The organism is Nibrella saemangeumensis (assembly GCF_039541915.1).
Classification (GTDB): Bacteria; Bacteroidota; Bacteroidia; order Cytophagales; family Spirosomataceae; genus Nibrella; species Nibrella saemangeumensis.
The window spans coordinates 115,344-170,384 of sequence record NZ_BAABHD010000002.1; the positions used below are offsets into that span (position 1 = coordinate 115,344).

41 protein-coding genes (1 of these 41 cut by a window edge) are annotated in these 55,041 nt (G+C 51.8%); 15 read left to right on the forward strand and 26 right to left on the reverse strand.

Features of this window, described 5'->3' with window-relative positions:
* Positions 1-210, forward strand: partial view of an AI-2E family transporter gene (locus ABD949_RS00960; RefSeq protein WP_345239731.1) — the end only. The gene continues 915 nt to the left of window position 1, outside the view; 210 of the gene's 1,125 nt are visible here — the last part of the coding sequence; its start codon lies off the left edge, out of view; its stop codon occupies positions 208-210.
* 182 nt (positions 211-392) lie between these two features.
* Positions 393-806, forward strand: a complete 414-nt coding sequence (locus tag ABD949_RS00965; RefSeq protein WP_345239732.1) for a hypothetical protein — start codon at positions 393-395, stop codon at positions 804-806.
* A 7-nt stretch (positions 807-813) separates the two neighbouring features.
* Here ABD949_RS00965 and ABD949_RS00970 read toward each other — a convergent pair whose 3' ends face one another.
* The 10 genes from ABD949_RS00970 to ABD949_RS01015 all read right to left on the reverse strand — a co-directional run bounded on the left by ABD949_RS00970 (position 814) and on the right by ABD949_RS01015 (position 13,417).
* A complete protein-coding gene (locus tag ABD949_RS00970; protein ID WP_345239733.1) occupies positions 814-1,941 on the reverse strand; it encodes a DUF1186 domain-containing protein in 1,128 nt (375 codons plus the stop codon).
* Between the two features lie 161 nt (positions 1,942-2,102).
* On the reverse strand, positions 2,103-2,507 hold the full coding sequence (locus ABD949_RS00975; protein WP_345239735.1) for a hypothetical protein: 405 nt from the start codon (positions 2,505-2,507) through the stop codon (positions 2,103-2,105).
* 144 nt (positions 2,508-2,651) lie between these two features.
* On the reverse strand, positions 2,652-3,788 hold the full coding sequence (locus tag ABD949_RS00980) for a lactonase family protein (RefSeq protein ID WP_345239737.1): 1,137 nt from the start codon (positions 3,786-3,788) through the stop codon (positions 2,652-2,654).
* Positions 3,789-3,860: 72 nt separating this feature from the next.
* The gene (locus tag ABD949_RS00985; RefSeq protein ID WP_345239739.1) at positions 3,861-4,745 is read right to left on the reverse strand and encodes an aldose 1-epimerase family protein; all 885 of its coding nucleotides are present in this window, start codon (positions 4,743-4,745) and stop codon (positions 3,861-3,863) included.
* A gap of 87 nt (positions 4,746-4,832) precedes the next feature.
* Positions 4,833-6,038: an AGE family epimerase/isomerase gene (locus ABD949_RS00990; RefSeq protein ID WP_345239740.1), complete on the reverse strand. Its 1,206-nt coding sequence runs from the start codon at positions 6,036-6,038 to the stop codon at positions 4,833-4,835.
* Between the two features lie 62 nt (positions 6,039-6,100).
* The gene (gene lon, locus ABD949_RS00995) at positions 6,101-8,584 is read right to left on the reverse strand and encodes an endopeptidase La (protein ID WP_345239742.1); all 2,484 of its coding nucleotides are present in this window, start codon (positions 8,582-8,584) and stop codon (positions 6,101-6,103) included.
* A 179-nt stretch (positions 8,585-8,763) separates the two neighbouring features.
* Positions 8,764-9,276, reverse strand: coding sequence for a DUF6702 family protein (locus tag ABD949_RS01000; protein WP_345239743.1), 513 nt, complete (start codon positions 9,274-9,276; stop codon positions 8,764-8,766).
* A gap of 2 nt (positions 9,277-9,278) precedes the next feature.
* Positions 9,279-10,595, reverse strand: a complete 1,317-nt coding sequence (rseP, locus tag ABD949_RS01005; RefSeq protein WP_345239745.1) for an RIP metalloprotease RseP — start codon at positions 10,593-10,595, stop codon at positions 9,279-9,281.
* A gap of 154 nt (positions 10,596-10,749) precedes the next feature.
* The gene (locus ABD949_RS01010; protein WP_345239746.1) at positions 10,750-11,916 is read right to left on the reverse strand and encodes a 1-deoxy-D-xylulose-5-phosphate reductoisomerase; all 1,167 of its coding nucleotides are present in this window, start codon (positions 11,914-11,916) and stop codon (positions 10,750-10,752) included.
* Positions 11,909-13,417 carry a GH3 auxin-responsive promoter family protein gene (locus ABD949_RS01015; RefSeq protein ID WP_345239748.1) on the reverse strand — a complete coding sequence of 503 codons (1,509 nt, stop codon included), beginning with the start codon at positions 13,415-13,417 and terminating at the stop codon, positions 11,909-11,911. The genes ABD949_RS01010 and ABD949_RS01015 overlap by 8 nt, the downstream gene beginning before the upstream one ends.
* Before the next feature lie 181 nt (positions 13,418-13,598).
* Here ABD949_RS01015 and ABD949_RS01020 point away from each other — a divergent pair, with 181 nt between their 5' ends.
* The 6 genes from ABD949_RS01020 (at position 13,599) to nadD (ending at position 18,639) form a co-directional block, all read left to right on the forward strand.
* A complete protein-coding gene (locus ABD949_RS01020; protein ID WP_345239750.1) occupies positions 13,599-14,624 on the forward strand; it encodes a rod shape-determining protein in 1,026 nt (341 codons plus the stop codon).
* Positions 14,625-14,726: 102 nt separating this feature from the next.
* On the forward strand, positions 14,727-15,566 hold the full coding sequence (mreC, locus tag ABD949_RS01025) for a rod shape-determining protein MreC (RefSeq protein ID WP_345239751.1): 840 nt from the start codon (positions 14,727-14,729) through the stop codon (positions 15,564-15,566).
* Entirely contained in the window at positions 15,563-16,069 is a 507-nt protein-coding gene (locus ABD949_RS01030) for a hypothetical protein (protein ID WP_345239752.1), read from the forward strand. The genes mreC and ABD949_RS01030 overlap by 4 nt, the downstream gene beginning before the upstream one ends.
* Positions 16,070-16,456: 387 nt before the next feature.
* Positions 16,457-17,050: a sigma-70 family RNA polymerase sigma factor gene (locus tag ABD949_RS01035; RefSeq protein WP_425576712.1), complete on the forward strand. Its 594-nt coding sequence runs from the start codon at positions 16,457-16,459 to the stop codon at positions 17,048-17,050.
* A 406-nt stretch (positions 17,051-17,456) separates the two neighbouring features.
* Positions 17,457-18,056 (forward strand): guanylate kinase, encoded by a 600-nt coding sequence (gene gmk, locus ABD949_RS01040; protein ID WP_345239756.1) that lies wholly within the window; start codon positions 17,457-17,459, stop codon positions 18,054-18,056.
* Positions 18,057-18,066: 10 nt separating this feature from the next.
* Positions 18,067-18,639 (forward strand): nicotinate (nicotinamide) nucleotide adenylyltransferase, encoded by a 573-nt coding sequence (gene nadD / locus ABD949_RS01045; RefSeq protein ID WP_345239758.1) that lies wholly within the window; start codon positions 18,067-18,069, stop codon positions 18,637-18,639.
* A 5-nt stretch (positions 18,640-18,644) separates the two neighbouring features.
* Here nadD and ABD949_RS01050 read toward each other — a convergent pair whose 3' ends face one another.
* Genes ABD949_RS01050 through cysS form a run of 3 tightly spaced genes read right to left on the reverse strand, consistent with a single transcriptional unit; the run spans position 18,645 to position 21,516 of the window.
* A complete protein-coding gene (locus ABD949_RS01050; protein ID WP_345239760.1) occupies positions 18,645-19,031 on the reverse strand; it encodes a hypothetical protein in 387 nt (128 codons plus the stop codon).
* Positions 19,028-20,017 carry a M28 family peptidase gene (locus ABD949_RS01055; protein ID WP_345239762.1) on the reverse strand — a complete coding sequence of 330 codons (990 nt, stop codon included), beginning with the start codon at positions 20,015-20,017 and terminating at the stop codon, positions 19,028-19,030. The genes ABD949_RS01050 and ABD949_RS01055 overlap by 4 nt, the downstream gene beginning before the upstream one ends.
* A 5-nt stretch (positions 20,018-20,022) precedes the next feature.
* The gene (gene cysS / locus ABD949_RS01060) at positions 20,023-21,516 is read right to left on the reverse strand and encodes a cysteine--tRNA ligase (RefSeq protein WP_345239763.1); all 1,494 of its coding nucleotides are present in this window, start codon (positions 21,514-21,516) and stop codon (positions 20,023-20,025) included.
* A gap of 151 nt (positions 21,517-21,667) precedes the next feature.
* Here cysS and ABD949_RS01065 point away from each other — a divergent pair, with 151 nt between their 5' ends.
* Positions 21,668-22,852 (forward strand): hypothetical protein, encoded by a 1,185-nt coding sequence (locus tag ABD949_RS01065; RefSeq protein ID WP_345239764.1) that lies wholly within the window; start codon positions 21,668-21,670, stop codon positions 22,850-22,852.
* Between the two features lie 99 nt (positions 22,853-22,951).
* The gene (locus tag ABD949_RS01070) at positions 22,952-23,872 is read left to right on the forward strand and encodes a PfkB family carbohydrate kinase (protein ID WP_345239790.1); all 921 of its coding nucleotides are present in this window, start codon (positions 22,952-22,954) and stop codon (positions 23,870-23,872) included.
* A 61-nt stretch (positions 23,873-23,933) separates the two neighbouring features.
* Here the strand turns inward: ABD949_RS01070 and ABD949_RS01075 are convergent, their stop codons facing one another.
* The 11 genes from ABD949_RS01075 to glgX form a co-directional block, all read right to left on the reverse strand.
* The gene (locus ABD949_RS01075; RefSeq protein WP_345239765.1) at positions 23,934-28,748 is read right to left on the reverse strand and encodes a hypothetical protein; all 4,815 of its coding nucleotides are present in this window, start codon (positions 28,746-28,748) and stop codon (positions 23,934-23,936) included.
* 2 nt (positions 28,749-28,750) lie between these two features.
* Positions 28,751-29,578, reverse strand: a complete 828-nt coding sequence (gene prmA, locus ABD949_RS01080) for a 50S ribosomal protein L11 methyltransferase (RefSeq protein ID WP_345239766.1) — start codon at positions 29,576-29,578, stop codon at positions 28,751-28,753.
* A gap of 68 nt (positions 29,579-29,646) precedes the next feature.
* Positions 29,647-29,889, reverse strand: a complete 243-nt coding sequence (gene atpC / locus ABD949_RS01085; RefSeq protein ID WP_345239767.1) for an ATP synthase F1 subunit epsilon — start codon at positions 29,887-29,889, stop codon at positions 29,647-29,649.
* 76 nt (positions 29,890-29,965) lie between these two features.
* Positions 29,966-31,489, reverse strand: a complete 1,524-nt coding sequence (gene atpD / locus ABD949_RS01090) for a F0F1 ATP synthase subunit beta (protein WP_345239768.1) — start codon at positions 31,487-31,489, stop codon at positions 29,966-29,968.
* Positions 31,490-31,742: 253 nt separating this feature from the next.
* Positions 31,743-32,558, reverse strand: coding sequence for a tellurite resistance TerB family protein (locus ABD949_RS01095; RefSeq protein ID WP_345239769.1), 816 nt, complete (start codon positions 32,556-32,558; stop codon positions 31,743-31,745).
* Positions 32,559-32,617: 59 nt separating this feature from the next.
* The gene (locus ABD949_RS01100) at positions 32,618-33,817 is read right to left on the reverse strand and encodes an SDR family NAD(P)-dependent oxidoreductase (protein ID WP_345239770.1); all 1,200 of its coding nucleotides are present in this window, start codon (positions 33,815-33,817) and stop codon (positions 32,618-32,620) included.
* A 49-nt stretch (positions 33,818-33,866) separates the two neighbouring features.
* Positions 33,867-34,832 carry a TIGR03885 family FMN-dependent LLM class oxidoreductase gene (locus tag ABD949_RS01105; RefSeq protein ID WP_345239771.1) on the reverse strand — a complete coding sequence of 322 codons (966 nt, stop codon included), beginning with the start codon at positions 34,830-34,832 and terminating at the stop codon, positions 33,867-33,869.
* A gap of 97 nt (positions 34,833-34,929) precedes the next feature.
* A complete protein-coding gene (locus ABD949_RS01110; RefSeq protein ID WP_345239772.1) occupies positions 34,930-35,172 on the reverse strand; it encodes a hypothetical protein in 243 nt (80 codons plus the stop codon).
* Positions 35,173-35,407: 235 nt separating this feature from the next.
* On the reverse strand, positions 35,408-39,640 hold the full coding sequence (gene treY / locus ABD949_RS01115; RefSeq protein WP_345239773.1) for a malto-oligosyltrehalose synthase: 4,233 nt from the start codon (positions 39,638-39,640) through the stop codon (positions 35,408-35,410).
* The gene (treZ, locus tag ABD949_RS01120) at positions 39,633-41,474 is read right to left on the reverse strand and encodes a malto-oligosyltrehalose trehalohydrolase (protein WP_345239774.1); all 1,842 of its coding nucleotides are present in this window, start codon (positions 41,472-41,474) and stop codon (positions 39,633-39,635) included. Before treZ ends, treY begins: the two co-directional genes overlap by 8 nt.
* On the reverse strand, positions 41,471-43,597 hold the full coding sequence (gene glgX / locus ABD949_RS01125; protein WP_345239775.1) for a glycogen debranching protein GlgX: 2,127 nt from the start codon (positions 43,595-43,597) through the stop codon (positions 41,471-41,473). The genes treZ and glgX overlap by 4 nt, the downstream gene beginning before the upstream one ends.
* Before the next feature lie 173 nt (positions 43,598-43,770).
* Between glgX and ABD949_RS01130 the strand changes: the two genes are divergently transcribed.
* Positions 43,771-46,779, forward strand: coding sequence for a tetratricopeptide repeat protein (locus ABD949_RS01130; RefSeq protein ID WP_345239776.1), 3,009 nt, complete (start codon positions 43,771-43,773; stop codon positions 46,777-46,779).
* Between the two features lie 72 nt (positions 46,780-46,851).
* Complete coding sequence (locus ABD949_RS01135; RefSeq protein ID WP_345239777.1) at positions 46,852-47,568, forward strand: ABC transporter ATP-binding protein; 717 nt, start codon at positions 46,852-46,854, stop codon at positions 47,566-47,568.
* Positions 47,569-47,633: 65 nt separating this feature from the next.
* On the opposite strand, the gene ABD949_RS01140 is transcribed toward ABD949_RS01135, so the two are convergent.
* Positions 47,634-48,020: a TraR/DksA family transcriptional regulator gene (locus ABD949_RS01140; protein ID WP_345239778.1), complete on the reverse strand. Its 387-nt coding sequence runs from the start codon at positions 48,018-48,020 to the stop codon at positions 47,634-47,636.
* 347 nt (positions 48,021-48,367) lie between these two features.
* Between ABD949_RS01140 and ABD949_RS01145 the strand changes: the two genes are divergently transcribed.
* The 3 genes from ABD949_RS01145 (at position 48,368) to nhaA (ending at position 51,804) form a co-directional block, all read left to right on the forward strand.
* The gene (locus tag ABD949_RS01145; protein WP_345239780.1) at positions 48,368-49,642 is read left to right on the forward strand and encodes a Glu/Leu/Phe/Val family dehydrogenase; all 1,275 of its coding nucleotides are present in this window, start codon (positions 48,368-48,370) and stop codon (positions 49,640-49,642) included.
* A gap of 167 nt (positions 49,643-49,809) precedes the next feature.
* A complete protein-coding gene (locus ABD949_RS01150) occupies positions 49,810-50,469 on the forward strand; it encodes a phosphatidylserine decarboxylase family protein (RefSeq protein WP_345239782.1) in 660 nt (219 codons plus the stop codon).
* A 114-nt stretch (positions 50,470-50,583) separates the two neighbouring features.
* Positions 50,584-51,804, forward strand: coding sequence for a Na+/H+ antiporter NhaA (nhaA, locus tag ABD949_RS01155; protein WP_345239784.1), 1,221 nt, complete (start codon positions 50,584-50,586; stop codon positions 51,802-51,804).
* 56 nt (positions 51,805-51,860) lie between these two features.
* On the opposite strand, the gene gcvP is transcribed toward nhaA, so the two are convergent.
* Positions 51,861-54,755, reverse strand: coding sequence for an aminomethyl-transferring glycine dehydrogenase (gene gcvP, locus ABD949_RS01160; RefSeq protein ID WP_345239786.1), 2,895 nt, complete (start codon positions 54,753-54,755; stop codon positions 51,861-51,863).
* Positions 54,756-55,041: the final 286 nt, after the last annotated feature.

Consider the following 55,041-nt stretch of genomic DNA (forward strand, 5'->3'; position numbering starts at 1 on the left):
TTGGTCGGTGGAGCGCTGGCGGGCGTAGCAGGTATGTTTCTGTCCATTCCGGCCATCGCCATTATGAAAGCCATATTCGACAGGGTAGAAGGGCTCGAACCCTGGGGCCTGCTTTTAGGCGATGAAACGCCGGAGGAAAACCGGCCGGGACTGTTCCGCCTGAACCGACGGCGCATCCGGATAAAAGAAGAGGGAAGTAATTCCGAGTAAGTTCCGTCGATCGGGCGGCAACCAGTTGGCACATTGCAAAATGTCAATTGTATTTCAGAGAACGCGTGTCAGGACTATATTTGCGGCCGGTGTACCAGGAAACCCTTTTATCAAAACGCTTTACTATAAACCAGCCCACCTCGTACGCGAGCGCTTTCCTTATGAAATTCATTCTGCTTTTAATGTTCCTTGCAGCAGCCTGTTCCAGCACGAATCTGTCTGATTCGGTAGAATCTGTAACGCTGTCTGAACATACCCGCGGCTACCGAAAAGTAATCACCGTGACGCAAAAACAGACGCAGGTTACTATCAACGACAAAGTTTATAGTCGCCAGACGCAGCCGCAACAATGGAAGCAACTTCTGGAAAGCCTCCGCCCTATCAGGCTGGCCGACCTGCCCTCTATTAAGACCAGAACCGAGCGTTCTGCTGTCGATGCCGCTTACATCTCGCAGGTTACCGTGCTGGCCGCAGAAAAAACGTATGAGTCTAACTTCTTCGACCATACCACCCCACCTAAAGAATTGGCAGATGTGGTAAAGACCATTAATGCCACCGCTCAGGGAATTGTGCCGGAGGAGTCCACAAGAAACTGAGCGGCCCTTACAGTAGCGTACACTTACCTGCGTTCAGATCAGCTTCCACTTTCTTGTACTTTACATCGTAGATTACTTTACCGTCATTGTAACGTACCGATACCTTTTCATTGCGCCCTAGTTTCGGTTCGACCCGGTATGGTTCACTGGATTCATAGAAGGGCGTTGACGTTGCCAGCTTAGGTACCGCCGGTGGTGCGGCAGCCGCCAGCTTTGAGTCGAGTTCCTTTAGCTTAGCCTCATGATAGGGTTGCGGATTGTCCAGATACGCGTATTGCTCTTTTAAAGTCCGCCAGGCAAAACGCCGGTCGTCAGGCTCCGGATCATTCATTTTCTGCTCAACGTCGGCGTAGTTACCCACGATCATATCCGTTACCAGCCCCTGCTCGAACGCTTCGGCCACCAATGGAAGTAATTCGTGAAGCTGTAAATCGCTTATCTCGGAAATCAGAAATCCCATCAGGTCGGTATCCAGCAAATCGGGATTGTCGGCGTGGCGGATCAGGTATTCAAACACCTCTTTGTACCAGGCCAACGCAATCTGCCGGCGCTCCGGTTGGGCCAGTGCCCACTGGCAATACGCACTGGAGACCACGGCCTTGGCATAGGTATTGACATTGGGTTCGATCAGGAAATTCCTAAGCACCGTAAATTGCCGGTCTGCGACACTCCAAAAATAGCGCCCGTAGGTATCATCCAGCCAATCGGCAAACCAGAACTCCTGAAAGTCTGTATCCTGGCGCAGGGTTTCAAGCACAGCGGGTAAACATTCCCCGGCCTTCAGTTCGGCCATCAGGAGCAGGGCATGAGACGCAAAGGAGTGGGTTTCCGGGGTCCAGTCCTGCTCGCCAAAATAGTTCAGCCGGTACAGGATGTCCAGCATGACTTTCGACAGATCCTCGGTTAGCGTCGGACGGGGCAGGGCGAGTATCGTTTGTAGCTTTTCTTCAGGTATATTAAACCCGTGGCTGTAAAGCCATTGGATTTCGGGGTGGTGAAACGACGGGGGCTGGGTCGTCTGCCGATCGTCGTAGTGGTATTCGCCGTCGACGGTATTCGCTTCTTCGCGGCTCTGTTCAATTCGCTCGGCGTTGGCAATCATCTGGGCCAACTCTTTAGGGCTTAACGCTGCCATATTTATCGGATTTATATGGCAAAAATAGAATTTTACGAAAAGAAGCCCTAAAGCCAGGGTGCGTTGCTGGATCAGTTAACAAAAAACGGGCAGTTGCTAAGAAACGAAGCAGGAAAAGACGGTGCCAGCCGGGTGTGGCTGTGGGCCCTTTCCTGCTTCGGTTAATCCAGCACTTCTTCTGCCTGCGTTGCCTTTTCCAGATTCAGCAAATCCAGGATCTGGTCCATCAACTCCAGGTACTGCGCTTCCGAGATGCGATTCATGCGATAATCCTGCTCGATGCGTTCCAGTTGCCGTTCCCGCGACGCTTTGATATGGATCAGCGTCTGCCGGCGAACCCAGCTTATTGGCATCTGCCCTTTCTGCTTCAGCAGGTAATAACCCTTCTCCAGCAGCGACACATTTCGCTGCTTTACCTCCTCAAAATACGAGGCCGGCACAGGCGCTGTAACCAGTACCTGCTGCGCATTCGTCTCATTGTCTGACCGCACGGCCAACCACACGCACAGCAGAAAAAACGAGAGTATAAACAGTAGTTCTAATACAAAAGCAACATTCCCTTCCATAATTGTAGTGCATTCAATCCGTTAAACCATACCCCGTTACAACCCAGGTCCCGAGGGTGTCTTTTTGTTGTTACTGCACTATTTTAACCAGCTAAGGAGAATTTGGTTTGGTGCTTTTATTATTTTACCTTTTTACAATAGCAATCATTTAAGCGTCAGCATCTTCAGACACACCGGGGCGGGTACCTTAATCTCTGTTCCGGTGGGGGTCAGCTTACCGGTTTTGGCTTCCAATTTAAACACCACGACGTTGTCGCTGTCCTGGTTGGCGGCCAGTACAAACTCGCCCCGGTCATCGACCAAAAAGTTACGTGGTGTTTTGCCCTGGGTATCCTGCTGACCGATCAGTTGAATTTTGCCGTCGTTGCCGATGCTGAAAATGGCCAGCAAATGTTTGCCCCGGATGGATTCGTACAGGTACCGGCCCATAGGATCGGTATGAATATCAGCACCGGAATTTTTAGGATCAAACTCGTCTTTTAGCGCTTTTACCTGATCCTGCATCAGCGTCAGGGCTCCGGTCTTGCTATCCCGCGAGAAACTGGCTACCGCTGAAATAATTTCTTCGACCAGGTAGGCATATTTCCCGTTCGGGTGAATGGTAAAATGCCGTGGCCCCGAACCAGGAGCTACGGAGACATGCGGTGTCTGAGCCGGCTTCAGCTTCCCCTTCGCTTTGTCGATTTCATAGATATACACCTTATCAGTGCCAAGATCGGATACGTAAACAAAACGCTCGTCGGGTGAGAGAATGGCCGAGTGAACATGCGGTTTCTCCTGACGCGATTTATTGGCACCGCTTCCGTTATGCTGAACATGGTCCGTTTCGGTACCTAATGAGCCATCGGCGGCTATGGGCAGCATGGTAAGGCTGCCTCCGCTGTAGTTGGATATAAAAGCCAGTTTACCGGTCTTGTCGATGCTGATGTGGCAGGGGGCACCACCGTGGGAGGATTGCTGGTTGATGTACGTCAGCTTGCCGGTGGCCGGATCGATGCGGTAAGCGCTGACGGTGCCGGACTTATTCTCCCCCTGCTGATCGCCTTCGTTGACGGCGTACAAAAACCGGCCGGAAGGGTGAACCGCCAGAAAAGAAGGACTTTTGCCTTGTGTGATACCCTGAAGTCGCTCCAGCGCTCCAGTCTTCCGGTCGAACGAATACACATAGATGCCTTCGCTGCCACGGGTAGAGTAGGTACCGACGTAAAGTATTTCTTTGGGCTGAGCCTGAACCTGGGCAAGCATAGGAAATAGGAATAACAGAATGGTTAGTAGTTTCATGAAAATAAGGTGTTAAATAAGGGTATGAAATAGACAATTTTGCTAGTAAACAAACAACAGGTCACTAGGCCTTTATTGGGCGTCATGCGGACTGATGCCGACAATGAAAGCGGCTTCAAATAGCTGGCCCGGATCTACCCGCTGAATGGCTTCTTTCTCCCGGATGTCAACCAACCGGCCTTCAGTATCGGCACAACCCAGCCAAGGCTCAATACACACAAACGGCGCACCCGGTTTGGCCCAGATACCCAGGTAATTGAAAGGTAGAAAGGATACCGAAACGATCTGGTCATGGTTAATACTCCGGATTGTCACCTGCCGGCTCGACAGGTTCTTAAATACCAGCGCATCCTGAGCAAACAGGTCTTGTGTGAGCGGCAGCCGTCGGTTGTGTATATGTACCGCTTGGGTTTCGCCGGTGAAGAAGCCCTCTTTAGAAAGCAGGTGTCGTTCCAGCGGCTCATCCAGTTCAAACTCCAGGTAATAGTCTTCGTAGGTTTCGTCCGGATAGAAAGGCACATTGAACGCCGGATGGGCTCCTACCGAAAAGTAGATGGGCTGGTCGTCTTCATTAGTCACCCGGTAAGCGACCTTCAGCAGCCGGTCTTCCAGCTCATACCAGATTTCATAATTGAATTGATAGGGATACGCTGCCAGGGTAGATTCATTAGCTCGTAGTGAAAACCGGGCGACTGTTTCCGATGAGTCGGTAAGGTCAAACGTCGAATGGCGGGCAAAGCCGTGGCGCTCCATAGGGTAGCGATTACCATCCACTACAATCTGGTTGTTCAGGCAGCCACCGACTACTGGGAACAAATTGGGGCCGTGCCAGGGCCAAACATCCGGATTCGCCTGCCAGAGGTGTTCAGTTTCGGTGGTTTTGTCGTAAATGGAAGCCAGTTCGGCTCCCTTCCATTGGATATCTATTCGGAGGTAGTCGTTTTCGAGGGTAGTCATGTCAGCAACGCTGGGGTGTTGGGCTTGCAATATACAGCTTACCCGTGATGCCATATAACGTAAGACACCAGGTTTTGAAAAGCGGGCTTATCGGTAGGTACGGGCATACCGGCTGGCCGGCTGTAGTAATGCACACTGGTCGAGCGTCTGCCATGTTTCATACAGGCACTTCACCAGATGGTAGCAACCTTCGGTAGGAGTGGCTTTGGCAGGGAGCACAGGCTGGCCTTTGGCATCAACGGCCGGGTACCAGCCCTGGTTAGCAGGATCGGCAAAGCTAGCGAACGTATAGTCGTGTACCCGCTTGAACCATTTGGGGCATTCAGGATGGTGCGTGTATAAGTAGCCTTTGATAAAAGCGGCCAGAGCCTCCAGGTGGATCCAGGCCATTCGGTGATTTACCGTCGGCTCCAGTACCGGCTGATCCTTCATATCGACCCACTGCACAAAACCGCCCAAAGCAGCATCCCAGGCCCACTCGGCCAGCCGTAGGCTCCAGGCTACCGCCTGCATGGAAAGCTTGCGGTTATTGGTTAGATGCGCCAGGTCCAGCAGGCAACCGACCGCCTGAAACGTCAGGCCAGGGCTTAGCCGACGCCCCTGAGGTGTGTTACTGAACGATCCTTCCGGTAATACGTATTCACGTAGCAGGTCGGCACGGCGGTCCGTAAACTCGTGCAGCAGTTCGTGCAACACATCACCAATGGCTTCTTTCCAACTCTCCTCGCTCAACAGTTCTTTAGTATCGAGGAGTACTTTCAGTACCGCTACCGGTTCGCTCAGATGCTGCCACTGCCGAAAACCGCCGAGGTCCTGTGCCTTTTTAGTTCGTACCGCCAGCCGCCGTCTCAGCAGATTCTGAAGCGTCTGTTTGGCCAGCATCGCCCATTCATCGTTAGCAGTAGCCTCAAATACCCTTACATATGCCTGCGCTACGGCACAATCCGGTAGTACATCCGCAGCCGGAGCCACCGGACGACCGCGCCGGTCCACTACGCTGTAGCAGTTTAGCTTGTGATCGTGGGCATAATTGGAGAGAAAGTTGGTACCGTGCAGGGCGTGCTCCAGATAGGTCGCTTTGGCATCGACCTGTTTGTAGAGAGTGGCAAACGCCCATACCTGTTGGGCCTGTAGCGCAATGGTTTTGTCGGCATCAATTGCCTCCCCGGTATTTGTCAGCACATTAAAGTATCCCCCGCAGGTTTGATCAGCACTATGCCTGAGCCAGAAGGGCGCAATTACACCCAGAAGCGTCTCCTGGTAGACGGCCGATAAGCGTTGGAACTCAAGCATGACTTAACAAACTGGAAGAAAGGAACAGCCCACAACCGGCTCGGTTGTGGGCTGTCAAAAAATTAGTATGCAGCTTTCTCTACCTCACGCTCTTCGGGCAGGATAAAATGCATGGGTTTGCTTACCTTGTGCGGCAGCAAAGCAATTTCCAGCACCTGATCCACATTATCGACATAATGGAATGAGAGATCCTTAATATAGGTCATATTGATCTCCTCCACATCTTTCCGGTTTTTGCTGCACAGGATGATTTCTTTCACCCCGGCCCGGTTAGCCGCCAGAATCTTTTCCTTGATACCACCCACCGGCAGCACCTTACCCCGTAGGGTAATCTCGCCCGTCATCGCCAGGAACGGCCGCACCTTGCGCTGGGTGTAGATAGAAGCCATTGAGGTTAGCATGGTAATCCCGGCCGAGGGCCCATCTTTGGGCACGGCTCCAGCCGGCACATGCACGTGCAAATCATAACAACTGAAGATGCGATAGTCAATAGCCAACTCTTCGGCATGCGCTTTCAGGTACGAGAGCGCCGTGATGGCGGATTCTTTCATTACCTCACCTAACTGGCCTGAGAGGGTCAGTACGCCTTTGCCCCGGCTCAGGCTGGATTCGATCATCAGGATCTCCCCGCCTACCTGCGTCCAGGCCAGGCCCGTTACCATACCGGCAATGTCATCGTCCGAATACAGGTCTTTATCAAAAATCTCAGCCCCGAGCATCTTCTGTACATCAGCGGGTTTGATCGTCCGCGGGTACTCTTCTTCCAATGCAATAGCCTTGGTTACTTTCCGGACCAAGGCACCAATCTTCTGTTCCAGGTTCCGTACACCGGACTCACGGGTATACCCTTCAATGATTCGCTGGATGGCTTTATCGTCAATAGTCAGATCTTTTGGCTTCAGGCCGTGATCTTTCCGCTGCTTTGGAATCAGGTATTTCTTGGCAATCTGAATCTTCTCCTCGACCGTGTAGCCGGCGATATCGATGATCTCCATCCGGTCACGCAGGGCGGGGTGAATGGTATCGAGCGAGTTGGCCGTGGCAATAAACAGCACCCGCGACAGGTCGTACTCTACTTCCAGATAGTTATCAGTGAATGTTGAATTCTGCTCCGGATCGAGTACCTCCAGCAAAGCCGACGACGGATCTCCCCGAAAATCGGAACTTACCTTATCAATTTCATCCAGAATAAACACCGGATTCGAGGAGCCGCATTTCCGGATGTTCTGCACGATCTTGCCTGGCATAGCCCCAATATAGGTCTTGCGGTGACCACGTATCTCAGCCTCATCGTGTACGCCACCTAATGCCATACGGCTGTATTTCCGGCCCAATGCTTTTGCAATGGAACGCCCCAGCGAGGTTTTACCAACACCCGGAGGACCGTACAGACAAAGGATCGGTGCCTTCATGTCGTTCTTCATTTTCAGAACGGCCAGGTATTCAATAATCCGCTCCTTTACTTTTTCGAGCCCGAAGTGATCGGCATCCAGAATCTTCTGCGCTCGTTTCAGGTCGAAGTTGTCTTTGGTGTATTCATTCCAGGGCAGATCAACCATCAGTTCGATGTAGTTCATCGTCACCGGGTATTCCGGAGCCATGGGGTTTATACGCTGAAGCTTGGAAAGTTCTTTATCGAAATGGGCCCGCGTCTCGGTTGACCAGCGCTTGTGATCCGCCCGAATCCGGATTTCCTCCAGGTCGCGGTCGGGGCTGTCCATGCCCAGTTCATCCTGTAACACTTTGATCTGCTGGCGCAGGAAATAATCCCGCTGCTGCTGGTCAATATCAGAACTGGCTTTAGTTTGTATCTCCCGTTTCAGTTCCAGCAATTGCACCTCGCGCAGCATATACTCCAGGAGCAATGTAGCCTGCTGGGCACCGTCGAGCAGCTCCAGCAACCGCTGTTTGTCCTGCACTTCGGCGTTGATGTTGGACGACAGGAAGTGCAGCAAAAACATCGGGCTCTCGATATTATCGAGGGCGATACGAGCCTCCTGCGGAATCTCAGGGTTCAAACGCAGAATTTTATAGGCGGCCTCCTTTACCGATTGAAGCAGCGCCTTACCTTCTTTCTTGTTGGCACCGGGGAAGTGGTCATCAATCTGCTTCACCGACGCGGCCATGTAAGGATCTTCCTGGGTTATCTGCTGAATTTCAAAACGCTTCTTGCCCTGAATAATGATCGTAATGTTACCGTCGGGTAAAGTAATCATCTTAATGATGTACGCGACGGTCCCCATACGGTACAGATCATCGGGAGCCGGTTCATCTTTTTGCTGGTTCAGTTGCGCCACTACCCCTATGATCCGATTACCCTTGTACGCCTTTTTGACCAGCCGGATAGACTTCTGACGGCCAACGGTAACAGGTATGACCATACCCGGAAACAAGACGGTATTCCGAACCGGCAGAATGGGCAGATCGGCCGGCAATTCATAATCATCATCTATATCTTCCGGCGCACCCAGTCGTACATCTACCAGGTCATCCAGATCAGTGTCAGTCAATAAGAGTCGAGTGGCTAATTCGTTGGTTAAGTTCATATAAGTATCTGCCAAAACGGCAGCTTTCTGCAAATTATGTCGGTCGAAAAAACGGCTATGGGTAAGGAGGAATATGTAATGCAAGCACTATGCCAGCGCCGGTACTACATAAACCAATTGGAGGCAGAGTTGTCCTGCAAAGTAATTAATTGAGAGAGCTTTCGAAAACAAATTTATTATTAGAGGGCGATTTCCTGCACCGGCTGATTTTTCCGGAACATCAGCGTTTTTTTCTGGCCCTGGTACTGTAGATTCAACAGGTTTACCTGGTCGTTAAAAAGCTCCATCAACACATCGTACTGAACCGTTCCGCCCTTAAATGGCTCGGGATGAGGCATCTCCAGATACACCCAGTTAGCGTCTCCCTCCGGCTCATGTCCCAGGTATTGAAACGGCTTCCGCTGCTTTTGGGGAGTGATAATGGCAAAATGCTTCCTAATGTATTTCTCAATCAGCAGATCATTGTTGTCATTAGCAGTCAGTTTGACCTTCTGCCCATTATTTTCCTGCGTCAATGCCGTTTCAAAGTCGTCGGTAAAAATACGAACACTAATCTCAAAGGTCTTCTCTTTGGCGTTGTACTGCATCTGGGTCAGACTGGTATGAAAGTCATGAAGCAAAAGTGGCCGGCTACCACTCAGGCAGCCAGCCAGCAACAGGATCACTATTGTTAGTATGACAGGGTTCTTCAACGTCAGAACACAGCTTTAAATACGTCATTGAAAATAGCAAAAGCCATCAGACCGAGCAGGATGACCATACCTACCCGCTGCGCAGCTTCCAGGAACCGGTCAGACGGTTTACGGCCCGATACAATTTCGTACAGCAGCAGCACCGAGTGGCCGCCATCCAGCGCCGGAATCGGCAAAGCGTTCATAAAGGCCAGGGCCATCGACAGCAGACCGGTAATAGCCCAGAACCGCTCCCAAACCCAAACGCCACCGAACAGGTTCTGCGCGATACCGATCGGACCGCTGATAGCTTTGGAGGCCGACACATCACCCCGAAAGATCTTACCGAAGCCCTTGATGTTATCATACACTACCTGAAACGCCCGCTGTGTACCGACAACCACTGCCTCACCAAATGTATATTCCTGCGTCGTGTATTTCAGCAGAAATTCAGGATAAAACCCAATAGTCCCCTCTGGCGTAACGGTTAGGTTCAGGGTAACCGGATTACCATTCCGCTCAACACCCAGGACGATGGGCTTGCCGGCTAATGGCTTTACCGCATCCTGGAATTCATGATAAAACCGAATCGGCCGTCCATTGACGCTGGTGATGATGTCGTCTTTCCGGAGACCTGCCCGGGCGGCCGGTTGGTCGGGTGCCAGTTCCTTTACCTTAAAAGGCTGAATGGGCTCAACAAACGGTCCGGCACTCTTCTTATCAGAAAGTTTTTCAATGAAGTTATTAGGAATGTACACATCCACCAACTGACCATTCCGTTCAACCGTGTAATAACTGTTGTTACCCAGGAACACATCTGAACTCCGGATGGCGTAGAAATCCGAAAAGGGTTTCCCGTTGATCTTAACAATTCTATCGCCCGTTTGCAACCCAATCTCGCGGGCCAGATCGTAGGCAACAATACCGTATTTAGCATCTTCGGCCGCCAGGAAGGTATTACCGTTTTTGTAGGTAAGGGCCACAAAAACAACGATACCGGTAATGATGTTGACAATAATTCCACCCAGCATCACGACAAGCCGCTGCCAGGCCGGTTTAGCGCGAAATTCCCAGGGCTTCGGGGGCGCTTTCATCTGTTCGGTATCAAGTGACTCGTCAATCATACCGGAGATTTTGACAAAGCCACCCAGGGGGACCGCTCCTAAGCCGTATTCGGTTTCGCCCCGTTTAATGCTGAATACTTTTGGCGGGAATCCAATGAAATACTGCTCAACCCGCATACCAAACATTTTGGCGGCCAGTAAGTGCCCCAGTTCATGCAGTCCCACCAGGATGGAGAGCCCCAGAATGAGCTGCCCCGCCATTATTAAAATTTCCATTCGGTTTAGTACACTAGAAAATAAAGAATTTACAACTTAAGGCGATCTGCGGTTCCTCAGCCACATAAAGATCAGCGTAATGACAATTCCGGCTATGGCTCCCCAGATCAGTGCATCCATGATACGTTTGTTTAGGTCAAACCACCTGTATCACTTAAACAAAACTTTTTACTTTTTCCTTCGCAACCCGCCGGGTTTCTTTGTCCGTCTCCACGTAATCTTCGTAACCGGGGCGACCAATGTAGTCGATTTTCAGCATACATTCCTCAATTATGTCGGAGATTTCCAGAAAACCAAGGGTGTCGTGCAGAAAGGCATCGACGGCTATTTCGTTGGCCGCATTAATGATGCAGGGCATGTTACCTCCCTTTGCCAGGGCATCGTAGGCCAGTTGCAGGTTCCGGAAGGTCTGGAGATCAGGCTGCTCGAAGGTTAGTTTTGGGTAATCAATAAAATTGAAACGCGGAAAATCGGACTTTAGTCTATTGGGATACCCCAGCGCAAACTGTATCGGCAGCCGCATATCGGGTAAGCCCATCTGCGCCTTTATGCTCCCATCCTCAAACTGCACCATCGAGTGAATAATACTCTGCGGATGCACCACGACGTCGATCTGCGCCGGTTCAAGCGCAAACAGCCATTTGGCTTCAATCACTTCCAGCCCTTTGTTCATCAGGGTAGCCGAATCGATGGTAACCTTGGCCCCCATGCTCCAATTCGGGTGCTTCAGTGCCTGCTCTCTTGTTACCGTCTGCAAAAACTCCCGCGTCTTGCCCCGGAACGGACCACCCGAAGCGGTCAGGATGATCTTCTCAATCGGGTTGTGAAACTCTCCAACCAGGCACTGAAAGATAGCCGAGTGTTCGGAATCAACGGGGTAGATATTAACCCCCTTCTCCTGCGCCAGCCGGGTGATGATTTCACCGGCCACTACCAGCGTTTCTTTATTAGCCAGCGCAATATGCTTACCGGCCTCAATGGCTTTGATCGTCGGCAGCAGACCGGCATAGCCCACCATCGCGGTCAGGACCATATCAATGCTGTCCATCTGCACTACTGAGGCTACGGCCTTATTACCGGCATAGACTTTGATGCCGAGCGGGTCGAGAGCGGCAAATACCCGGTCGTACAGGTCTTCATTGCAGATAACCACCACATTCGGCTTAACATCGGCCGCCTGTTCGATGAGCAAGTCGGCATTGTTGTGCGCGGTCAGGACCTCTACCTCAAATTCGTCGGGATGCGCTTTGATGACATCGATGGCCTGCGTGCCAATAGAGCCGGTGGAGCCAAGAATGGCGATATGGCGTTTCTTATTCATGTGATTGCTTCGCTATAGCCATCAGTCCTTCGGCGAGTTTCCGGTCGTTCGACAGGCGCGGGACCTTGTTCTGCCCACCCAGCTTACCCAGCGATTTCATGTAGTTACGGAAGGTGTCGCGCGGCAGCGTCGTTAGTTTTAGCGGTTGAAGAATACTGCCTGAGATTAGGTCGTCGTAATATACGTTTAGTTCAGCTAGCCGCGAATCGAGTTCACGAACAAACGCAGATACCTCATGCGGGGGCGTAGCAAACTCAATCAGCCACTCATGATGCGGTAAACCCTCCGCAGGGGCCACCATTGGAGCTACGGTAAACTCCACTACCTCTGTTTCCGGATGGCGCTCCATAGCGTACTGCAAGGCTTTCTCCACTTCTTCGCCGATGACGTGTTCACCAAAGGCCGAGATAAAATGCTTGATTCGCCCCGTCACCACCAGCCGATACGGGTCGCGGGACACAAACTTTACCGTATCACCGATTGAATACCCCCACAGGCCTGCATTGTTGTTGATGATTACGGCGTAGTTTTTCCCTAACTCCACTTCATCAATCGTCAGCCGGGGCGGGTTCTCGTCGAAAAACGATTCCGCCGGTACAAACTCGAAAAAAATTCCGCTGTCGAGCAGCAGCAGCAGACCCTCTTCCGTCTGAGTATCCTGGTAGGCTATAAAACCCTCGGAAGCCGGATAGGTTTCAATGGAGTCTACCTTTTTACCGATGGTCTCGAACAGCTTGGCGCGGTACGGCTCAAAATTGACCCCCCCGTAGACAAACAGCGAGAAGTGGGGAAACACATCCTTGATTTTCTTACCCGTTCGCTCCTGAATCCGGTCGAAGTACATCTGCACCCAGGGCGGTATCCCCGAGATCAGGGACATCGGCTGGTTTATCGTTTCATCGATAATGCGCTCCAGTTTGGTTTCCCAATCCTCAATGACGTTGGTTTCGTACGACGGGAGCTGGTTGGTACGCAGGTAAGCCGGTACGTGGTGGTTGACGATACCCGATAAGCGGCCGGTGTTAATGCCCCCCTTCTGGTCCAGCTCCGGACTGCCCGACAGAAAAATCAGTTTCTTATCCAGAAAGTCGCCGTTGCCTGTCTCGTAAATATAGTTCAGCAGGGCATCGCGGGCCGAGTTGATGTGGTTGGGGATGGAGTCTTTGGTAATCGGGATGTATTTGGTACCCGAGGTGGTACCCGAGGTCTTGGCCAGGTACAACGGTTTGCCTGTCCACAGGATGTCGGGCTCACCAGCAACAACTTTCTCGATGTACGGTTTTAGATCCTCGTAGTCACGGACAGGCACCGCCTGCCGGAAGTCTGCCACCGTCTGAATATCGCTGAACCGATGGTCGGCACCGAACTCCGTATTGCGGGCCTGACCAACCAGGTGCTGAAACCAGCGTTGCTGCGTTTCGGCGGGCCGGTACATCCACTCCTGCTGCCGCTGAACCACCCATCGCGCCAGCGGCCGGCTTAAAACCGAACGTATTCCCATAGTCACACAAAGGTAACGCTTTTAGGCGTTTCGCAGGACTTAGATATGACAAACCAACTGACTATCATCTTAAAAAAGTGTTAAATCACTGAAGACAACAGCGTGGTTTGTGGCTAATAATCCATATTTTTGCATCCTATTAGAAAGATAGACATTAATCGTTCTTTTGCACACGCCTAGAATGGGACTTTTCAATTTTTTAACGAGCGACATTGCGATTGATCTGGGTACTGCCAACACCCTGATCATTCACAAGGACCGGATTGTGGTGGATGAGCCTTCTATCATCGCTATGGACAAATCCAGCGGCAAAGTACTGGCTATTGGTCATAAAGCGATGCAAATGCATGAAAAAACCAATGAAAATATCAAAACAATTCGACCACTTAAAGACGGCGTTATTGCCGACTTTACTGCGGCCGAATTGATGATTCGTGGCCTGATCAAGATGATTGATACGGGCAGCCGGCTGTTTTCTCCCTCACACCGGATGGTTATCTGCATCCCGTCGGGCATTACAGAAGTAGAAAAGCGGGCCGTGAAGGATTCCGCTGAACACGCTGGGGCAAAAGAGGTTTATATGGTACACGAGCCCATTGCAGCCGCGATTGGTATCGGTATTGATATTACTCAGCCTAATGGTACCATGATTGTCGATATCGGCGGGGGAACTACCGAAATTGCCGTTATCGCCTTGTCGGGTATCGTTTGCGAGCAGTCGATTCGCATCGCTGGTGACGTATTCACGCGCGATATTGTTGATTACATGCGCCGGGAGCATAACCTGCTTATCGGTGAGCGCTCTGCCGAGCAGATTAAGATGGAAGTTGGTTCGGCCCTGCCGGAGCTTGATAATCCGCCGGCCGATTACGAAATTCGCGGTCGTGACCTGATGACAGGTATACCGAAGGAAATTAAGGTGACCTACAGCGAGATTGCCTATTCGCTGGATAAGTCGATTTCAAAGATTGAAGAAGCAGTGATGAAGGCGCTGGAGATTTCACCGCCGGAATTGTCTGCCGATATTTACACCAATGGTATTCACCTGACGGGTGGCGGTGCGTTGCTGCATGGCCTCGACAAGCGGCTGGCAGCGAAAACCAAGCTGCCGATCCACGTGGCCGACGACCCGCTCAAAGCCGTGGTGAAAGGAACTGGTGAGGTAATCAAGAACCTGGACATGTACAAGTCCGTTCTGATTAGCTAAGCAGGTAGTAAATCCTAAAATGAACCAAGCCGGATAGGTTTGGGCCTTTGGCTCAAACCTATCTCCGTTTAACAACACACGCCAACCTCCGTTCTGCTGTGCATGGAAGAACTCTTTGCATTTATTGCCCGTAGCCGCAATTTTATCCTGTTTGTGTTGCTGGAAGTAGTCTGTTTTTATTTCATTATCAACACCAGTAATTACTGGAGCGCCAGTTTTTTTAATACGTCGAATCGCTACGCGGCCCAAATGCTGTACTGGTCCAATGCCGCCCGTAATTACATGCGGCTGCGGCAAGTCAATGCCGATCTGGCGAGCGAAAATATGCGGCTCCACGCAGAACTCACGGAATTACAACAAAAGCAGCCGATAGCCCCTACTGCCTACCAGGCTGACACTATTTTTGCCAGGCGGTTTAAATACACCGTTGCCAAGGTAATTAACAACACCACCCAACTGGCCAACAACTACCTGACCATCGATAAAGGCACCGCCGAGGGGATTAAGCCCGGTATGGCGGTTATCTCGCCGTCGGGTATTGTCGGGAAGATCCGCTACTGCAATGAGCATTTTTCGGTAGCCACGTCTATTTTACATTCCGATTTTCGCATATCGGCCAAGCTGGTAAAAGCGGAGGAAATTGGCACCGCCCGCTGGGATGGCGTATTACCGGACCGGATGAAGTTATTCGATATTTCGCGGTATAAACCTGTCAGTAAAGGCGATTCGGTCGTGACATCGGATTATAACTCCGTTTTTCCGCCAGGCATCCTCATCGGTCGGGTGCGGAGTGTGGGGGTCCAGCCGAACCAGACCTTCCATGATATTAATATTGATCTGTCGACTAATTTTGGCAATCTTTCTTTTGTGTACGTCGTAGAGAACAGCCTAAGCAACCAACAGGATCAGTTACAGAAATTAGTTGACGCCGAACAAAAATGACCATTCGCGAGATCATCAATATCATTTTCCTTTTTATCCTTTATCTGGCGCTGCAAATTCTGATTGTCCGTAATCTGGTGCTGTTCGATTTCGCGTTCAGTTTCATCTATATCGCCTGCATTCTGCTGTTGCCCATTGAAACCAGTACCACGGCGCTCCTGCTTATTGGTTTTGCTACGGGCGTCATAATCGACACGTTTTATAATACGCTGGGTATGCACGCAGCCGCTACTGTTCTGATGGCTTATTTGCGCCCGCTGGTCGTTCGGATTCAGCTGGACCCAAGGGTACAAGAGTCGCGGCTGGTCTTTTCGTTGCAGGGCCTGGGCAGTGCCGCCTTTTTCCGGTATGTCTTTGTGCTGGCGCTGATTCATCACGCGGCCCTGTTTTATATCGAAGCCAGCAGCATTACGTTGTTCTTCCCAACCTTACTGCGTACCGTAGCGAGCAGTCTGTTCTCAACAATCTGTATAGTGTTGATTCAATTCTTTACCAGAAACTAGCTTTTCAGAGTTGCCACAGCAGGAAAACGCGGTGTTTTTCATCTAACGCTGATACCTTTTACGCGGCTCAGCGGCCACTTATCCAAACCTACTTGTTCTCTGACAAGTTGTCGCCTTTTTTGCGTTATTATCCCTAATGAGCCGGTCGGAGTGATTTTTGTTAGAAGGATAAAACATTGCGGTTCGTTTTTGCTTTATCCATTGAATAAGGTTTTGAATGCTGAGCAGGCTATCAATCCCGTCCTAATAACCAGTTACTGAGGCAAACAACCCATTTTTTGCATGAAACATCGCTACTCATTTTAGATCCGTATTATCAGGAACCCACCGGTAACCGGATAGACTTTAATTTCATTTCATAAATTTATGACGACGATGCCCGAACTTATGTCAGATACGCAACTCCAAGGGTATACCGAAGAACAAAAGCACCAGGTCTTCAACAAAGAGTTTATGCCCCACATAGACTCCATGTACAACTTTGCCTTCCGGCTGACGATGGATGAAGACGACGCCAACGACCTGGTGCAGGATACGTATTTAAAAGCGTTTCGCTTTATCTCTTCGTTTGAGCAGGGAACTAACGCCAAAGCGTGGTTGTTCCGGATTTTGAAAAACAGCTTCATTAACGACTATCGCAAGAAGAGTAAGGAGCCGGCAAAGGTTGACTACCAGGATGTAGAAACAACCTACAACTCCGATGAAGCTGCCGAAACCGAACACACGACGGACCTCCGCGTGGATACGGTGCAGGATATGATTGGCGACGAGGTAGCCAGTGCGCTAAATTCGCTGCCGGTCGATTTCCGGACGGTCATTATTCTCTGCGATATTGAAGGATTTACGTATGAGGAAATGGCTAAGATTCTCGACATTCCAATTGGAACAGTCCGCTCTCGGTTGCACCGCGCCCGGAACCTGTTGAAAGACAAACTCAGAGATTATGCTTCATCGATGGGTTACAATAAAAATGACGAGTAGTCGGAAACTTTTTACCCGGCATTATCGGTTCTAAAGTCAAGAAACATAGAGTTGTATATTTTTTGGAATTAATTTAATTTTTCCAATGTCAGGTTCATTGCGTTCGTCAGCTTCGGTAAGTATGGAAGGTATGTCTGAAGAGGTTCAGTCGGGTACAGCTCCCGTCAAAACCACTTGTGAACACCAGGCAGATTGCCTGAAGAGAATTCAGGCAATTTTGGATGGAGGGGCTACCGAAGAAGAAAAGGAGCACTTCAGATTGAACATGGATATTTGCCAGCCATGTATTGAGATGTATAAACTGGAGAAATGCATTAAAGAAGCACTCCAGGGTAAGATTGAGAAAAAGTGTTGTCCCGACAAAGTGGCAGCGGCAATCCGGTCTCAAATTGTAAGTTAAGCGGCATTGGAAGGCAAACTCATTATTTTTTCGGCACCCTCAGGTTCGGGCAAAACAACCATCGTCAAGCACCTCTTAGCCACCAACCCGAACTTCGGCTTTTCTATCTCCGCCTGCACACGTGACCGGCGCGGTCGCAGTGAACAAAACGGCAAAGATTACTACTTTCTGACTCCCGAAGATTTCAAGCAACGGATTGATAACGACGAATTCGTCGAGTGGGAAGAAGTATATACCGGAGCGTTCTATGGCACCCTGAAATCAGAGATTCAGCGGCTGTGGGACGAAGGAAAACACGTTCTGTTTGATGTTGATGTGCAGGGAGGACTTAAATTGAAACGCTACTACGGCGACCGCGCGCTGGCTGTTTTTGTTAAGGTACCCGATGAGGAAACGCTGAAGGCCCGGCTGATGGGCCGCGGTACCGAAACCGATGATAGCCTGTCGAAACGCTTATTTAAGGTTCACTTCGAGATGAGTTTCCAGGACCAATTTGATGTGATTCTGGTCAATGACAACCTGGACGAAGCCCTGAAAAAGGCCCAGAAGCTGGCCGACGACTTCATCTACGAATCGAAAGTGCCGCCTAAAGCCGTTGTGATTTAAAGAATGTAGCATGAAGATAGGCTTATTCTTCGGCTCATTTAATCCCATTCACATCGGGCATCTGATTATCGCCAACACCATGGCGACGTCCACCGACCTGGAGCAAGTCTGGTTTGTGGTCTCTCCCCAGAATCCTTTCAAAAAGAACAAGAGTTTATTGCACGAGTTTGACCGCTACGATATGGTAGAGCGGTCAATCGCGGACAACAGCCGGCTAAAAGTGACCGACATCGAGTTTTCGATGCCCCGTCCGAGCTACACGATTGATACGCTGGCCAGACTTCAGGAGAAGTACCCCCAGCACCAGTTTACCCTTATAATGGGGGAAGATAACCTGGAGCAGTTTGACAAGTGGAAGAACTACGACAAGATTCTGGAGTACTTTGGCCTGTACGTATACCCGCGCCCACGAGCGGTTGAAAGCCCCTATAAACACCACGCCAGCGTCCGGCTGGTCGAAGCTCCCCTACTGGATATTTCAGCTACGTATATCCGGGACTGTATCCGACAGAACCGCTCCATCCGATATATGGTGCCAGAAGTAGTAGAAGAGATGATTCTGCGCAAGAAATTTTACGTGTAAGCCAGTTACGGCAATCCGTTCTGAAAGGTCACTTCCGTAGCCAGACCAATAGCACCCATGCGAATAGCTACCGTTGGCGCGTTTGACTTGAGCCTGGTGTCCTCACAATGAGGCCCTTTTTCCAGAAAGTATATATAAAACTTTTGGGCCCGGTCGGCAATCTGGTTAATATCGGGACGACCCAGCAATTGACCAATTTCGTTGCTTGACCTTCCTTTCAGGTCCTGCTGAACGGCTTTCAGGTCAGGCACCAACATAGACCGCAAGCCATTACAGCCACCCCGGTCCTGTCGCCATTTGACTAAATCGAGCCGGCCGAGCCGGTCTGGAGTATCGCTGCAACTGGAAAAAAGTATTAGAAAGCTGCCGCCGTAAAAAAGAGCTTTTTTCATTCCTCGTTATACAAAACCTGTAACAACGTCTGACCTACCGCCTTTAGGGTGTTACGGTCGATGTTGCGCATATCATCCTCAATGGTGTGCCAATCTTCAAAGAAGGTGCGGTCGCCACTTGCGTTCAGATGAATAATGTCGATCATCGGTATTTTGGCAATGGTGTTTACCGGCACATGGTCATCCGTCAGCGTTGCGCCTAACTGGTCTACAAAGTACTGAGTATAGCCCAACTGACTGGCAACCTGCCAGACATTGTTAACCACGGTTGGTGCATACTGCATGGAGGTGCCTTCTTTCAGGAACGTAGCACCTTTCGCCCCTACCATATCCAGCAAAATTCCATAATAAGCGGAGTACCCTGGCTTGTGCGGATTTGCCGCCCAGTACCGGGATCCTAACAGAAACCCGCCGTACTCGTCGCTGGCCTTCTCGGAATTGCCCCAATCTTCAGCATCAAAAAAGATAATGTCTACACCAACGGAGGGCTTGTTCTGACTTTGCTGCAACGTACGAGCCAGTTCCAGTAACACCCCTACCCCACTGGCCCCGTCGTTGGCCCCAGGTACCGGCTTGTTCTGCGTACCTTTCCCCTCATCGGCGTTTGGCCGGGAGTCCCAGTGCGATGCCAGCAGGATTCGTTTAGCGGCCTGGGGGTTAAAACTGCCGATGATGTTGCGGGAGTTTAGCTTTTTACCGTCGTATGTCGTGGCGGTGAACGGCTGCTCCGTAACCTGCCAGCCGTACTCTTTGAGTTTCGCAACCAGGTAATCACCGGCTCGCTGGTGCGCGGACGTATTGGGTACCCGGGGACCGAAAGCCACCTGTCGTTCGATGTAGGTGTAGGCCGAATCGGCATTAAAGGCCGGAGCCGGAGCCAGCTTTACCTGTTCCGATTTGGTCTCGTTCTGGTTCCGTCTGTTCTTACAAGCTCCGAGTGCCAGCACCATCGCCAGCAGGTAAATCAATGTGATCTTATTAAACATAAACATTATTCTTCGTAAGCCCAGTCGATGCGATGCTTCATGTCTTTAATTACCAGCCCCTGTGCCTTGAAGTAAGCACGAATCTGATCTACCTTATCGTATTGCTTCTGCACCTTATACTCTTTGTACAGGTCGAGCATCCCGTCGATAAGCGCATCGCCGTTTTCGTTTCGCTCCTCCTTCAGGCCCAGCACGTCTTCGGTAAAACCGACAAACGTATCCCGCAACAGGTTAAAGGCTTCCCGACCCACGGCCGATGGCAGAAGTTGGTTCATGTACAGCTGATTGATTTTCTTCAGCAGATTAAACAGGTTTGCAATGGTGACAGCCGTATTCAGGTCGTCGTTCATGGCATCAAAGCAGCCCTGGCGAATCTTCTGAATCTCGGTCAGGTGGGCTTCTTCCGGCGTAGAACCCTCCTCGATGGTAAACTCCATGCTTTTCACAATCCGGAGGCCATTGGCCAGCCGCTTGTAGCCTTTGTGTGCGGCTTTTAAAGCTTCATTGGAAAAGTCCAGCGTACTGCGGTAATGGGATTGCAGCATAAAGAACCGCACCGTCATAGGCGAGTAAGCCTGCTCCAGGAGGGGGTGACTGCCGGTGAACAGCTCACTCGGCAGGAAGGAGTTTCCCAACGACTTACTCATCTTTTGGCCGTTTACTGTCAGCATATTGGAGTGCATCCAGTAACGGACCGGGTCTTTACCGGTGAGGCCATTGCCCTGCGCAATTTCACATTCATGATGCGGGAACTTGAGATCCATACCACCCCCATGAATGTCAAACTGGCTGCCGAGGTATTTCGTACTCATGCAGGTACACTCCAGGTGCCAGCCAGGAAATCCATCACCCCAGGGTGACGGCCACCGCATGATATGTTCCGGTGACGCATTTTTCCAGATAGCAAAATCCAGCGGATTACGCTTTTCGGACTGGCCATCCAGTTCGCGGGTTTCGTTCAGCAGATCCTCCAGAATGCGGCCGGAAAGCTTTCCGTAATTACCACCTTCTTTGTTATACGCACTTATGTCGAAGTAGACCGAGCCGTTCGATTCATACGCCAGCCCCTGATTGATCAGTTTCTTTACCGCTTCAATTTGCTCCACCATATGGCCGGTCGCGGTTGGCTCCACGCTCGGCGGCAGGATGTTGAAGATTTCCATGATCTGGTGGAAATCATTGGTGTAGCGCTGCACAATTTCCATCGGCTCCAGCTTTTCCAGCTTGGCCATCCGCCCAATTTTATCTTCGCCCTCATCGCTGTCGCCCACCAGGTGCCCTACATCGGTAATGTTACGCACGTAGCGGACTTTGTAGCCGACATACGTCAGGTAGCGAAACAGCGAATCAAAGGTGAGAAAGGTTCGGACGTTACCCAGGTGAACATAATTGTAAACGGTAGGTCCGCACACATAAAGGCCAATATAGGGCGGGTTAATGGGCTCAAACGGCTCCTTCTGCCGGGTAAGCGTATTGTATAATTTGACAGGTTGTGACATTCGATGCAGCAATGAAATTCCGAGCCTGAACACCCGTAGCCAACAGGCGTTTTCGGTGGGTGCAAATCTACGGAATGTTGACCGTAAATCGACAAGTCGTCCCCTTTTCACTATATTTGCCGCTTTGATTTTCAAGCCACCACCGTTTGCTATGCAGCTTGTTGATGTGGGTACCAATCTAACACTACGGAAAGAGTTCATACAACTTCCGGTCCGTTTATATAAAAACGATTCGTGCTGGATACGGCCCCTGGACGATGATATTGAGGGGGTTTTTGACCCTAACAAGAACAAGTTTTTCAAAAACGGTGAGTGTAGCCGCTGGCTGCTGCTGGATGATGCCGGCAAGACCATTGGCCGGGTAGCCGCTTTTGTCAACTTCGAAACGGCCAGCCTGAACAATGACCAGCCGACGGGCGGTATGGGTTTTTTCGAGTGTATCGATAATCAGGCAGCCGCATTCCGCCTGTTCGACGCCTGCAAAGAATGGCTGGTAAGCAAAGGGATGGAAGCCATGGACGGCCCCATCAACTTTGGAGAACGGGATCGCTGGTGGGGCCTGCTGGTGGAAGGGTTTGATAAGGAGCCGAACTACGGTATGCCGTACACCAAGCCGTATTATGTCCCTTTCTTTGACCAGTATGGTTTTAAGGAGTATTTTGGGCAGCTTACGTTTTACCTGCCGATGCCGGAAGATAAAGTACGGCAGATGATCCACCCATCCGTCTTTGAGCGGGCCCAGCGGATTCTGAACTCACCGGATTACGAGTTTAAGCATATTGAGAAAGCTAAGCTGGATAAATACGCCGAGGACTTCCGGACCATCTACAATAAAGCCTGGGCCAAACACCTCGGCGTAGGCGATATGTCGGTGGAAAAGTCACGTGCGATTATGAAGCGCATGAAGCCCATTCTGGAGGAAGAGCTGGTCTGGTTCGGTTACAGCAATGGCGAGCCAATTGCCTTTTTTATCATGTTGCCGGAGCTGAACCAGATTTTCAAGCACGTCAACGGCAAAATGAACCTCATGGGCAAGCTGATCTTCCTCTATCACAAACTCCGGAAGAAGAACGAGAAGGCATTTGGCCTGGTATTCGGTGTGGTGCCGGAGTTTCAGGGACGGGGTATTGAGTCCGCCATTGCTATTGCCTACTCAAAGATTTGCTGGACAAAAGACTACCAGTATAAACATTTGGAATTAAACTGGATTGGTGATTTCAACGTCAAGATGGTTCGGGTCTCGAAGATGTTCGGCGGTGTCGTCAACAAAAAACACATCACCTACCGCTACCTCTTCGACCGGACAAAAGAGTTCAAACGCCATCCAATTATTTAATTGTTTCAAGTTTCAGGCTTTAAAAGTTTCAAATTAAAGCAGCCTGAGCCCAAACCTGAAACCTTTGAAACCTGGAACTTGAAACTTGAAACAAAAGAAATGAGCTTACTAACCATTGGATCGGTAGCGTTCGACGCCCTGGAGACGCCCTTCGGGAAGACCGACAAGATTATCGGCGGGGCCGCCACGTTTATTACGTTGTCGGCGTCTTATTTTACAAAGCAGAATAACCTGGTAGCGGTTGTCGGTGGCGATTTTCCGCAGGAGATGATCGACATTCTGGTGCAGCATGGCGTCAATACCGAGGGCCTGCAGATCCGCGAGGAGGAGAAGACGTTCTTCTGGTCGGGGCGTTACCACAACGATATGAACACCCGGGATACGGTGGAGGTACAGCTCAACGTGATGGAGAACTTCGACCCCGTTATTCCGGAGTCATACCAGAACTGCCGGTACCTGATGCTGGGGAATACCGCGCCGGCTATTCAGAAAACCGTTATTGAACGCATGAAAAGCCGGCCCAAGCTGATCATGCTCGATACCATGAACTTCTGGATGGAAATAGCCATGGACGACCTGATGCAGGTGCTGCCGCTTGTTGATGTGGTGACGGTGAATGATGAAGAGGCCCGCATTCTGACCAAAGAATACTCGCTGGTACGGGCAGCTGCTAAAATCCAGAAAATGGGTCCTAAGACCGTTATCATCAAGAAAGGCGAACACGGAGCCCTGCTCTTCCACGAAGACCGCATCTTCTTTGCGCCAGCCTTACCACTGGAGGAGGTATTTGACCCCACTGGGGCGGGTGATACCTTTGCCGGTGGCTTTATCGGCTACCTGGCCAGCACAGACGATACCTCTTTTGACAACATGAAGCGGGCGATTATCTACGGCTCCGCCATGGCCTCTTTCTGCGTGGAAAAATTCGGTGCCGAGCGTATCATAAACCTCACCGCCGACGATATCCGAAAGCGCGTCAGCGAGTTCGTCCGCCTGTCGGCCTTCGGGATTGAGGAGTAGGCAGTAGGCAGTTCTCAGTAGGCAGAGTTATATATCCACTGCCCACTGAGAACTGCCTACTTTAAAACCCTTCCTTCTCCTCCTCTTTATCCTTTTTCTTCTCCTCTTCTTTTTTCACCACCTTAGCGGCCGGGGCTTTGGGGGCGGCTTTGGTTCTGGTCTTGTACTGATCAAGGTAGCGATCCACAAATATAACCTTCTCATCCATGCCGGCCGATACGACACTCAGGCTCGACCGCTTTTTGGAGCCAGCCGTAATGCGGTCATTTAGCTCCTGATCGGAGGTAACTATGGCCAGCTGACCGGGCCGGTAGTCGTAGAAAAACCAGATATCCGGTGATGATTCGAGGTAGATACTTACCTCATCGCCGGCCGCGCCTTTCCGGATCTCCACAAAGCCGTCCATCTGGGCGTTTATATCGGTCAGGTTCATGTTGGATACGCCTACTTTGCCCGTACTGTAGAAGGCATTATACTTCTCCGACCAGCGCAGGTTAACGTTCGACAGTACCATCATGGCATTGAGCTTCGGCGCAGCCTGCACCAGCGGCACGTGTTGATTCTGCGCTTTGATCCGGTACTCTTCAACCGCCTTCTGCCCAATGATTGGGTTCAGCTTGTCGGAAAGCCGGTTCAGGTCATCCTCGGCAGCCTCATCGTTTTTTTCCTCCAGATTTGCCTTCACAATCTTTTCGGCAATAACTGTATTGAGCTGTTCGGCCATCGGGAAATTAAACAACATGAAGGTGTTGAGTCGGTAGAGGGCACTGTCGATGTTGATCCGGGCAGAACCAGTGGCTTCTAGGTAGTTGTTCGGTGCGGTATTCATCAACGTCAAAGGACCCTTAAAGGCCATGACTCCTTTATCATCGTTGAACGTAAAGGCACCTTCCACGTCATCCAGACCATCCGCAGTTTTTGAAATAATCCGGAAAGCCTTTTCTTTCGGATCATACCGCATGATGCCGGTCGCCGTGAAGATGTCCTCGTCTTTTGGATCTTCCTTGGCCGACAGAAACGTCGGGTAAAGACCCGTACTGCCAATGCGGTAGTGAATACCCGCTACCAACGGCTGATCGCCTTCGTTTTTCAGGTTCTTGTCCACTTTAATGTCAATGGACTCAACCACTTTTTCTTTAAACGGTATCCAGCCGCTCACCAGCGTTGGCCGCTTCTTGAGCGCCGGCATAATGTAGCCTTCTATGGCCAGATCCTTCTCCGGAGCCTGCATGGCAATGCTGCCCTTAAACTGCATTTTCGGGGCCAGGATCAGCTTATCATCTTCGGCAATCTCCGCCTTAGCTACCGAGAAATAAGTCATTAATGGCTTCTGACTGCTTCTGCGACGCGCTGAACGAGTATCGGCAACGGGGGCATTTGACGCCAGTACCGGTGCTTCTTTCAGATCGAAGCTGCCCATCTTGATACTCGCCGTGTCGCCGGCAGCCGTGGCAAACTGGTAGGTACCATCACCGGAGAAACGGGTACGCGACAGGATTTTGATGTTTCCGTTTTTCAGGCGGTGATGCAGACTCACGGTGTCCAGTTCCAGCCGGGCCTTCTTCAGTTCCATCATCTCACCGTTCCGTTTAATAGACACCAACCCCTTATCCGGGTAGATGCGGGCATCGGCGGAAGTAACATAGGGTACACCGCTGATGTTCAGGGCCATTTTTTCCACCTCATACAGGGCCGCCGTTCCATTGAACGACAGTCCTTCCTGTTCCTCGGCAGTGGCAGTGAAGGAAGACGTTTTTACGTCGCCCTTCATCGCAATCGTTTTCGCATTCATGTTCCACTGGGCCCGGTTGATGGAGGTTTTGTAGCCGGCAAAGGGAAACTCGAAGCTGGATTGCAGCGTATCGTCAATGCTATGCCCTTTTTTGTTGATAGCCAGGTTAACAATGCCTTTCACCTGATTAAAGTCGACATCCACATCCTTCCCAACCAGAATAGGCTTGCCGGCCTGCTTGTCGGTAAGGATTTTCAGGTCTGCATTGTCGGCCAGAAAGCCTTCCTTATTGAACTTAAAACTTTTTGATACGGCTTCAACATCTTTCCGGCTCAGGCTGCCATTACCAAATAAACCCGTTGACCGCAGCACCAGATGACCCTCCAGATTGGTGGTTCCGTTGTAGAACTTGAAACTGTTCCCTTTGGTAACGATGGCCATGCTATCCAATTTAGGCCACCACTTCATGCTGAAGTCGTTTAACTGTGCCCCCGGAAAATACCCTTTTCCTACAGTACCCTCCCGGATTTGACCCGACTTACCCGTTGCTACCACCGAATCCTGCATGAATAAAAGACCATCCGTTTTCAGCGTAGCCGTCAGGTGATTCAGCGTGCCTGCTGCCTGCAGACCCTCTTTGTTCATGATAAGCTCTCCCGCAAACTTCACGTTAGATTTACTGCCATAAACGGGGTAGCCGGCCGCCGGCGCTTTGTGTACGAAACCCAGGGTATTATCGGGCATCGTTTTTAGCTCAGTCTTAAACGGCGGGAAAATACCATCCGAATGGAATGTGCCACTGAACGCAAGGTCTGCCTTACCAATACTATCATTATCAATGGCCGGAATTTTAAGGTATACTTTTTCGGTATACGTCCGGTTGCCCCGCTCCGGCTGGTTAAAATAGATCGTTACCCCCTCGGGCATAACTAGCCGCTGGGTGGTCTTTTTACCTTTTACGTTGCCCGATTTGTTGTCGGCGCTCCCCAGGAAAATGGTACCCGATTTATCGTATTTAATATCCCCGCCAATTTCCCCGGACTTTCCCTGAGCGGCCAGCTTTTTAGGAGTAAAGGTGATGGAGTCGATTTTGCTGAGAGCCATAGAGAACTTGTCGTAATCAAACGCCAGATCCCGGCCCGAATAGCGGAAAGTACCCGCTTTCAACTGGCCATTCAGCTTAAAAGACCGCCCTTTACCAATGCGCAGTGTTTTATCACTCGGCATCCCGAAAATCTTCAGGGAGTCGCTGATAACGAACCGCTCAACACCACGCACGGTCAGGAAATTATCTTTCAGGTCGATAGTAGCATTTTTGGTACTGTCGTTGGATACGAATACCGACTGGAACTGAAAGTTGTCGTAGTCACCCTTTTTGGCGTAAGCCAGTACGTATAGAACGCCCTTACGGCTCAGCCGCATCCAACCCGAATTAGGGTCCTGGATAATGTACCCCTCCCGCACCATCCGGTCCAGGGCTCCGCTCAACGATTTGAAATTCACTTTAGCGAATTGCGCCAGATCGTCCGGCAAAAACGTCTGTGTTTTCTTGGTGGAAATATAATTGGCAGCAATCTGCAGCGGGTGGAAGCCGTAATCGACCGAGATAGTAGTGTACCGCTGCGGGTCAAAATAGTCGAATGACTCTAAGTGGATAGGCACTTCGCGTTTAGCACCAACCTGGTAGAAATCAACTTTCCGGCGCGGCAGGTCCCACCGCACTACCTCGGGTTGGATGTAAAACTTATGGTAGCTATCGGCGTAGGGCACTTTGCCATAGCCCAACCGGTCAATTTTGTTCAGCCAGGCAATGCGCTCCGTACGGTTAAACTTAAACTGCACCGCCGGATGGGTAACAGAATCCGTTTCCACATACCCGGCAAAAGAAGCTACCGGAGCCGTGATGAGCGAATCGACAAACTCGAACCGGCGGCTGGTTGCCCGGAACGCTGGTTTCCCGTTATGTTTGACGATCAAGACAGAAAGCTGCCCACTGGCCGAAGCCCCAATAAGCTGCATACCCGACAGCGCCAGACCACCCTTATAATCGATATCGGTACCAAGACCCGGCATGGCTACATCACTTTGCCAGGACATAAACCGTGGGTATGTAACCGGCTGGTTGGGACCCCGCTTTTTGCTAAGGTATTCAAAAACGCCTTTAATGGGTTTAGCGCCCTGCCCCATGGTTAGTGTCACATCGTCTGCTGCGATGCGGGGGCTGATGATGGGGAAGCTATATTCATCCATCGTGACAAAGATGTCTGGTCGCCCTGCCAGCTCCCAGGTAAACTTTCCGCCTTTTCCAACCCATATCCCGTCTTTCAAGAGGACATTACCGCTGGTCTCCGATAGTACGGCAGAGTCACCGTTGGCTACCATGACCAATGTACTGTTGTTCAGGGTTAGTACGGCTCCGGTTACAGTGGGTATCGGCCGCTTCTGCGGAATAAAAACCTGGCCAATCGGGCGGGTCTTACCTGAATCAAGGGGGATCGGATCATCCCAGCCATCAAAACGGCTGGACTGGGCAGCCGGTGTGGCGGTGGTACTCTCGGTCTCAGTGGTTTTTCCATCTGCCTGGGTACTGATGGCGTTACCGGCGGCATCTAAGTACCGAAAGGAAAGGGTTCCACCGTGTGCATATAGCTTGTTGTAGTTACCGGCGTAAAGTTGCCGGGTGCTGAGAAAAAGTCGTACCGTCTCCAGCGCCTTGGCAAAAACCTTTGGATCGTTACTTTCAAACGTTTTCTCAGCGATGGTCAGCAGGTTATCGAGCTCCTGCGCCGATACGGCTGGCTGCTGCGTATAACTGGCGTGGTACAGAGACAGAGCCTCGTAAAACGGCGTAAAATGAGCGACCGGCTGCAGGCGTTTGGCGTTCATCTTCCGGCTGAGTGCCATAATCCGCTCCCGCTGCTGTGGGGTAAGACGGCTGTCCTCCCACAGAGCCTGCAGATTTTTCTGCGCCCTCGCGGATACGGGTCCGCCGGTAGCCATCAGCTTCTGCAGTTCACCCATAAACTGCTCCGGTTTATCAGAAAGCCGGACGGCCTGGCCGTATACCGGTGAGAATACCGCAAGGCTTACACTGATTACAAGTGTGAGTATGCCAGCGGTGGAGGGCATGTAAAAACGTTTCATAACTAGTTCGTAAAACGAAGGGAGGCCCACTGGTTGCGGACACGTTTGCCGCTGATAGTCAGACCTGCCTCGATTGCTTTTTGTTCGATGTCCGGACTATCGTTTTCGTAAAAACCACTCACCAGGAGGTCGCCACCCGTATTCAATAAACTGGCATAAGTTGGAATTTCGGCCAGCAGCACATTCCGGTTGATATTCGCCAGCACAATGTCGTACCGGCTGGCCGGGTCAACATCGGCAATGGTCCCCTGGAACACCGCAATCTTTGGACAACGGTTAAGTTCCGCATTTTCGCGGGCATTTTCAACTGCCCACTCTTCAATATCAAAAGCCAGCGCTTCGACGGCCCCGCGTTTAATCGCCATAATCGCCAGAATACCGGTACCGCTGCCCACATCCAGGACGGTTTTACCGGTATGGTCAATGGCCAGTTGGTGCTCCAGCATCATGGCCGTGGTTTCATGGTGACCGGTGCCGAACGACATTTTCGGATTAATCAGAATATCGTAGGCGTATCGCTCGTCGGGTTCGTGAAAAGAAGCCCGTACCCGTACCTGACCGGCTACCTCAATCGGCTGATAATTACGCTCCCACTCCTCATTCCAGTTCTGTTTCTCTAACGTACTAAATTGGTAGGCTATTGCGGTTTGCCCCGCGTATTTAGTCACTAATTCGTCCAGAGCAGCCGCGTCAAAATCAGATTCGGGGACGTAGGCGCTCAATCCCTCATCGGTTTCGACAAAAGACTCATAGCCAAGCTCGGCCAGTTCGGCCATCAGTATATCCGAGAATTCGGGAGAAACGGTTAGTTGGAGTTCGATATAATTCATGATCAAAGAAAACAAAAAGGACAAGCCTTCAAAAAGCCTGTCCTTGATAAAAAGATAGTAAACGTTTTTTACAGCACCGCTTCGGCCAGCACCAGTACGCGGTTGCGCAGCACTTCAACGACGCCACCATCTACCGTGATGACCTGCTGACCCGAACCGGTATTGATAGTTACCGGGCCGCGAGCCAGGGTACTTACCAGCGGAGCATGGTCGTTCAGCACCTGAAACTGACCTTCAATTCCCGGAAACGTCACCGACGTTGCTTCTCCGGAAAATACCTTACGGTCGGGGGTTATAATGTCGAGTTGCATGTTTTATTGAGTCTACAGTAGGCAGTGGACAATAGGCAGCCTAACTGAGAACTGCCTACTGCTTACTGCGAACTTATTACTGTCCTGCTTCCTTCAGCAGACGCTCGCCTTTGGCAATGGCGTCTTCGATGGTACCAACCAGGTTAAAAGCGGCCTCCGGCAGGTGGTCGTACTTACCCTCGATGATTTCGTTAAAGCCTTTGATGGTGTCTTCAATGGGTACGAGTACACCTTTCAGACCCGTAAATTGCTCAGCTACGTGGAAAGGCTGCGACAGGAATCGCTGAACCCGACGGGCACGAGCGACCACCAGCTTATCTTCCTCCGATAATTCTTCCATACCGAGGATGGCGATGATATCCTGAAGTTCTTTGTAACGCTGCAGAATCTCCTTCACGCGCTGCGCCGTGTCGTAATGCTCGTCGCCAACGATCTCGGCAGTCAGAATCCGTGAAGTTGAATCCAGCGGATCCACGGCCGGGTAGATACCCAACTCGGCAATCTTGCGGCTCAATACCGTGGTGGCATCAAGGTGAGCAAACGTTGTTGCCGGCGCAGGGTCAGTCAAGTCATCGGCCGGTACGTATACCGCCTGTACCGATGTGATTGAACCACGCTTGGTAGAGGTAATCCGCTCCTGCATGGCCCCCATCTCGGTGGCCAGCGTGGGCTGGTATCCTACGGCCGAAGGCATCCGGCCCAGAAGAGCCGATACCTCAGAACCGGCCTGGGTAAAGCGGAAGATATTATCGATAAAGAACAGAATGTCGCGGCCCTGTCCGGTACCGTCGCCATCGCGGAAGTGCTCGGCAATGGTCAGACCCGAAAGAGCTACGCGGGCGCGGGCTCCGGGAGGCTCGTTCATCTGACCGAAGATGAAGGTCGCCTGGCTTTCGGCCAATTCAGCCGGATCTACTTTCGATAAATCCCAGCCACCTTCTTCCATGGAGTGCTTAAATGCCTCACCGTACCGGATAATACCGGCTTCGATCATTTCGCGCAGCAGGTCATTTCCTTCGCGGGTACGCTCACCCACCCCGGCAAATACCGACAAACCGGCATATGCCTTGGCAATATTATTAATCAGTTCCTGAATAAGTACAGTCTTACCTACACCAGCACCACCGAAGAGACCGATTTTACCACCTTTGGCGTACGGTTCCAGCAGGTCAATCACTTTGATACCGGTAAAAAGTACCTCGGTAGAGGTAGCCAGGTCTTCGAACTTAGGCGCTGCGCGGTGAATTGGCAGACCGCCCGTACTTTTTGGCTGGGGAATACCGTCAATGGCTTCACCTACTACGTTGAATAGACGGCCTTTGATGCCTTCGCCCGTCGGCATGGTGATTTGTCCACCCAGGTGGATGACATCCATACCCCGCTGCAAACCGTCAGTCGAGTCCATGGCGATGGTCCGAACCCGGTCTTCGCCGAGGTGCTGCTGGGTTTCCAATATTACTTTTTGGCCATTGGTTTTGGTGACCTCCAGCGCGTCGAGAATCGCCGGTAGCCGCGACCCTTCGCCCTCAAAGCTCACGTCAACAACCGGACCGATTACCTGGGTAACCTTTCCCTTATTTGTTGCTGTTGCAGTTATCATTGCGTATTGAAGTAGGTATAAAAGAAGTTGCCTCTTAATTCGGCATGCAAAATTAGGAGAAAATTAGCGTAAAGCCAAGACTGATTTTTATCTAATTAGGAGACTACTAAAGCAGAATTCTTTTTAAAACTAGGTTTTTAACGCTAAAAGCCTGTCCTGGGCGACTCGCCAACGATTTGTACAAAAAAGGGATTTTGCCGCCGGGCAATTTAAGCGCCGGCGGCAAAATCCCAATCATATTGTATCCTGTTTATTACCAGCCAAATCCTCCCCGTCGACGGCCACCACCCAGTATACCACCCAATAAACTGCCCAATCCGCCTGAACGCATACTCCCATACCTCGGCCTTCCATTCAATCCGCCCAATATTGAAATTAATGAACCCATACCACCGCCACTCCGGCGCATACCGCCACCGCCCATCATGCCACCGCCTAACAAGCTGCCCAACAGTCCACCGCCCACCATACTGCCCATACCACCCATCATGCCCCCTCTGCGCCGACCACCCCGCATCATACCGGCAATCACCATAGGTGCCAGAATGCCCAGCATGCCCTGCACCATCTGTGGCGAAATATTAACATTTTTAAACATATCACCAAAACCGCTCTTGTTTAGAAACGACTGTGAGGTAGGGTCCTCACCCCGTTGCTGCGCTTCGCCAGCTTTGTCGACAAACTGATCCAATATACTAAACTGCTCCTGGGTTACCCCCAGGTAAGCCGCCATATCTTTGATCCGCTCCTGCTCATCCGGTGAATACTCACCGTCGGCTTTCGCAAAACTCATAATATCGGTAATGAATGAAAAGCGAAGCTGACTGCCTTTCAGGGTGTCCAGACAGCGCTGAAGGCTTATTGTGGAAGGATTGTTGGCAATTTGCACAACCTCTTCCCGCATGTTTTCGGGCAACTCGGCTGCTTCGCCCATCAGACGCAAAAACTCCAGCTCTTCGGGCGACACGTTACCATCAGCAGAAGCCATTGTCGCCAATGCGCCGAAATAAGCACCCCGTTCTTCTAAGGTATAGTCCTTCAATAAAGTTTGTTGCTGCTCCTGCTCCATTTTATGTTTGGTTGAGTTTAAAGAGGCAGGGCAGCTAGTCTGGCTGCCCTGCCTTTGTTTTAGCTCAGTGCGTTTGCTACTGCATCTTTAACATTGGACCAGGCGTCTTTGGTACCGTGCTTTGTACTTGACCAGGTGTCCTGTGCCTTTTCCTTCGACCAGTTATCTTTTGCTTTATGTTTGCTGCTGGCCCAGGTATCCTGTGCATCGTCTTTGGTAGCAGACCACGTATCGGCAACCTTGTGTTTGGTATCCGACCAGGCATCGCTTACTTTATCCTTAGCCGAAGCAAACGCGTTCTTCGTTTTGTACTTGGCTTTAGCGAATTTATACCGATACCGCGCTCTATCATAAGCACTGGCGTTGTTATAGACCGCTATAGCCGCAATACCAACAAGAATAGCGGCAGCCGCTCCAATGCCCCATGCCAGACTTGATTTTTTCGATGAACCATCCAGTTCCTCGTCCTTCGGCTCCATGTTTTTGCGCATCATACCCGCGAGAGCTTCTTCGGGAAGAAGGTGGGCCATCACTTCGTATGACTTATTGCCCAGACCACCCGGAATGACTTTAGACTCACCCTTCATCAACGCCTTGTAAGCGTCTTTGGCAACCATAGCGGGATCATCCAGATTCTCGGTGACCTTTGTATTCTCCGCGCCGGCTTTATTAAAGAAGTCGGTGTCGGTAGCGTTGGGCAGCAGCGCCGTAATGGTTACGTTGGTGTCCTTCAACTCATTTACCAGCGACTGGCTAAAGTTGTACACGTATGCTTTGGTACCGGCATAGACGGCCATCAGGGGCGACGGCATGATGGACAGCAAAGACGCCACGTTCAGAATACGGCCTTCGTTGCGGATCACCATATCTCTCAGGAAGAGCTTGGTCAGGTGTGTCAGCGTCACCGTATTCAGGTGAATCATGGCGCTTTCTTGTTCCCAGTTTGTCTCCGTGGCAAACATGCCGTGCAAACCGACACCGGCATCATTAACCAGCACATTGACGGTCAGGTTCTGCTCATTTATCTCATCGTAGAGTTCCTGCGCTGCGTTCTCTTTCGACAAATCTTTGTCGATGACCGTTACCTGCTGAACCCCGTGTGATTGTTTCAATTCATCAGCAAACTGCTGCATATTGTCTTCACTCCGGGCGACCAGAATCAGATTATAGCCGTCCTGCGCGAATAGCTTAGTCAGCTCACGGCCAATGCCACTGGAGGCACCCGTTATCAAGGCTGTTTTTTCTGTTTCAGTATTCATATCGTTGATTAGTTGATTCCTATGCTAAACTGTCAGAATGGATTGATGTTTATTTTGTTAGCAGCGCGGGCAGCACCCGTTCGCCGAAGACGTCAATGAACCGCTCCTGCTCCAGATTGACGTTGTGCAGGTAAAGCTGCCCAAAACCCATATCCAGGTAAGTCTGCAGCCAGGCAAGATGCCGGGCCGGGTCCGACGAAATATTGACCAGATTGGTAATCTCCTCCGGTTTCACCATTTGACCAATGGCTTCAAACTGCTCCGGCATCCTTAATTCGGTCAGGGCATTGTTCGGAAAAACATTGGAGCGCCACTGCTCATGAGCACCCTGTAGCGCAATTTCCTCAGAATCGGCGTACGAAAGCTGCACTTTCAGATTCATGGGTTTGCCTTCACCCCCACCGCGCCGGAAGGCATCGACCACCTCCTGTAGCTTTTCTTTAGGCTGGGAAATAGTCAGCAGCCCATCGGCCCAGCTCCCTACCCATTCGGCAGTTTTGGCCGTAACGGCCGCGCCAAATATCATGGGCTTTACAGTCGGCCGGGTAAACAGGATAGCCTCCTCCACCGTTACAAGACCTTTATGAGTAACCGTTTCGCCGTTCCACAAAGCCCGGATTACGTCTACGCATTCTTTCAACCGGGCGTTCCGGTCTGCTTTCGACGGCCATTTATCGCCGGTGATATGTTCATTCAGCGCCTGCCCGGAGCCCAGCGCAACCCAGAATCGTTCCGGAAACATTTCGGCCAGGGTGGCTGCCGCCTGGGCGATAATGGCCGGATGGTACCGTTGGCCGGGGGCGTTGACAACTCCAAAACTTAAGTTTGTTGCCTGCAGGGCTGCGCCCAGCCACGACCAGGCAAAGCCGCTTTCGCCCTGCGTGTTGCTCCAGGGATGAAAGTGGTCGGAGCAGGACCCGGCCGTAAAACCAGCCTGCTGGGCTCGCTGTACATTGGCTAATAATGTACTGGGTTTAAACTGTTCGTGCGAGGAGTGGTACCCGATTCTGATCATAACGAAGTTTATGTTGAGTGGAAAACAGAGAATCGGTAGCTATGAAGGTCTCCAGCTACCGATTCTATTCACTTAACTAACCGGATTATTCGTCCGCTTAGCGCTGGGAGTCACTTTGCTCCTTAGTACCTTCCTTAATGTATTCTTTGCGGGCAGTATCCAGTTCCGACTGCTCTTCGCGGACGTCCGAACTGTCACCTTCCTCTTTTGCTTCCTGAACATCTTTATATTCGTCCTGTACCTCTTCGGCTTTATTCTCGGTTTTGGAGTCGCAACTGAATTGGGCCATACTGCCCATGATTGTCAAAGCAAGAGCCAGTGTCCACTGTTTCGTTTTCATAGTATCTGTCGTTAAAATAAGTTAATGCTTACGTATACGGCAATAACCGCTCTATATGCCTGATGTTCAAAAAACATACCAATCTGGCTCCGACTCTACCAGTCGGAGCCAGATATTGGGAAGTATCCTGTAAAACGCCATGGAAGAGTTAGTAATTTCTGCCCTCGGAATGAGAAAGTGTCTATATACCGAGCGCCTGCGGTGCTTTTATTTTTGATTCTTTTTGTGGTTACCCTTAGCCCCGATTAAACATCTTGGTCATTTTCTTCAGCCACTTTTCTGCTTCCGGCGTTAACTGTCCCGGCTTTAGCCGCCACTGCCAGTTATTTTCGCCCGAACCGGGGGTATTGAGCCGGGCGGTTTCGTCCAGCCCCAGTACATCCTGGATGGGCAGCATGGCAATTCGGGCGACGGAGCCATAAATAAGCCGCGCCAATACCTGATGAACGTCTTTTTCCCGTACCGAACCGCCAACGTACTGCTCCAGCCGCTTGCGGTCGGCTTTGCCGGCGTCTTTCCGATACCAGCCCACGGTTGTGTTGTTGTCGTGCGTACCCGTATAGGCTACACAGTTAGTGGTGTTGTAGTTATGCGGGATATGCTCCGTTACCGGCAGGGAGTCGTTAAAGGCAAACTGCACCACCCGCATACCGGGCAGGTTAAATTCATCCCGCAACTGATATACCGGTTCATCAATATCACCCAAATCTTCGGCTACCAGTGACAAATGGCCGAGTTCTGCTTCCAGGATCTGGAAGAGCTCGGAACGTGGACCGCGTTTCCACTCCCCGTTGCGGGCGGTTTTCTCCCCGGCCGGCACATCCCAGAAGTCGGCAAAAGCGCGGAAATGGTCGAGTCGCAACAGGTCAAACAACTGCATATTTTTCCGGATGCGCTGTATCCACCAATCATAGCCGCGCTCTTTCAGCACATCCCATTTGAAGGTAGGCATACCCCAGAGCTGGCCGTCTTCGCTGAAGTAATCGGGTGGTACGCCCGCCACACCCGTCATTTTACCGTCTTCATCAACATTAAAAATATCGGGGTTCGACCATACATCAACGGAGTCGTAGCTAATATAGAACGGCAGATCACCAAAGAGCTGAACGCCATGGTTGTTGCAATACGCTTTGAACTCCCGCCAATGTTTAGCAAAGACAAACTGCAGCCATTTTATCCTGTGCAGATCCTCCGCATGATCGTCGGTAAATGCCCGAAGGGCTTCCGACTGCCGCTTTTTGTATTTATCCGGCCACTGAAACCACGGTTTTCCTTTATGCTGTTGCTTGAGAGCCAGGTAAATGGCAAAATCGTCGAGCCAGCTGGCCTCCTGCTCGCAGAACTGATCAAACGCCTGCTGCAGGGCGGGCGGTGCGCTTTTCACAAAGTTGGCATATGCTTTGTCAAAAATCTTCTCCTTCACCCGCTCGGCGGCTGCAAAATCTACTTTGTCGGATTGTGCCTGATGGTATTTCTTTACATCTCTGGCCTCTAGCAAGCCCTCCTCTACCAGAAGATCGGGACTTATCAGCAGCGTATTACCGGCTATGCTGCTGATGGCACTATAGGGAGAATGGCCCTGCGCCTGCTCAGTTACGTTGAGGGGCAGTAGCTGCCAGTATTTCTGACGGCTGCGGTAGAGAAAATCGGCAAACGTACGGGCCTCCGGCCCCATATCTCCAATACCAAATGGTGAAGGCAATGAGGTAATTGACAGCAAAATACCGGCCGCCCGATTGGTAACGGGCTGTTGCATTTTCAAAACGGCCAGCGGAAGTCGTTTGAAGATGTCTTTAACGGCAATGTCGTTGTCGTGTTTGTCTTTGGTCTTCAGCAGCAGGTGTTCCCACTCATCCGGCGCCTGTTGTGGAAGCACAATGCGGGTATCTTTCCAGTCAAAATCCTGCACATCGTCTTTCGACTTCCGGACCAGCTCTGCCAGATGGAGCGGTACAGCCACAATGTACCAGGTCTGCTGATGCTGCCGGGCAAACGCCAGCACATTGTCCTTGAATTTTCCTTCTACGGCCAGCGGTATATACTGTCCATTGGTAAACACCTCGGCCTGTTCCTTTCGCTCGTTTAGCAGCGTATGGACGAGCCAAAGCTTAATGCGGGCGTCGAAACGGTTTTTCCATAGCTCTTTTAACAAGGCACCGGGCTTCTCCTTACTCCTGGCTTCCAGTTCTTCCAGCCACTGCTCCCGCTGGCCGTAACTTACCGCCCGCCGATTGTCGGGGTCTACCAGGCTCAAATCCCACAGTTCGGTACCTTGATACACATCGGGTACGCCGGGGCAGGTAAATTTCAGTACCACCTGCGCCAGAGAGTTAACAACGCCAAAATCGACCACCTTTTGGTGGAGCTTCTGAAAGCTCTTCCAGAACGGGCCTTTATGGTCCAGCAGCCCAGCGGCAAAGTCTTTGGTTGCCTGCTCGTATGTTTCGTTGGGTGTGGTCCAGTTGGAGTGCTGTTTGGCTTCCCGCAGCGCTTTTTCCAGATACGCCTGTAACCGGTTTTTATAATCGTCTTCATCCTGATTTGGCATCCGGTAAGAGCCAATCAGAGTCTGGTAAATGAAATACTCATCGTTGATGTCAGGAGCACCGTCTTTCTTCAGGCCGGCATTGAGCCGCTGCCACTCCTGTACAGCTTCTATCCACTCATCGGCCAGGTCGGTCAGCACATTCAGGCGGGCGCGCACATCTTCACCCCGTTTGGTGTCGTGGGTGGCGGTAGCGTTGATGGAAAGCGGCCAGTTCTGCTGCCGCTCCTGCATTTTCCGGTGAAACTCTCCGGGAGAGACCCCAAAAGCTTCAAGGGAATCGCCTACCTCATTATGGCCGATGAAACGATTGTAAGTGTACATAAGGGTATCCTCTACACCTTTAGCCATAAGCGGTCCCGTAAACTGCATGCAACGCTGGTAGAAGCGTAGCGCATTACGATTGTACTCCTCATCGCCTTCGGCGGGTTTGCGAAGCAGTACGTTCTCCAGTAAAGCAACAGCCGCACCCAGCTCCGGTTTACGCTCCCGAACGCCATTCAACATCTCCTGCACAGCCGCAGCCTCTTCGGAGCCCAATGGGAAGCGGTTGCCATAATAGCGGTATACGGGACATTGAATCAGCAGTTCACCGATAGCCTCTTTTAATACCTCGGGCCTTATCTCACTAAGCGTTTGTTCTTCCGCCAGGTTTAACACCAGAAAAAGCTGATACAGGTTTTCGTGTTCCCCGCCCATATGCTCCTGAAGTATGTGGGCTTTCTTCTGGAATATCTGCTCCTGAATGGGCGTGGTGTCGCCAACCAGATTCTGGTAAAATCGGGTAAAGACCGCTTCGTTCTGCTTTTGGGTGAACAGATTATTGACAATGGACAGGAAATCATACCCGGTATTGCCCTGAATAGGCCAGTTTTTCGGAATATCCTCGCCCGGCTCCAGAATTTTCTCCACTATAATATAGGTTTCATCGCCGGTCATCTCGCGCAGGTTCTCCAGGTAGCCAGTGGGGTCGAACAGGCCGTCGATATGGTCAATGCGCAGGCCCTGAAATATGCCCTGCTCCACCATGGATTTTATCAGGACGTGGTAATGATCAAAAACGTCTTTGTCCTGAATGTTCAGGCAAATCAGGCTGTTGACGGTAAAGAAGCGCCGGTAATTGATCTGCTTATCGGTTTCGCCGTAGTAGCAGAGACGGTAGATCTGCTCATCGGAAATCTGCTTCAGCCGCTCCTTATCCTCGTTTACGGCTTTCAGGCAAGCGTCAACTGACGATTTTACTACCTCATTTTTCATCAGCGAACCCAATTGCTGCCGCAACTCCTCCCAGCGGGTGGCGTAAGCTTTGGGCTCAGCAATATCATGTAAGTCTTTAATCTGGTCGATCAACTGCTGAAGGGCATCAGCGGGTTGTTCGGTGCCAGACTTAAGGATGGTCGCGTAAGACCGCAGGTGTAGCGGATAGTCTGTATCGTAATACCGGAACCAGAACCGGTTGTCCTCATACACAATCGCCAACTCACCTCTGTCGAGGACTTCTTCCAGCGAAGCCCCCAGAAAGGGCACCATAATGCGCCCCCGGTAGAGTTTACCCGTCCAGGCGACATCAAAGAAGGCCGCATATTCAGAAATCTGCCCTTTTTCGAGTACATCAATCAGCCAGGGGTTATCGGGGTGGAACGCCATGTGGTTCGGCACAATGTCCTGCAGCCAGCCGATGCCCCGGTCTTTCAGGCTTTGACTTACTTCCTGAAGTTGTTTTTTGGTTCCGATACCCGGGTTAGCCCGGTGGGGGTTTACGCCATCGTAACCGTGTGTACTGTCGGCGGGGGCTTCAAAGATAGGTGAGGCATAGACAGTACCAACCCCCAGCTTCTGGAGGTACGGAATAATGCGGTCTAAATCGTCGAATGTGAACTCACCATGAAACTGTAATCGGTAGGTAGCAACGGGATTATACATGGCTGGTATAGAGTAAGAAAGATTCCGGCTGTAAGGTAAGGGTTGATGGGCTCGAAACAAATTCAGGCGCTAAGAATCCATTACCCCACTGTGAATCAGCCGAATCCAGTATTTTTTTCCATTGTCCGCTGTGGCGGTCAAGGCTTACAGCCTGTTGTTCTTTAGCGAAATTCATTAAGGCCAGGATATGCTGCTCGTTATACCAGCGGTGCAGGATCAACGTCTGCCGGCTTTCGTCGGCTTCTGCTTCTACATACCGGCGGTTCAGATGCCGCAGAGCCGGGTGCAGCTTACGGAGTGCTATAAGCGTCCGGTAATAGTTGAACAGCTTCTGATGTGGCCCCTGCTCCACCAACTGCCATTGTAGTTTCGACTGCTGAAAGGTCTCCTCCTGCGTTGGGTCGGGTGCTTCCCCTTCCAGGTGGAAATAAGCAAATTCAGCCTTACGCCCTTTACGCACCGCTTCAGCTAAGTCGGGGTCGGTGTGGCTCACAAAGTACAGAAACGGGTTTAGCTCACTATACTCCTCGCCCATAAACAGCATTGGCAGATACGGACTGACCAGCACCGCACCGGCAACCAGCTTCTGCATCTCAAAGCTGACCAGTTGCCCAAGACGCTCACCCATCATGCGGTTACCGACCTGGTCATGGTTCTGCGTAAACACCACAAACTGCTGACCGGGATTCTTTTCAGCCTTAATACCAAACCGTTTATTCCGGTGTGGTGAATACTGCCCATCGTACACATACGCATCCCGATACGCTTTGGCCAGGTGACTGATACCGGTAAAATCGGAGTAGTAGCCGCTCTGATCGCCGGTGGCCGTTACCCGGAGTGCGTGGTGAAACTCGTCGATCCATTGCGCATCCATGCCGTAGCCCTGCTCTTCCAGCGGGTTGATAAACCGGGTATCGTTCAGGTCCAGCTCCACAATGAGGTAATGCTGCCGCCCCGTTTCCGCCATCAGTTGATCAACGTGCTGCTTGATCTCCCGAAGGATATGCGTAGGGCTAAAATCCTTTATAGCGTGAACGGCATCCAGCCGCAGCGCATCAATGTGAAAATCCCGGAACCACATCAGCGCATTTTCAATAAAATATCGCCGGACGCCATCGCACCAGGCATCTTCGAAATTGATAGCCCGGCCCCAGGGTGTAATGTATTTGGTTGTAAAATAGGGCGCAAAGTCACTGAAGTAGTTGCCCTCCGGCCCCATATGATTGTACACTACGTCGAGCACAACGGCAATGCCCTTTTCGTGACAGGCGTTAACGAGGTGCTGCAGGCCCCGTGCCCCGCCATAGGAGTGCTGCACCGCATTAGGGTAAACGCCATCGTAACCCCAGTTGCGGGAGCCGGGAAACTGCGCTACAGGCATTATTTCGATGGCGTTGACGCCCAACTCCTTCAGGTAGTCCAGCTTCCCTTCGATGGCAGCAAAGGTACCTTCCGGCGTAAAGGTGCCGGTATGAAGTTCGTACATGACGTACTGATCGAGCGGCAGGTTATTCCACGACTGGTCTGTCCACCGAAAATCCTGCAGGTCGATGGCCTGAGAGGCCCCATGAACGCCCTCCGGCTGAGCCAGCGAAGTTGGGTCCGGACGCTCCGTTTCGCCGTTTAAAAGAAATTTATAGAAGTCACCGGGTTGAAGTTCATCCGTTGTTAGTGACCAGTAGCCGTACTCCGTTTTGGTCAGCGGCAGGCGTTTATCATTCTTCAGCAACCGAATTTCTACGGTTTCTGACGGCGGTGACCATAACAGGACCTCTGCCTTTCCTTCCCGAAATGTAACCCCTAACGAACGTTGATCGGTAAAGACTGAATTCATACTAATGGTTGTTTGAGCAGTACTACCGAGCGCCCTTCTACTTCGATGGTGTCGCCGGCTTCATAAAACGTGCTTTCGTCGGCTACCTTGTTTTCACTGGTATCCAGCACCTCAACCCACTGATTGCCCCACCGTTCGGGGGGTAACCGGAACGTAAGAGGCTCATGGTGCGCGTTGAAAATAATGTAAAAGCTATCGTCCAGAATCTTTTCCCCCTTCGGCCCGACGGAGCGGATACCCCGCCCGTTCAGAAAAACCCCTAAGGATTTAGCGTAATCATGTCGCCAGTTTTCTTCGCTCATCTCGGTACCATCCGGCTGAAACCAGGCAATATCCTCCAGACCAACACCTTTGATCGGCTGCCCTTTAAACCACCGGCGCCGACGAAACGTAGGGTGCTTGGTCCGCAGCCGGATCAATTTTCGGGTAAACTCCAGGAGGGTTTTGTCGGCATTCTCCCAGTCGAGCCAGGAGATTTCGTTATCCTGACAGTAAGCGTTGTTGTTGCCGTGCTGCGTCCGGCCAAACTCGTCGCCGGCTACCAGCATGGGTACCCCCTGGGAGAGAAACAGCGTGGTCAGGAAGTTCCGCTTCTGGCGGTCGCGCAGTTCGTTTATCGCCTTACTTTTAGTTGGCCCCTCCACCCCGCAGTTCCAGGAGCGGTTATGGTTGTCGCCGTCCATGTTGTTCTCCCCATTGGCCATATTGTGCTTTTCGTTGTATGACACCAGGTCGTACAGCGTAAAGCCATCGTGGGCTGTTACAAAGTTGACGCTGGCAGTGGGTCGGCGGTAGTCGTCGCGGTACAGGTCGGAACTGCCCGTAAAGCGCTCGGCAAACTCGGCCAGCATGCTGTCAGCTCCGCGCCAGTAGTCCCGGATGCAGTCGCGGTATTTGCCGTTCCACTCGGCCCAGCCGGGCGGAAACTTGCCCACTAGATAGCCCCCTTCGCCAATATCCCAGGGTTCGGCAATCAGTTTCACCTGCGAAATGACCGGGTCCTGGTGAATAATATCGAAGAACGAGCCCAGCCGATCTACTGCGTGCAGCTCCCGCGCCAGCGTAGCCGCCAGATCGAAGCGGAAGCCGTCGACATGCATTTCCAGTATCCAGTACCGCAGGCTGTCCATGATGAGCCGGAGCACGTTGGGCTGCATGGCGTTCAGGGTATTGCCGGTACCGGTGTAATCCATGTAATAGCGTCCATCGCCGGCCAGGCGGTAATACGACGCATTATCAATACCCCGGAACGAAAGCGTAGGGCCCAGGTGGCTGCCTTCGCCGGTATGGTTGTATACCACGTCCATAATAACTTCAATACCCGCCTTGTGCAGTTCTCTCACCATCGTTTTAAACTCGGTGACCTGACCGCCCAGCGTGCCGCTGCCGGAATAACGCACATCGGGCGCGAAGTAGCCGATGGTATTATAGCCCCAGTAATTGGTTAAACCGCACTCTTTCAGATGCCGGTCGGCCACGAAATGGTGTACCGGCATCAGCTCCAGGGCCGTAATGCCTAATTCTTTAAGATAGCTGATGGTTACCGGATGTGCCAGCGCTGCATAGGTGCCGCGAATCTCCTCCGGTATATCCGGGCATAGCTTCGTGAAGCCTTTCACGTGTGCTTCGTAAATAATCGTTTTGTGGTAGGAGATTTTCGGGGGCTTGTCGCCATCCCAGTCAAACGCGGAGTCGACCACCACCGACCGCGGTATGTATGGTGCACTATCCGTACCGCTGAAGCTCAGGTCTTCATCCGGATGGCCCAATTCGTAGCCGAACAGTGCATCGTGCCAGTCGATTGTCCCCGAAATTGCTTTAGCGTAGGGGTCGATCAGCAGTTTATTCGGGTTATAGCGATGGCCGTTACCCGGCTCGTATGGCCCGTATACCCGATACCCATACAGTTGGCCAGGCTCCAGACCAGGTACATAGACATGCCATACATGATGGGACCGCTCACTGATTCTTATTTTAACGGATTCGGTATCATCTTCTCTGGTCTGAAACAGGCATAAATCGACCCCATAGGCGTTATCGGCATAGAGCGCAAAGTTTACGCCTTCGCCATCCCAGGTAGCGCCCAACGGAAAAGGACTTCCCGGATAAACCTCAATGTTCATATTGAAAGAGAATTAGTTAGTGTTCAGGAATGTTTTCCATTAGTGAAGGAATTCGGAAACGGTCCGTTCATATAACTGAAAACTCCGGCGGACTTCTAAAAATTTACCTGACTACCCGAACGCACTAACCGGCGGTTGCCTGCGTTCCTTATCGTAAGCGCATCCAATACTTTATGACATCGCTTTTTTTCTGGAAAAACTGGAACCGGGCCTACCGGATAACATACCTGCTCAGTGCAGGCCTTTTTTTGCTGAGTTTACTCGTGTTTATAACCGCCTGGTGGCGGGGGCTGGCCAATGTGGTGCACTGGGATGTGCTGAGTGAACTGATTGAGTTACCCGCTCCGCTGCATGCCTTTACCGATGGTATGCTCGACTACGCAGCCGAGGGCAAAGCCTATGCCGTTACCGAACAGTTTGTGGCGTCGGCCATGCAGGTACACCCCTGGATGGCCACGGTGCTGATGCTGGGTATGGGAGTCGCCTTCGCCCTGATCATGAGTTCCATTTCGCAGCTCAGCCGGATTTATTATCTGGTCGCCATGACGTTCTTCATCGGAGCGTTATCCATGTTCCGCTGGGAAATGATGGGTATGCCCAGCTTTAACGGCCGCTCGCTCTTTATCGGGCTGGCCTTTGTGTTTGGGCTGACGAGCTACTACTTTCATGCCTTCCGGCCAGACATCAGTTTCCCCCGCCGGCTGACCATCTTTCTGATGCTGATTGCCCTGGTGGTGTTTGGTATTGGCTTTCTGGCAGAAGTGACCCTGCCGGCCATGACCGTGGTCAGTTACGGTATGCCGGTGCTGCTGGTGCTGAGCGTCGGGTTTATCTTCGTGATCTCGTTTGAAATTGTAGCCGGTATGGTCTGGCTGACCTCGGCTGGGCGAACCAATGCCCGGGGTGTCGCCGGACGACCGCTGGGTTTTGGTAACTTCATTTTTATCAGCCTGCTGTACCTGGTGAACCTGCTGCTGGTCTGGCTGAAGAACACCAAGGCTATTGACTGGGAGCTACTGGCCATCAGCCCGTTTGTGCTATACCTGGTGTCGGTGGTACTGGGCATCTGGGGCTTCCGGCGGCTCAACGAACAGCAGGAACAGTTGCCATTTCAGGATGCAGGCGCTTATTTGTACACCGGGCTGGCCCTGCTTACCACGCTGACCATGAGCTATGCCTTCGCCACGGCCAACGACCCGCTGGTGGAGATGTTCGAAGACGCCATAGTGTATTCGCATCTGGTGATGGGCGTGCTGTTTGTAGGCTACATTCTGCTTAACTTTCTGCCGCTATACCGCCAGGGACTACCCGTGTACCGGGTAATGTACAAACCCCAACGGATTGAGCTGAGCCTGGTCCGGCTGGCGGGGGTGATCGCCATTGCTGCTCTCTTGTCTACCGAAGGGTTTTTCCCATTCCGGCAGGGCATTACCGGTTATTATAATGGCCTGGGTGATTTATACACCGCTACGGGTGAAACCACGTCGGCAGGTACGTATTATCAGCTGGCCCTGAAGCAGGAATTCCAGAACCATAAATCAAACTACGCGCTGGCCTCTCTGGCCCTGGCGCAGGACGAGAAAACCACAGCGGCTTACTACTTTCAGCAGGCCCTGCTCAAGCAGCCCAGCCCGGAAGCGTATGCCGGTCTGAGCCATGTCTATTTTCAGAACAACTTATTTTTTGAAGCCGTAAAGCACCTGCAGCAGGGCATCCGGACATTTCCGAAAAGCGGAGAGTTGCAGAATAACCTGGGTTACCTCTACGCCCGAACCAGCGTAGCCGATTCGGCCTACTACTTTCTGCAATCGGCAACCGGCAATACCCCCCGGTCGGAGATACCTGAAGCAAACCTGCTGGCCTTATGGGCGCGTAACCCACGAGTGCTTTCGGCCGACTCCCTGCTGAGCGAGTTAAAAGATCATACCTATGAATCATACCAGGCCAATGCCCTGGCACTGCGCCTGATCGCCGGAACCGATACGACGCAGCCCGAGCGACCGGCCTGGCTGGAAACCGATAAGAAAAAAGACGGTTTAAGCGTCGGTCGGTTTGCTAGTATCTATAACTATACCCTGAAAGCAACCCGGCCGGATACCACCACGACTAACCTGTTACGACGGCTGTCGCAGGAGCCCGTCAACCAGGATTTCACCGACGACCTGCTGCTGGCCCGCGCGGTAGCCGAGTACCGCAGCCACCATCATCCGGTGGCCCTTGACCTGATGGGACAATTAGCGCAGGGAGATGCCCGTAATGGCTCCTTCTACCGCACGCTGTCGGGCCTGTGGCTGATGGAGCAGGGGCTGTACCAGCGAGCAGCCGAACACTTCGAACTGAATCCGGATACACTGTCGGCCTATTACCGGGCTCTTGCCCTGACTAAAGCAGGTGATGTTGTGGCGGCCCGGTCACTTTGGGAAATTGCCTCTACCAATGACGCCGGAGTTGCTTCACTGAAGCAGGCGCTATACGACATCAAACGGCCGGAAACCGATTTAGAGAAAGCATTTTACGTAGCGTACCGACCCGACGCAGCCGACCGGGAATCTACCCTCGCGACCATTCAGGATGCTACCCTGCGGACCATAGCCGGCAGTGCTATTGTCACCGATTACCTGCAACGGGACCTGCGTTCTGCCGCCGAACAGCTCTTCCGCCAGTTACCCCCCGAAAACCAACTGCGGCCTTTTGCTGCTTCCCTCCGGACGATCACTGCCCTGCGGCTGGCCGTTGCCAGGGGCGATGTGAATACCGCACTAACGCTGGCGAATCGCCCGGTTATACCCCGTCACCTGGCTGAGCAGGCCTTCCTGAAGGCCCAGACGTACGAACGCAACCGGCAAACAGCTCAGGCCAGACAAGCCTACGGGCAGGCGCTGAATCTGGCTCCGCTGGATGCCCCTGCTGTAGCCGCCATGGCCCGACTGATGCAGCAGCAGCGACAAAGCAAACAGGGCTACCAACTGGTGCTGAATGCTCTACCGTACAATGAAGACCACCCGGCTTTGTTGAAAACGTATATTATGCTTTGTCTGGACCTGAGCTTACCTGATTATGCCGAAGATGCCTTAATGCGCCTGCAGGGGGCCACTTCGCCAACCGATTATCAGACGTTTTTGTCGGCTTATCAGGATAAACTGACGCTGCTTGAAAAAGAGCGGCAAAAGTTTTTACAATAGGTTAGCTTTGTTGCGGGCGTGCATTGGTCCGGCTAACCACCTACATTAATCATCAACTCCTGTAACCTAAACATGAACATTATCGAAACCACCGACATCTCCAAACGCTACGTAATGGGCAGTGAGGTTATTGAAGCCTTAAAGTCGATTTCGATTGCCGTGCACAAAGGAGAGTACGTCGCTTTTATGGGACCGTCCGGTTCGGGGAAGTCGACACTGATGAACATTATTGGCTGTCTGGATACCCCAACGGCCGGCCGCTACGTGCTGAACGGGCAGGATGTGAGTAATATGTCGGAGAACGAGCTGGCCGAAGTGCGTAACAAGGAGATTGGCTTCGTTTTTCAGACCTTCAACCTGCTACCCCGGCAGACCTCGCTGGAAAATGTAGCCTTACCCCTTATTTATGCCGGGTACAACAAAGCCGCCCGTACAGAAAAGGCCATGCTGGCCCTGAAGAATGTAGGCCTGGAAAACAGGGCCGGCCACAAGCCTAATGAACTGTCGGGTGGTCAGCGGCAGCGGGTAGCGGTGGCGCGGGCGCTGGTGAACGACCCCAGTATCCTGCTGGCCGATGAGCCGACGGGTAATCTGGACTCCAAGACTTCTTACGAGATCATGGACCTCTTCGACCAGATTCACAGCAAGGGTAATACCGTCATTATGGTGACGCACGAAGAGGATATTGCCCAGTACGCCCATCGCATTGTCCGGCTACGGGATGGCCTGATTGAAAGTGACATTGCCAATACCAACATTCGAAAGGCTCGGTTGCAGGCCGCTGAGTGAGGCAAGCATAAAAAAAGGTTTGCCCACTACGGGCAAACCAGTCATAAAGTCTTTCGTACAGTAAATTAATTGGCTTTTCGTAGCTTGGCTTCGATTGTTTGCTGGGTATGCGGTACAGCCCGCAGGCGCTCTTTCGGGATCAACTTTCCCGTGTCGATGCAAATCCCGTAGGTGCCGTTCTTGATACGGACCAGGGCAGCCTCTAATTGCAGAATAAACTTTTGCAGACGACCCGCCAACTGACTCAGGTTCTCACGTTCGCTGCTGTCGGCCCCGTCTTCCAGCAGTTTGGAGTTACCGGAGGTATTGTCCGTACCACTGTCGTTGCGCTTGCTCAGGGCTTCTTTGATGTAATTTAACTCGTTACGGGTGGCTTCCAGTTTTTGATTGATCAAAACCTCAAATTCCTTCAGCTCTTCTTCCGAGTATCTTTTTTTCTCTTCCATCAACATAGAGAACAGAGTTGGTTAAAGTGAAAGGCGGATGCTTAACTAACTAAAAAACAAAAGTACACAGGTTTAAAGTTCTTTTCAATTAATCCCGTGTGAAAGCTGGACCACAAAACACATTTTTAAAAATATTAGGGAACTGTCTATGTTGGTTTTCACCAATTTTTGTTTGGCAAAAACCAGCTAGTTGATTAAACTATTTCGAGAAAATCTGGAAGTCAGAATAATAAAAGCAGCTTTAAAAATAAGACAATATGTAGAAAAAATAGTTCTTTAGCTTTAGCGTTTTAGAATTGCTAGTTTTGCGATACACTTCATCGAACAGTAAAGAAAAGGACATAAACATGGGTATGGCATATATTGAACCAGCTCCAATAAAAGATAAGGAGAATCCGCTTGAATCGATGATGTCCCGCTTTGACGCAGCCGCCCGGCTGCTGGGCATCACCGAAGAAATGTATCATATTTTGAAGGTACCCGCCCGCCAGGTAATTGTTGGCTTGCCAATTACCATGGATAACGGCGAAATCAAAGTTTTTGAGGGCTACCGCGTTATCCACTCCAATATTTTAGGCCCCGCCAAAGGCGGTATTCGCTTCGATCCTGGTGTACACCTGGATGAGGTACGGGCGCTGGCGGCCTGGATGACCTGGAAATGCGCCGTTGTCGACATTCCGTACGGTGGCGCCAAAGGGGGTATTGCCTGTAACCCCCGCGAGATGTCGGTCGGCGAAATGGAGCGGCTGATGCGTCAGTACACCGTAGCGATGCTGGACGTTTTCGGCCCCGACAAGGATATTCCGGCTCCGGATATGGGTACCGGTCCCCGCGAAATGGCCTGGCTTATGGACGAGTACTCCAAATCGAAGGGGATGACCGTCAACAGCGTAGTAACGGGTAAACCGCTGGTGCTGGGTGGCTCACTGGGTCGTACCGAAGCAACCGGCCGGGGTGTTACCGTAGCGGCTCTGTCGGCAATGGATAAGCTCCGGATGAACCCGTACCGAACCACAGCGGCCATTCAGGGCTTCGGCAATGTAGGTATGCACGCAGCCGACCTGCTCCAGGAGCGGGGCGTTACCGTGCAGGCCGTCAGCGATATATCCGGCGGCTACTTCAACGACCGGGGTATTGATATTACAGCCGCTATGGCCTACCGGAATGCCAATAACGGTTCACTGGAAGGCTTTAGCGGTGCCGAGCGCATCTCAAACGAAGAGCTGCTGTCGCTGCCGGTGGATGTGCTGGTACCGGCGGCCAAAGAAGACGTGATCACGCAGGACAATGCGGCTTCTATTCAGGCCCGCATGATTATAGAAGGAGCTAACGGACCTACGTCGGCCAGCGCCGACGAAATCATCAACAGCAAAGGTATTCTGGTTGTACCCGATATTCTGGCCAATGCCGGTGGTGTTACCGTATCGTACTTCGAGTGGGTACAGAACCGCATCGGCTATAAGTGGAATCTGGACCGCATCAACCGCCGGGCCGACCGCATTATGAAAGATGCTTTTGACCGCGTGTTCGATACCTCCAAGAAATACCAGGTATCCATGCGACTGGCGGCTTACATCGTCGCTATCGACAAAGTTGCCAGTACATACAAGTACCGGGGCGGCTACTAATTTATTCATCATCAACAAACGTACCGGGAACCGCGTGGCGGTGACCGGCCACCGGGTTGGCGGCTGGAGTAGAGCGTATAAACAGATTTGGGGTGTTTCCGGTTTGTTTAGTACTTTTACCCGGTTCGACAACCCGTTTTTATTGTTTACAAACGTATACACAACATATGCACATCCATCGCGAAGGATACATTATCATTCTGATTACGGCCGTAGTATTGCTGGCTCTCAACGTTATCGGCTACCTGTACTGGTTTCCGAACACGGCCACAACAATCATGTCCATCGTGGTCAGTTTAATCGTTTTCGGCTTGATTGTGCAATTTTTCCGCGTACCGCACCGGACGCTGACCCGCCACGAGAAGCAGGTGATTGCGCCGGCCGACGGCACCGTAGTCGTTATCGAGGAGACGACCGAGGGCGAGTATTTCAAGAGCCCCCGCCGGCAGGTATCCATTTTCATGTCACCGCTGAATGTTCACGTCAACTTCAACCCGGTTAGTGGCACCGTTCGTTACTTTAAATACTTCCCTGGCAAGTATCTGGTTGCCTGGCACCCTAAATCCAGTACTGAAAACGAGCGTACAACCATCGTACTGCAACTGGCCAACGGTGTTGAGGTATTGCTCCGTCAGATCGCCGGCGCTGTGGCCCGGCGGATTGTCTGGTACGTGAAAGAAGGGCAGACGGTAGAGCAGGGCACTGAACTGGGCTTCATTAAATTTGGCTCCCGCATTGATGTGTTTCTGCCGCTGGATGCCGAGGTAAAAGTTAAAATCGGCGAGAAAACCAAAGGGGGCGTCACCGTCCTGGCCGACCTGGTGTAGTTGACGGGTTAAATGGTTTAAAAGTTAACTAGTTGTGTAGTTGAAAGGTGGCGACCTGTCAACCAACTAACTGATTAACTAGTTAACCAATTAACCACTTTCCAAACTACACCTATGGCTGTACGCAAACGACGTAGTAAAATCTTCAGTGAACTGCTGAAAAGCGGGCAGGCGGCCGGTATAATTTTAATTATTTGTACGGCTACCTCCCTTTTCCTGGCAAACTCTGTCTTCGCAGAACGATACCTGGCCATCTGGGAAACCAAGATAGGCTTTCGGGTAGGCACCTTTGATTTAACTGAATCGCTGTCTCACTGGATCAACGACGCCCTGATGGCTGTCTTTTTCCTGCTGGTGGGTCTGGAAATCAAACGGGAAATGAGGCTGGGCGAATTATCGAATCCCCGCAGCGCGCTCTTACCGTTAATGGCTGCCATAGGCGGCATGGCTCTGCCGGCCGGCCTGTACGCCTGGGCCAACTATGGCCTGCCTACCTCCGCAGGAACAGGTATTCCGATGGCGACCGATATCGCCTTTGCCCTGGGTATACTGTCGCTGTTAGGCTCACGGGCACCGTTTGGACTCAAAATCTTTCTGATGGCGCTGGCGGTAATCGATGATCTTGGGGCGATTGCTGTTATTGCTCTATTCTACTCCAAGTCATTTTCGCTGCCCTTTTTTCTGGCCGCCATGGCGGTGTTTGGTGTACTTATCTTCATGAACCGGATTCGGGTAAAGAGCTTTACGCCGTTTTTGTGGATGGGCTTGCTGCTATGGTTCTTTATGCTGGAATCGGGCGTTCACGCTACCGTTGCCGGGGTGTTGCTGGCGTTCACGGTGCCATTGGGCCGGGGGTATCAGCACTCCCCGCTGATCCGCCTGGAACACAAGCTCCACAAACCGGTTAACCTGTTCATTCTGCCGCTGTTTGCGCTGGCCAATACCGGCATCATTCTGGAATCGTCGTTTGTACAAAGCCTGACCACGCCCGATAGTCAGGGTATCCTGTTGGGTTTGCTGCTTGGCAAACCCGTAGGTGTTTTGCTGATGACGTGGCTGGCGGTTCAGTTCCGCATTGGCTCTCTGCCCGAATTTGTCGGCTGGCGGCACATTATTGGGGCTGGATTTTTGAGTGGCATTGGTTTTACCATGTCTATCTTCATTGCTATTCTGGCGTTTGATAATCCTGACTTTATCAAGAGCTCCAAAATAACGGTGCTGACGGCCTCGGCCATTGCCGGTATCATTGGCTATATAATTCTGCGGTTTACGCCATACGTCATGAACGAGGCTTCTGAGCCGCAACAGCCGGTATCAGTAGGCAGTGTGCAGTAGGCAGCCTTCGGGACACTTTTCTGCCTACTGCACACTGCCTACTACAAACTATAGACTTACAAACTCGTCGCTTCGCTATGTACGGCCTCCTCGTAAGCCTCCACCGGCACGCAGGAACAAACCAGATTCCGGTCGCCGTAGGCGTTGTCAATGCGGCTGACACTCGGCCAGAATTTGCGGGCTCTGACGTACGGCAGCGGAAATACCGCTTTCTCCCGGCTATACGGCCGGTTCCAGGTGTCCGAAAGGGCCACGGCTGCTGTATGCGGAGCATTCTTCAGCACGTTATTGGCTTTGTCGGCCTGCCCTTCTTCGATCTCACGGATTTCCTCCCGGATACTCAGTAGAGCCTCGCAGAACCGGTCAAGTTCTTCTTTAGACTCCGACTCGGTCGGTTCAATCATCATGGTACCGGCCACCGGGAAAGAGACTGTGGGAGCGTGGAAACCGTAGTCCATCAGCCGCTTGGCAATGTCTTCGACCTCAATGCCCGCCGACAGCTTGAACGGCCGGCAGTCGATAATCATCTCGTGGGCACAACGGCCATTGGTACCCGTATAAAGTACTTCGTAGTGGCCATCCAGCCGTGCCTTGATGTAATTGGCGTTCAAAATGGCTATTCGGGTGGCATTGGTCAGGCCCTCTGCTCCCATCATAGCAATGTAGGCATACGAAATCGTCAGAATACTGGCGCTACCATACGGAGCCGCCGATACTGCGTGAATCGCCTGTTCACTGCCAATCTCCACCACGGCATGACCGGGCAGGAACGGCACCAGATGAGCCGCTACGCCGATAGGGCCCATACCCGGACCGCCACCGCCATGCGGAATACAGAAAGTCTTGTGCAGGTTCAGGTGACAGACATCGGCCCCGATGGCCGCCGGGCTGGTCAGGCCAACCTGGGCGTTCATGTTGGCACCATCCATGTACACCTGTCCACCGTGCTGGTGAATAATGTCGCAAATCTCCTTAATACTCTCTTCAAACACGCCGTGCGTCGACGGATAGGTCACCATCAGACACGACAGGTCATTGCTGTACTGCTCGGCTTTGGTTTTCAGATCGGGAACGTCGATATTACCCCGCTCATCGCACTTCACAATCACCACCTTCATACCGGCCATGACGGCGCTGGCGGGGTTGGTGCCGTGCGCCGACGAGGGAATCAGCGACACGTTGCGGTGATGATCGCCCCGGCTCTCATGATAGGCCCGGATCACCATCAGGCCGGCATATTCGCCCTGAGCCCCGGAGTTCGGTTGCAGCGATACATCGGCAAAGCCGGTAATCTCGCTTAGCCAGGCACTCAGGTCTTTAAATAACTGCTGATAGCCTTCCGTCTGCTCTTTCGGCGCAAACGGGTGCAGCCGCCCAAACTCCGGCCACGTAACCGGTATCATCTCAGCGGTGGCGTTCAGCTTCATGGTGCAGCTCCCCAGTGGAATCATGGAATGCACCAGCGAGAGGTCTTTCTCCTCCAGCGACTTCAGGTACCGCAGCATCTCGTGCTCAGTATGGTGCTGGTTAAAGACCGGGTGCGTCATGTAGTCTGACGTCCGGAGCAAATCCTGCGGAACTTCCAGTTCCAGGTTGTGAATCAGAATGTCCAGATCGGCGCAGGAGACGCCGAAGATATCCATCAACTCAACAATATCATCGAGCGTTTTGGCTTCGTCGAACGACACGCCCACGCAATCCGTATCAAAATAACGCAGGTTGATCTGCGCGGCCCGTGCCGATTTCCGCAAGGCCGACGCATCACTTACCCGGACGGTGAGGGTATCAAAATAAGTCTTATTCAGGATCTCGACCCCGTTCAGTTCAAGTACCTTGGCAAACAGTCGGGTCAGCCCGTGGACGCGCCCGGCGATAGTCCGCAGACCTTGAGGTCCGTGGTACACCGCATAGCTGCCCGCCATCACCGCCAGCAGTACCTGGGCCGTGCAGATATTGGACGTTGCTTTTTCCCGGCGAATATGCTGCTCCCGCGTTTGCAGCGCCATCCGCAGCGCCGGCTTTCCTTCGGCATCTACCGAAACCCCGATAATCCGGCCCGGAATCTGCCGCTTAAAGGCATCGCGGGTGGCAAAGAAAGCCGCGTGCGGACCGCCGTAGCCCATAGGCACACCAAACCGCTGCGCCGAACCCACTACGACATCGGCTCCCATTTCGCCGGGAGGAGTCAGCAGCGTCAGGCTAAGCAGGTCGGCGGCTACGGCCACGTGGATACCCAGTTCGTGAGCGGCTGAGATCAGGTCGGTATAATTGAAAACCTCACCATTGGTAGCCGGGTACTGCAGCAATGCGCCAAAGATACCGGGGTTGGTCAGATCAACTGTGCGATGATCGCCAACCAGTACCTCGATACCCAGTGGTGTAGCGCGTGTCAGTACGACATCAATGGTTTGTGGGTGGCACAGTTCTGAGACAAAGAAAACGGCAGCGTTTTTCTTAGAAGCCGGGCGCATCGCGTACAGCACATGCATAGCCTCGGCCGCAGCCGTAGCCTCGTCCAGCAGCGACGCATTGGCCAGTTCCATACCCGTCAGATCCGAGACCACGGTCTGGAAATTCAGCAGCGCTTCCAGCCGTCCCTGCGCAATTTCAGCCTGATACGGTGTGTAGGCCGTGTACCATGCTGGATTTTCCAGTATATTGCGGAGAATCACATTCGGCGTCAGGGTATCGTAATATCCCATGCCGATGTAGGATTTAGCAACCTTGTTTTTCTGAGCCAGTTTCCTGAACCCGGCCAGGAACTGGTGTTCAGATTGAGGTGCCGGTAAGTTGAGCGATTGGTTGAGCCGGATAGCGGCCGGTACGGTCTGATCGATGAGTTCATCCACCGAGCCGGCGCCGATGGTTTGCAGCATGTCAGCAATCTGGGAAGCATCGGGTCCGTTGTGGCGGGTCTCAAATGCCTCCTGCGCGCGAAGGTCTAACTTCATTGATAAAGTGAATTCTTCTTAAGAAACACAAATTTACAAAAGTGCAGGGCAAAAGACATATTATCTCAGCAATCCTTGCCAAAATTATAGCTAGCTTACTAAGATCAACTTTTGCAGGCGGCACAAACTCAACCATTCGGAAAATTACTCCTTTGATAAACAAGCACTTACGACCACTAACACTAAGAACCTGTTTAAATTTTACGGCTAATGCGATAAATGTTCGCCAGATACACAAAGGATTCGGCCGATGAACAGTCACATTCATAATCTTTGCTGAGTCGGC

What these genes read in the sequence shown, in the direction of transcription:
- ABD949_RS00975 (WP_345239735.1), bottom strand. Translation starts at nt 2,507, where the DNA reads ATGGAAGGGAATGTTGCTTTTGTATTAGAACTACTGTTTATACTCTCG.
- ABD949_RS01130 (WP_345239776.1), top strand. Translation starts at nt 43,771, where the DNA reads ATGACATCGCTTTTTTTCTGGAAAAACTGGAACCGGGCCTACCGGATA.
- ABD949_RS01150 (WP_345239782.1), top strand. Translation starts at nt 49,810, where the DNA reads ATGCACATCCATCGCGAAGGATACATTATCATTCTGATTACGGCCGTA.
- prmA (WP_345239766.1), bottom strand. Translation starts at nt 29,578, where the DNA reads ATGAATTATATCGAACTCCAACTAACCGTTTCTCCCGAATTCTCGGAT.
- ABD949_RS01015 (WP_345239748.1), bottom strand. Translation starts at nt 13,417, where the DNA reads ATGGGAATACGTTCGGTTTTAAGCCGGCCGCTGGCGCGATGGGTGGTT.
- ABD949_RS00965 (WP_345239732.1), top strand. Translation starts at nt 393, where the DNA reads ATGTTCCTTGCAGCAGCCTGTTCCAGCACGAATCTGTCTGATTCGGTA.
- ABD949_RS01030 (WP_345239752.1), top strand. Translation starts at nt 15,563, where the DNA reads ATGACCATTCGCGAGATCATCAATATCATTTTCCTTTTTATCCTTTAT.
- rseP (WP_345239745.1), bottom strand. Translation starts at nt 10,595, where the DNA reads ATGGAAATTTTAATAATGGCGGGGCAGCTCATTCTGGGGCTCTCCATC.
- ABD949_RS00980 (WP_345239737.1), bottom strand. Translation starts at nt 3,788, where the DNA reads ATGAAACTACTAACCATTCTGTTATTCCTATTTCCTATGCTTGCCCAG.
- ABD949_RS01055 (WP_345239762.1), bottom strand. Translation starts at nt 20,017, where the DNA reads ATGTTTAATAAGATCACATTGATTTACCTGCTGGCGATGGTGCTGGCA.
- ABD949_RS01145 (WP_345239780.1), top strand. Translation starts at nt 48,368, where the DNA reads ATGGCATATATTGAACCAGCTCCAATAAAAGATAAGGAGAATCCGCTT.
- ABD949_RS01105 (WP_345239771.1), bottom strand. Translation starts at nt 34,832, where the DNA reads ATGATCAGAATCGGGTACCACTCCTCGCACGAACAGTTTAAACCCAGT.
- ABD949_RS00970 (WP_345239733.1), bottom strand. Translation starts at nt 1,941, where the DNA reads ATGGCAGCGTTAAGCCCTAAAGAGTTGGCCCAGATGATTGCCAACGCC.
- ABD949_RS01010 (WP_345239746.1), bottom strand. Translation starts at nt 11,916, where the DNA reads ATGAATAAGAAACGCCATATCGCCATTCTTGGCTCCACCGGCTCTATT.
- ABD949_RS00985 (WP_345239739.1), bottom strand. Translation starts at nt 4,745, where the DNA reads ATGACTACCCTCGAAAACGACTACCTCCGAATAGATATCCAATGGAAG.
- gcvP (WP_345239786.1), bottom strand. Translation starts at nt 54,755, where the DNA reads ATGAAGTTAGACCTTCGCGCGCAGGAGGCATTTGAGACCCGCCACAAC.
- ABD949_RS00990 (WP_345239740.1), bottom strand. Translation starts at nt 6,038, where the DNA reads ATGCTTGAGTTCCAACGCTTATCGGCCGTCTACCAGGAGACGCTTCTG.
- nadD (WP_345239758.1), top strand. Translation starts at nt 18,067, where the DNA reads ATGAAGATAGGCTTATTCTTCGGCTCATTTAATCCCATTCACATCGGG.
- ABD949_RS01140 (WP_345239778.1), bottom strand. Translation starts at nt 48,020, where the DNA reads ATGTTGATGGAAGAGAAAAAAAGATACTCGGAAGAAGAGCTGAAGGAA.
- ABD949_RS01075 (WP_345239765.1), bottom strand. Translation starts at nt 28,748, where the DNA reads ATGAAACGTTTTTACATGCCCTCCACCGCTGGCATACTCACACTTGTA.
- treZ (WP_345239774.1), bottom strand. Translation starts at nt 41,474, where the DNA reads ATGAATTCAGTCTTTACCGATCAACGTTCGTTAGGGGTTACATTTCGG.
- ABD949_RS01035 (WP_425576712.1), top strand. Translation starts at nt 16,457, where the DNA reads ATGTCAGATACGCAACTCCAAGGGTATACCGAAGAACAAAAGCACCAG.
- lon (WP_345239742.1), bottom strand. Translation starts at nt 8,584, where the DNA reads ATGAACTTAACCAACGAATTAGCCACTCGACTCTTATTGACTGACACT.
- mreC (WP_345239751.1), top strand. Translation starts at nt 14,727, where the DNA reads ATGGAAGAACTCTTTGCATTTATTGCCCGTAGCCGCAATTTTATCCTG.
- cysS (WP_345239763.1), bottom strand. Translation starts at nt 21,516, where the DNA reads ATGTCACAACCTGTCAAATTATACAATACGCTTACCCGGCAGAAGGAG.
- atpD (WP_345239768.1), bottom strand. Translation starts at nt 31,489, where the DNA reads ATGATAACTGCAACAGCAACAAATAAGGGAAAGGTTACCCAGGTAATC.
- glgX (WP_345239775.1), bottom strand. Translation starts at nt 43,597, where the DNA reads ATGAACATTGAGGTTTATCCGGGAAGTCCTTTTCCGTTGGGCGCTACC.
- ABD949_RS01070 (WP_345239790.1), top strand. Translation starts at nt 22,952, where the DNA reads ATGAGCTTACTAACCATTGGATCGGTAGCGTTCGACGCCCTGGAGACG.
- ABD949_RS01110 (WP_345239772.1), bottom strand. Translation starts at nt 35,172, where the DNA reads ATGAAAACGAAACAGTGGACACTGGCTCTTGCTTTGACAATCATGGGC.
- ABD949_RS01020 (WP_345239750.1), top strand. Translation starts at nt 13,599, where the DNA reads ATGGGACTTTTCAATTTTTTAACGAGCGACATTGCGATTGATCTGGGT.
- ABD949_RS01135 (WP_345239777.1), top strand. Translation starts at nt 46,852, where the DNA reads ATGAACATTATCGAAACCACCGACATCTCCAAACGCTACGTAATGGGC.
- ABD949_RS01065 (WP_345239764.1), top strand. Translation starts at nt 21,668, where the DNA reads ATGCAGCTTGTTGATGTGGGTACCAATCTAACACTACGGAAAGAGTTC.
- nhaA (WP_345239784.1), top strand. Translation starts at nt 50,584, where the DNA reads ATGGCTGTACGCAAACGACGTAGTAAAATCTTCAGTGAACTGCTGAAA.
- atpC (WP_345239767.1), bottom strand. Translation starts at nt 29,889, where the DNA reads ATGCAACTCGACATTATAACCCCCGACCGTAAGGTATTTTCCGGAGAA.
- treY (WP_345239773.1), bottom strand. Translation starts at nt 39,640, where the DNA reads ATGTATAATCCCGTTGCTACCTACCGATTACAGTTTCATGGTGAGTTC.
- ABD949_RS01050 (WP_345239760.1), bottom strand. Translation starts at nt 19,031, where the DNA reads ATGAAAAAAGCTCTTTTTTACGGCGGCAGCTTTCTAATACTTTTTTCC.
- ABD949_RS01095 (WP_345239769.1), bottom strand. Translation starts at nt 32,558, where the DNA reads ATGGAGCAGGAGCAGCAACAAACTTTATTGAAGGACTATACCTTAGAA.
- ABD949_RS01100 (WP_345239770.1), bottom strand. Translation starts at nt 33,817, where the DNA reads ATGAATACTGAAACAGAAAAAACAGCCTTGATAACGGGTGCCTCCAGT.